General features: G+C 70.2%; 51 protein-coding genes and 1 pseudogene (2 of these 52 cut by a window edge). 22 read left to right on the top strand and 30 right to left on the bottom strand.

Features of this window, described 5'->3' with window-relative positions; all coding sequences use genetic code 11:
• The 14 genes from ACEN9J_RS10470 to ACEN9J_RS10405 all read right to left on the bottom strand — a co-directional run.
• On the bottom strand, window positions 1-91 hold the 5' portion of the coding sequence (locus ACEN9J_RS10470) for a Bug family tripartite tricarboxylate transporter substrate binding protein (protein ID WP_057594533.1). It extends 899 nt beyond the left edge of the window; 91 of the gene's 990 nt are visible here — the first part of the coding sequence; the start codon lies at window positions 89-91; its stop codon lies beyond the left edge, outside the window.
• An 8-nt stretch (window positions 92-99) separates the two neighbouring features.
• Complete coding sequence (locus ACEN9J_RS10465; protein ID WP_057594510.1) at window positions 100-1,080, bottom strand: Bug family tripartite tricarboxylate transporter substrate binding protein; 981 nt, start codon at window positions 1,078-1,080, stop codon at window positions 100-102.
• Window positions 1,081-1,110: 30 nt separating this feature from the next.
• Window positions 1,111-1,872: an SDR family NAD(P)-dependent oxidoreductase gene (locus ACEN9J_RS10460; protein ID WP_413763996.1), complete on the bottom strand. Its 762-nt coding sequence runs from the start codon at window positions 1,870-1,872 to the stop codon at window positions 1,111-1,113.
• 59 nt (window positions 1,873-1,931) lie between these two features.
• Window positions 1,932-3,953, bottom strand: a complete 2,022-nt coding sequence (locus tag ACEN9J_RS10455) for a hypothetical protein (RefSeq protein ID WP_413763995.1) — start codon at window positions 3,951-3,953, stop codon at window positions 1,932-1,934.
• Window positions 3,954-4,038: 85 nt separating this feature from the next.
• Window positions 4,039-5,598: a galactarate dehydratase gene (gene garD, locus ACEN9J_RS10450; RefSeq protein WP_261210497.1), complete on the bottom strand. Its 1,560-nt coding sequence runs from the start codon at window positions 5,596-5,598 to the stop codon at window positions 4,039-4,041.
• Window positions 5,598-6,893 (bottom strand): TRAP transporter large permease, encoded by a 1,296-nt coding sequence (locus ACEN9J_RS10445; RefSeq protein WP_057594506.1) that lies wholly within the window; start codon window positions 6,891-6,893, stop codon window positions 5,598-5,600. Before ACEN9J_RS10445 ends, garD begins: the two co-directional genes overlap by 1 nt.
• A gap of 9 nt (window positions 6,894-6,902) precedes the next feature.
• Window positions 6,903-7,391: a TRAP transporter small permease gene (locus ACEN9J_RS10440; RefSeq protein ID WP_057594505.1), complete on the bottom strand. Its 489-nt coding sequence runs from the start codon at window positions 7,389-7,391 to the stop codon at window positions 6,903-6,905.
• A 137-nt stretch (window positions 7,392-7,528) separates the two neighbouring features.
• The gene (locus ACEN9J_RS10435; protein ID WP_261210498.1) at window positions 7,529-8,506 is read right to left on the bottom strand and encodes a TRAP transporter substrate-binding protein; all 978 of its coding nucleotides are present in this window, start codon (window positions 8,504-8,506) and stop codon (window positions 7,529-7,531) included.
• Between the two features lie 64 nt (window positions 8,507-8,570).
• Window positions 8,571-9,461, bottom strand: coding sequence for an SMP-30/gluconolactonase/LRE family protein (locus ACEN9J_RS10430; RefSeq protein ID WP_413764558.1), 891 nt, complete (start codon window positions 9,459-9,461; stop codon window positions 8,571-8,573).
• Between the two features lie 14 nt (window positions 9,462-9,475).
• Window positions 9,476-10,288, bottom strand: coding sequence for an NAD-dependent epimerase/dehydratase family protein (locus ACEN9J_RS10425; protein ID WP_413763994.1), 813 nt, complete (start codon window positions 10,286-10,288; stop codon window positions 9,476-9,478).
• A 13-nt stretch (window positions 10,289-10,301) separates the two neighbouring features.
• Entirely contained in the window at window positions 10,302-11,096 is a 795-nt protein-coding gene (locus ACEN9J_RS10420; protein WP_413763993.1) for a transporter substrate-binding domain-containing protein, read from the bottom strand.
• A gap of 57 nt (window positions 11,097-11,153) precedes the next feature.
• Window positions 11,154-11,969, bottom strand: coding sequence for an amino acid ABC transporter ATP-binding protein (locus ACEN9J_RS10415; RefSeq protein WP_409976511.1), 816 nt, complete (start codon window positions 11,967-11,969; stop codon window positions 11,154-11,156).
• On the bottom strand, window positions 11,953-12,576 hold the full coding sequence (locus ACEN9J_RS10410; protein ID WP_413764557.1) for an amino acid ABC transporter permease: 624 nt from the start codon (window positions 12,574-12,576) through the stop codon (window positions 11,953-11,955). The genes ACEN9J_RS10415 and ACEN9J_RS10410 overlap by 17 nt, the downstream gene beginning before the upstream one ends.
• A 29-nt stretch (window positions 12,577-12,605) precedes the next feature.
• The gene (locus ACEN9J_RS10405; RefSeq protein WP_057594499.1) at window positions 12,606-13,352 is read right to left on the bottom strand and encodes an amino acid ABC transporter permease; all 747 of its coding nucleotides are present in this window, start codon (window positions 13,350-13,352) and stop codon (window positions 12,606-12,608) included.
• A 114-nt stretch (window positions 13,353-13,466) separates the two neighbouring features.
• On the opposite strand from ACEN9J_RS10405, the gene ACEN9J_RS10400 reads away from it, so the two are divergent.
• The 7 genes from ACEN9J_RS10400 (at window position 13,467) to ACEN9J_RS10370 (ending at window position 20,774) form a co-directional block, all read left to right on the top strand.
• On the top strand, window positions 13,467-14,297 hold the full coding sequence (locus ACEN9J_RS10400; RefSeq protein ID WP_057594531.1) for a FadR/GntR family transcriptional regulator: 831 nt from the start codon (window positions 13,467-13,469) through the stop codon (window positions 14,295-14,297).
• A 122-nt stretch (window positions 14,298-14,419) separates the two neighbouring features.
• Window positions 14,420-15,409, top strand: a complete 990-nt coding sequence (locus ACEN9J_RS10395; RefSeq protein WP_057594498.1) for a Bug family tripartite tricarboxylate transporter substrate binding protein — start codon at window positions 14,420-14,422, stop codon at window positions 15,407-15,409.
• A 55-nt stretch (window positions 15,410-15,464) separates the two neighbouring features.
• Complete coding sequence (gene kdgD / locus ACEN9J_RS10390; RefSeq protein WP_057594497.1) at window positions 15,465-16,376, top strand: 5-dehydro-4-deoxyglucarate dehydratase; 912 nt, start codon at window positions 15,465-15,467, stop codon at window positions 16,374-16,376.
• A gap of 51 nt (window positions 16,377-16,427) precedes the next feature.
• Complete coding sequence (locus tag ACEN9J_RS10385; protein ID WP_057594496.1) at window positions 16,428-16,883, top strand: nuclear transport factor 2 family protein; 456 nt, start codon at window positions 16,428-16,430, stop codon at window positions 16,881-16,883.
• 16 nt (window positions 16,884-16,899) lie between these two features.
• On the top strand, window positions 16,900-17,877 hold the full coding sequence (locus ACEN9J_RS10380; RefSeq protein ID WP_413763992.1) for a Bug family tripartite tricarboxylate transporter substrate binding protein: 978 nt from the start codon (window positions 16,900-16,902) through the stop codon (window positions 17,875-17,877).
• Window positions 17,878-17,935: 58 nt separating this feature from the next.
• Entirely contained in the window at window positions 17,936-19,282 is a 1,347-nt protein-coding gene (gene gudD, locus ACEN9J_RS10375; protein ID WP_413763991.1) for a glucarate dehydratase, read from the top strand.
• A gap of 55 nt (window positions 19,283-19,337) precedes the next feature.
• A complete protein-coding gene (locus ACEN9J_RS10370) occupies window positions 19,338-20,774 on the top strand; it encodes an aldehyde dehydrogenase family protein (RefSeq protein ID WP_208509185.1) in 1,437 nt (478 codons plus the stop codon).
• A gap of 144 nt (window positions 20,775-20,918) precedes the next feature.
• Here ACEN9J_RS10370 and ACEN9J_RS10365 read toward each other — a convergent pair whose 3' ends face one another.
• Window positions 20,919-22,115, bottom strand: a complete 1,197-nt coding sequence (locus ACEN9J_RS10365) for a CynX/NimT family MFS transporter (RefSeq protein ID WP_413763990.1) — start codon at window positions 22,113-22,115, stop codon at window positions 20,919-20,921.
• A gap of 104 nt (window positions 22,116-22,219) precedes the next feature.
• Between ACEN9J_RS10365 and ACEN9J_RS10360 the strand changes: the two are divergent.
• Window positions 22,220-23,119 (top strand): annotated as a pseudogene (locus ACEN9J_RS10360) (LysR family transcriptional regulator); the annotation flags it as partial.
• Here the strand turns inward: ACEN9J_RS10360 and ACEN9J_RS10355 are convergent.
• Window positions 23,109-24,662: a glycine betaine ABC transporter substrate-binding protein gene (locus ACEN9J_RS10355; RefSeq protein WP_413763989.1), complete on the bottom strand. Its 1,554-nt coding sequence runs from the start codon at window positions 24,660-24,662 to the stop codon at window positions 23,109-23,111. The pseudogene ACEN9J_RS10360 and the gene ACEN9J_RS10355 overlap by 11 nt on opposite strands.
• 46 nt (window positions 24,663-24,708) lie before the next feature.
• Window positions 24,709-25,008, bottom strand: coding sequence for a DUF6506 family protein (locus ACEN9J_RS10350; protein ID WP_057595691.1), 300 nt, complete (start codon window positions 25,006-25,008; stop codon window positions 24,709-24,711).
• A 103-nt stretch (window positions 25,009-25,111) separates the two neighbouring features.
• On the opposite strand from ACEN9J_RS10350, the gene ACEN9J_RS10345 reads away from it, so the two are divergent.
• Entirely contained in the window at window positions 25,112-25,999 is an 888-nt protein-coding gene (locus ACEN9J_RS10345) for a LysR substrate-binding domain-containing protein (RefSeq protein WP_413763988.1), read from the top strand.
• An 87-nt stretch (window positions 26,000-26,086) separates the two neighbouring features.
• Entirely contained in the window at window positions 26,087-27,193 is a 1,107-nt protein-coding gene (locus ACEN9J_RS10340; protein ID WP_172705637.1) for an ROK family protein, read from the top strand.
• On the opposite strand, the gene ACEN9J_RS10335 is transcribed toward ACEN9J_RS10340, so the two are convergent.
• The 3 genes from ACEN9J_RS10335 to ACEN9J_RS10325 all read right to left on the bottom strand — a co-directional run bounded on the left by ACEN9J_RS10335 (window position 27,194) and on the right by ACEN9J_RS10325 (window position 30,848).
• Entirely contained in the window at window positions 27,194-28,585 is a 1,392-nt protein-coding gene (locus ACEN9J_RS10335; protein ID WP_261213721.1) for an MFS transporter, read from the bottom strand.
• Window positions 28,586-28,713: 128 nt separating this feature from the next.
• Window positions 28,714-29,667, bottom strand: coding sequence for a tripartite tricarboxylate transporter substrate binding protein (locus ACEN9J_RS10330; protein WP_261213718.1), 954 nt, complete (start codon window positions 29,665-29,667; stop codon window positions 28,714-28,716).
• 56 nt (window positions 29,668-29,723) lie between these two features.
• Window positions 29,724-30,848, bottom strand: coding sequence for a TauD/TfdA family dioxygenase (locus ACEN9J_RS10325; protein WP_413763987.1), 1,125 nt, complete (start codon window positions 30,846-30,848; stop codon window positions 29,724-29,726).
• 94 nt (window positions 30,849-30,942) lie between these two features.
• Between ACEN9J_RS10325 and ACEN9J_RS10320 the strand changes: the two genes are divergently transcribed.
• Complete coding sequence (locus ACEN9J_RS10320) at window positions 30,943-31,842, top strand: LysR family transcriptional regulator (protein ID WP_261213715.1); 900 nt, start codon at window positions 30,943-30,945, stop codon at window positions 31,840-31,842.
• A 7-nt stretch (window positions 31,843-31,849) separates the two neighbouring features.
• Here the strand turns inward: ACEN9J_RS10320 and ACEN9J_RS10315 are convergent, their stop codons facing one another.
• From ACEN9J_RS10315 to ACEN9J_RS10290, 6 genes are all read right to left on the bottom strand, one after another.
• Window positions 31,850-33,601 carry an Ig-like domain-containing protein gene (locus ACEN9J_RS10315; RefSeq protein WP_413763986.1) on the bottom strand — a complete coding sequence of 584 codons (1,752 nt, stop codon included), beginning with the start codon at window positions 33,599-33,601 and terminating at the stop codon, window positions 31,850-31,852.
• A 226-nt stretch (window positions 33,602-33,827) separates the two neighbouring features.
• Window positions 33,828-35,351, bottom strand: a complete 1,524-nt coding sequence (locus tag ACEN9J_RS10310) for an efflux transporter outer membrane subunit (protein WP_413763985.1) — start codon at window positions 35,349-35,351, stop codon at window positions 33,828-33,830.
• Window positions 35,352-35,383: 32 nt separating this feature from the next.
• Entirely contained in the window at window positions 35,384-36,502 is a 1,119-nt protein-coding gene (locus tag ACEN9J_RS10305; RefSeq protein ID WP_413763984.1) for an ABC transporter permease, read from the bottom strand.
• A gap of 13 nt (window positions 36,503-36,515) precedes the next feature.
• Window positions 36,516-37,646, bottom strand: a complete 1,131-nt coding sequence (locus ACEN9J_RS10300) for an ABC transporter permease (RefSeq protein WP_413763982.1) — start codon at window positions 37,644-37,646, stop codon at window positions 36,516-36,518.
• Window positions 37,643-39,415, bottom strand: a complete 1,773-nt coding sequence (locus ACEN9J_RS10295) for an ATP-binding cassette domain-containing protein (RefSeq protein ID WP_413763981.1) — start codon at window positions 39,413-39,415, stop codon at window positions 37,643-37,645. The genes ACEN9J_RS10300 and ACEN9J_RS10295 overlap by 4 nt, the downstream gene beginning before the upstream one ends.
• A complete protein-coding gene (locus tag ACEN9J_RS10290; RefSeq protein WP_413763980.1) occupies window positions 39,412-40,428 on the bottom strand; it encodes an HlyD family efflux transporter periplasmic adaptor subunit in 1,017 nt (338 codons plus the stop codon). The genes ACEN9J_RS10295 and ACEN9J_RS10290 overlap by 4 nt, the downstream gene beginning before the upstream one ends.
• A gap of 93 nt (window positions 40,429-40,521) precedes the next feature.
• Between ACEN9J_RS10290 and ACEN9J_RS10285 the strand changes: the two genes are divergently transcribed.
• Complete coding sequence (locus ACEN9J_RS10285; RefSeq protein ID WP_261213704.1) at window positions 40,522-41,268, top strand: TetR/AcrR family transcriptional regulator; 747 nt, start codon at window positions 40,522-40,524, stop codon at window positions 41,266-41,268.
• Here the strand turns inward: ACEN9J_RS10285 and ACEN9J_RS10280 are convergent.
• The 3 genes from ACEN9J_RS10280 to ACEN9J_RS10270 are packed head-to-tail and all read right to left on the bottom strand — an operon-like array spanning window position 41,246 to window position 44,486.
• Window positions 41,246-42,625 (bottom strand): phospholipase D-like domain-containing protein, encoded by a 1,380-nt coding sequence (locus tag ACEN9J_RS10280; protein WP_261213702.1) that lies wholly within the window; start codon window positions 42,623-42,625, stop codon window positions 41,246-41,248. The two genes, ACEN9J_RS10285 and ACEN9J_RS10280, sit on opposite strands and share 23 nt — an antisense overlap.
• Window positions 42,626-42,671: 46 nt before the next feature.
• Window positions 42,672-43,337, bottom strand: coding sequence for a glutathione S-transferase family protein (locus tag ACEN9J_RS10275; RefSeq protein ID WP_261213700.1), 666 nt, complete (start codon window positions 43,335-43,337; stop codon window positions 42,672-42,674).
• A 27-nt stretch (window positions 43,338-43,364) separates the two neighbouring features.
• A complete protein-coding gene (locus ACEN9J_RS10270; protein WP_296731968.1) occupies window positions 43,365-44,486 on the bottom strand; it encodes a 5-methyltetrahydropteroyltriglutamate--homocysteine S-methyltransferase in 1,122 nt (373 codons plus the stop codon).
• A gap of 156 nt (window positions 44,487-44,642) precedes the next feature.
• Here ACEN9J_RS10270 and ACEN9J_RS10265 point away from each other — a divergent pair, with 156 nt between their 5' ends.
• From ACEN9J_RS10265 to ACEN9J_RS10220, 10 genes are all read left to right on the top strand, one after another.
• On the top strand, window positions 44,643-45,749 hold the full coding sequence (locus ACEN9J_RS10265; protein ID WP_261213696.1) for an aromatic ring-hydroxylating dioxygenase subunit alpha: 1,107 nt from the start codon (window positions 44,643-44,645) through the stop codon (window positions 45,747-45,749).
• Window positions 45,746-46,522 (top strand): GntR family transcriptional regulator, encoded by a 777-nt coding sequence (locus ACEN9J_RS10260; protein ID WP_209540963.1) that lies wholly within the window; start codon window positions 45,746-45,748, stop codon window positions 46,520-46,522. The genes ACEN9J_RS10265 and ACEN9J_RS10260 overlap by 4 nt, the downstream gene beginning before the upstream one ends.
• Before the next feature lie 34 nt (window positions 46,523-46,556).
• Window positions 46,557-47,546, top strand: a complete 990-nt coding sequence (locus ACEN9J_RS10255) for a PDR/VanB family oxidoreductase (RefSeq protein ID WP_413763979.1) — start codon at window positions 46,557-46,559, stop codon at window positions 47,544-47,546.
• Between the two features lie 163 nt (window positions 47,547-47,709).
• Complete coding sequence (locus tag ACEN9J_RS10250) at window positions 47,710-48,894, top strand: ABC transporter substrate-binding protein (RefSeq protein ID WP_261213690.1); 1,185 nt, start codon at window positions 47,710-47,712, stop codon at window positions 48,892-48,894.
• Window positions 48,895-49,044: 150 nt separating this feature from the next.
• Window positions 49,045-49,917, top strand: a complete 873-nt coding sequence (locus ACEN9J_RS10245) for a branched-chain amino acid ABC transporter permease (protein WP_057595671.1) — start codon at window positions 49,045-49,047, stop codon at window positions 49,915-49,917.
• The gene (locus ACEN9J_RS10240) at window positions 49,917-50,903 is read left to right on the top strand and encodes a branched-chain amino acid ABC transporter permease (protein ID WP_296731983.1); all 987 of its coding nucleotides are present in this window, start codon (window positions 49,917-49,919) and stop codon (window positions 50,901-50,903) included. Before ACEN9J_RS10245 ends, ACEN9J_RS10240 begins: the two co-directional genes overlap by 1 nt.
• On the top strand, window positions 50,900-51,670 hold the full coding sequence (locus ACEN9J_RS10235) for an ABC transporter ATP-binding protein (protein WP_413763978.1): 771 nt from the start codon (window positions 50,900-50,902) through the stop codon (window positions 51,668-51,670). Before ACEN9J_RS10240 ends, ACEN9J_RS10235 begins: the two co-directional genes overlap by 4 nt.
• Window positions 51,663-52,367, top strand: coding sequence for an ABC transporter ATP-binding protein (locus tag ACEN9J_RS10230; protein WP_413763977.1), 705 nt, complete (start codon window positions 51,663-51,665; stop codon window positions 52,365-52,367). Before ACEN9J_RS10235 ends, ACEN9J_RS10230 begins: the two co-directional genes overlap by 8 nt.
• Window positions 52,368-52,430: 63 nt before the next feature.
• On the top strand, window positions 52,431-54,128 hold the full coding sequence (locus ACEN9J_RS10225; RefSeq protein ID WP_413763976.1) for a tannase/feruloyl esterase family alpha/beta hydrolase: 1,698 nt from the start codon (window positions 52,431-52,433) through the stop codon (window positions 54,126-54,128).
• 110 nt (window positions 54,129-54,238) lie between these two features.
• Entirely contained in the window at window positions 54,239-54,538 is a 300-nt protein-coding gene (locus ACEN9J_RS10220; protein ID WP_413763975.1) for a putative quinol monooxygenase, read from the top strand.
• 3 nt (window positions 54,539-54,541) lie between these two features.
• Here the strand turns inward: ACEN9J_RS10220 and ACEN9J_RS10215 are convergent, their stop codons facing one another.
• Window positions 54,542-54,978, bottom strand: partial view of a DsbA family protein gene (locus ACEN9J_RS10215; protein WP_413763974.1) — the 3' portion only. 277 nt of this gene lie beyond the right edge of the window; the window shows 437 of its 714 coding nt (coding positions 278-714); the start codon falls outside the window, past its right edge; it ends in the stop codon at window positions 54,542-54,544.

Below are 54,978 nucleotides of genomic sequence, written 5' to 3'. Positions count from 1 at the left end.
CCGTCGGCCAGTTGCCCTGGGCGAAGGCATGGGGCAGGGCGGCGAGCAGCGGCGTGGCGAGGGCGCTGCGGATCAGGGTGCGGCGTTGCATGGCGGTGCTCACGGCTTGATGTTGAGCTTGGTGATCAGCGCCTTGAAGTAGGCGTTGTCCTTGGCCAGCGTCTCCTTGAAGGCCGCGCCGTCGGTGTAGACGTAGCCCAGGTTCTGCTTGTCCATCACCTCGTGCATCAGCGGCTCGGCCGCGGTCTTGGCCGTGATCTCGCGCAGCCGCGCCATCACCTCGGGCGGCGTGTTCTTCGGCGCGCCCAGACCGCGCCAGGTGCCGATCGTGAGGTCGATGCCGCGCTCCTTCGCGGTCGGCACCTTCTCGAAGCCCTTCACGCGCTGGTCGGCCATCACCATCAGCACCTTGAGCTTGCCGCCCTGCACATGGGTCGTCACCTCGGCCGGGCTCACGGCCACGGCATCGATGTGGCCGCCGAGCAGCGCGAGCACCGCGGGCGCCGCGCCCTGGAACGGGATGTGGCCGAACTTGGTGCCGGTCTTGTCCTCGAGCGCGGCCGCGGCCAGGTGCCAGATCGAGCCGTTGCCCGAGTTGCCGACGTTCACCTTGCCCGGGTCCTTCTTCGCGGCGGCGAGGAAGTCCTCGATCGTGTTCCAGGGCGAGTCGGCCTTCACCGTGATCGCGGCCGGGTCGGCATTGAGCTGCGCGATCGGCTGGAAGTCGTCGTAGTTGAACTTCGCCAGGCCCAGGTGCGGCAGCGTGAGCAGCTCGACCGTGAGCACCGCGAGCTTGTAGCCGTCGGGCTTGGAATTGATCACCTCGGTCCAGCCGATGGCGCCGCCCGCGCCGGGGCGGTTGACGATCACGATGGGCTGCGAGATGTACTTGCGGCTCGCATCCGAGAAGGCGCGCGCCAGGCCGTCGGTGCCGCCGCCGGGCTGGTAGGGCACCAGCAGCTCGATGGTGCGGTTCGGATAGTCGCTGGCCTGCGCCGAGGCCGTGGCGGCCAGGCCCAGCGAGAGCGCGGCCGTCGCCGAGAAGGCGGCGAGGCCGCGGAGGAAGTCGTTTCTGTTCATGTTGTCTCCAGTGGTTGTTGCTTCGAAAACTCAGGGCATGTACTGCCCGCCGTTCACCTCGATGACCTGCCCCGTGACATAGCCCGAGAGCTGTTCCGAAGCGAGGAAGAGAAAGGCGCCCACGCACTCCTCGGGCTCGCCGAGGCGTCCCATCGGGATGCCGGCCCTGAAGTTCTCGAGCATCGCGGGCGTGGAGAAGCGGTCCTGGAACGGCGTCTGGATCACGCCCGGCGCCACCGCGTTGACGCGGATGCGGTCGCCCACCAGTTCCTTGGCCAGCCCGTGGGTGGCCGTGCTCACGAAGCCCTTGGCGCCCGCGTAGAGGTAGGCGGCGGGGCCGCCGCCGGTGCGTGCCGCGACCGAGGTCACGTTGATGATGTTGCCGCTGCCCTGTTGGCGCATCAGCGGCACCGTCTCGCGGCAGAAGGCGAGCACCGAGCGCGCGTTGACATGCAGCACCTCGTCGAACAGCGCATCGTCGAACTCGGCGATCGGCACCCGCTTGACCAGGCTGCCGGCGTTGTTCACCAGCACGTCGATGCGGCCGAACTCGGTGGCGGTGCGCTGCACGCAGTCGCGGATCGCAGCCGTGTCGCGCACGTCGGCCTTGACCGCGAAGGCGCTGCCGCCGGCGGCGCGGATGGTCTCGACCACCTGGTTCGCGGCGTCGGCCGAGCTGTTGTAGTGCACCGCCACGCGCATGCCGCGCGCGGCGAAGGCGATGGCCACCGCGGCACCGATGCCGGTGCTGGCGCCGGTCACGAGGGCGGTCTTGTTCCTGAGGTCTTCCATGGGGCTTGTCGTCGTTGGAGAAAAAAAGCCCGGCCGTCTCGCGGCGGCCGGGCGGTGGGTCACCTGGGCGCGATGCCCGCCACGCTCGGCGAGCGGTACTTGAGCACCCACTTGATCGTGAGCGGCGCCGCCAGGCTGAAGGCCGGCGTGCTGCAGCGGATGCTGGTCTTCAGCGCGCCGGTCGGCGTGTTGTAGTCGGCGTTCTCGCGCACGTCGACCGCGGCGCAGTCCTGCAGGCCCTCGATCTCGAAGCCCTGCACGTCGCCGTTCGCGAAGGCGAAGCGATTGCCGCCGAGCGCGCTGGCGCCGTCGGAATAGCTGCCGAACTCGAGCTCGAGCTTCGCGATGTCGAGCGCGGCCGATGGCGTGTAGGTGTCGACGCGCGTGATCCGGCCGGGTTCGAAGGTGTAGCGCGTGCTCGAGGTGATGCGCGTGTCCTTGATCGGATCGTTGCCCGAGGTGGCGCGGTCCATCGCATCCTGGTCGTAGCTCACGGTCAGAACCTGGCCGGCCTCGGCGATCTTCAGGTTCTTCTGGTAGGCCGCGGGGATCAGCGGCTGCGAACCCGTCGCCACGGTGAAGCGCGGCTGCAGCTGCGGCCACTGGGTGTCGGCCACGCCCGAGAGCATGTTGTAGGAGTGGGGGATCGCGAAGTAGGGGTTGGTGTGGTGATAGGTCTTCGCACCGTTGACCACCGGCAGGCTGATCACGCGCAGGCCGTCGCGGTAGGTCACCAGGCCGCGGTCGTAGGTCGAGGCTGCGCCGTCGAAGCCCGCGAACTTCGTGAGCGTGGCGCGCGGCTGCCTGTCGAGGTAGGCCAGGAAGGTCTGCGTCGACACCGGCGCCTTCTGCGCGTAGCCGGCCGACTTCCAGAGGTTGTTGGTGTAGATCAGCTGGTGCGACAGGCTCAGGTTCTCGCCGAGCACGCGGTCGATGCCGCGGTAGCTGTCGACGCGCCGGCCCTTCTGCCACATGTTGAGCGAACCGAGCTCGGCGTCGTACCAGAACTCCACGTACTTGGCCGTGACGCGCGTGGCAAAGGCATAGGCGATCTGCTTCTCCTCCTCGTTCAGCACGTTCATGTGCTCGGCCGCCGACAGCACCTCGGCGAAGGCCGTGTCGGCATAGCCCGCGAGGCTGCGGCCGTAGTCCACGCCGTTGCCGGCCGGGTTCAGCCGCACCTTGATCACGTCCACCGACTGGCGCAGCCAGCCCTTGAGCGAGGCCTCGTCCTCGGCCGACACCGTCATGCCGGTCTCGATCAGCCGCTGCATGATCTCGCCGATCAGCAGCACGCTGTAGCGGTCGAAGCGGCCGCTGCCGTCGGTCTCGTCGGAGAAGCCGAAGGCCGAGAAGGTCTTGTAGTGGTTGATCATCTTCTGCAGCAGCGCCTCGCTGGCCTCGGGGCCTTCCCAGCCCATGAGGTGGCGCAGGCGCGCGATGCTGAAGGCCACGCCGTAGTAGTTGGTCGGCAACCCGATCAGCGAATAGTCGGCAGGGTCGACGAAGGCGGTCCAGTTGAGTTTGGTCTTGAGCTTGTCGAGCGTGGCCGGCGAGATCGCGGCGCCGCTGCCCTCGAGCAGGCCGGCCTTCTTGAGCTTCCACAGCGCCGACATGTAGTAGTAGATGCCCCAGCTGTCGTTGGTCACGTCGATGGTCGCGTCGGCGATCTCGCGGTAGCCGTCGATGTACTCGCGGTACTTGGGGTCGGAGCTGGGCGTGTTCAGCAGGATGTACGAAAAGCCGATCGCCACCTTGCCGGGCAGGAACTTGTCCTTGCTGCCGGGCGCGAACACCTTCTGCCCCAGCAGCACGGTGTCGAGCTTCTGCGCGCGCACCTGCGCGAACAGGCGCTCGATGGTGGGCAGCAGGTGGCTGCTCACGATCTCGTCCATCGGCGTGTTCGACAGCTTCGGCTGGGCTGCCTGCACCTCGGGCGGCACGGGTGTCTCTGGCGGCGGGTTGTTCGCCGCGGGTGGCAGCGGCACGAAGCTCGCGCCGCCACCACCGCCGCCGCCGCCACACGCGGCCAGCAGGGCAGCGCCGGCGATCATGCTCGCCACCAAACGGGTTCTTTGCATCCTCGGTCTCCTCTCTCGGTTGAAAGAAGGACGCCCGGCCCCCTTTGCCGGGTCGTCCGGAATACCCGCGCCTGCCTCTTTTTTTTCAGGTCACGGGAGCCGGGTTGAAGAGCACCAGCGCGTTGTGCAGCTGCCAGTGCTCGGCCCAGGTTTTCTTCCGGCCGCTGGCGACGTCGAGCATCAGGCGGAACAGCTCCCAGCCCACCTCCTCGATCGTGGCGTCGCCATCGGCGATGCGGCCCGCGTTCACGTCCATCAGGTCGTGCCAGCGGCGCGCGAGGTCGCTGCGCGTGGCGACCTTGATGACCGGTACCTCGGCCAGCCCGTAGGGCGTGCCGCGGCCCGTGGTGAACACGTGCAGGTTGATGCCGGCCGCGAGCTGCAGCGTGCCGCAGATGAAGTCGCTGGCCGGCGTGGCGGTGTAGATCAGGCCCTTGTGCGTGGCCTTCTCGCCGGGCGCGAGCACGCCCGAGATCGGCGCCGAGCCCGACTTCACGATCGAGCCCATCGCCTTCTCGACGATGTTCGACAGGCCGCCCTTCTTGTTGCCGGGCGTGGTGTTGGCGCTGCGGTCGACGCGGCCCTTGCGCAGGTAGTCGTCGTACCAGGCCATCTCGCGGACCATGGCCTCGGCCACCGCGGGCGTGCTGGCGCGCGCGGTGAGCTGGTCGATGCCGTCGCGCACCTCGGTGGTCTCGGAGAACATCACGGTGGCGCCCGCGCGCACCAGCAGGTCGGTGCAGAAGCCCACGGCCGGGTTGGCGGTGACGCCCGAGAAGGCGTCGCTGCCGCCGCACTGCACGCCCACCACGAGCTCGCTCGCGGGCACGGTCTCGCGCCGGCGCGCGTTCAGTCGCGCGAGGTGCTGCTCGGCCTGCCGCATGACCGAATCGATCATCGACATGAAGCCCACGTGTTCGTCGTCCTGCAGGCAGACCACGTCGAGATCGGCATCGCGGCCATCGGCGATCGGGATGCTGCCGGGCGGCAGCAGGCGCTCGGGCTGCAGCTTCTCGCAGCCCAGGCTCACCACCATCACCTCGCCGCCGAAGTTCGGATTGAGGCTGATGTTGCGCAGGGTGCGGATCGGCACGATCGCGTCGGGCGCGTCGATCGCCACGCCGCAGCCATAGCCGTGCTCGAGCGCGACCACGTCGTCGACGTTCGGGTACTTGGGCAGCAGCTCGCGCTTGATGCGCTGCAGCGCGAACTCGGTGACGCCGGCCACGCACTGCACCGTCTGCGTGATCGCGAGGATGTTGCGCGTGCCCACCGAACCGTCGGCATTGCGGTAGCCCTCGAAGCTGAAGCCCTCGAGCGGCGCCATCGGCGGCGGCTTGACGGTGGCGATCGGCAGGCCGTCGAGCTCGGGCGCGGTCGGCATGCGCATCACGCGCTCGTGCACCCAGCTGCCGCGCGGCAGCGCCTTCTGCGCATAGCCGATCACCACGTCGTAGCGCCGGATCGCCTCGCCCTCGGCGAGATCGGCCAGCGCCACCTTGTGGCCCTGCGGCACGTTGTCCACCAGCGCGAGGCCGTCGGCGAACACCGCGCCGGCCTTCAGGCCGCCGTCGTTGGCGACGATGGCGACGTTGTCCGCCGGATGGATGCGGATGTACAGCGGCGGGCGCACGGGCTCGGTCATCAGCGCACGACCATGAACATGCTCGGCAGCCAGGTCGAGAAGGCCGGCACGAAGGTCACGACGCCGAGCGCGAAGATCAGCGCGCCGTAGAACGGCCAGATGGTGCGCATCACCTGGCCCACCGACACGCCCCCGATCGCGCAGCCCACGAACTGGGTGGTGCCCACGGGCGGGGTGTTGAGGCCGAGCGCGCAGTTGATCAGCATCACCACGCCGAACTGCACCGAGCTCATCCCGTAGTGCTGCGCGATCGGCAGGAAGATCGGCGTACACAGCAGGATGGTGGCCGCCATGTCGAGGAAGGTGCCGAGCACGAACAGGATGATGTTGATCAGCAGGAAGATCATCCACGGCGTGGTCGTGACCTGCGACAGCATCTGGCCCGTGAGCTCGGCCACGCCGTAGAGGCTGATCAGGTAGCCGAAGGTGCTCGAGATGCCGATCAGCAGCAGGATCACGCCGGTGGTGCGCACCGCCTTCGAGGCCGCCTTGATGAAGTGCTCCCACTTCAGCGTGCGGTAGAGGAAGATGGTGAGCAGCAGCGCGTAGATCACCGCGACCGCGGCCGACTCGGTGGCCGTGAAGATGCCCGACAGGATGCCGCCGAGGATCAGCACCACCACGAACAGGCCGGGCAGCGCGGCGGCGAAGGAGCGCCACACGATGTCCCAGCCCGGGAAGGTGCCCGCGGGATAGCCGCGCTTCACCGCCACCAGGTAGGCGGCCGCGAGGTTGCTGAGCGTGAGCACCGCCGCCGGCAGCAGCGCCGCGAGGATCAGCGCCGCGATCGACACCTTGCCGCCCGCTGCCAGCGAATAGATGATCAGGTTGTGGCTGGTGGGCATGAGCGCGCCGACCAGGGCCGCGTGGGTCGTCACGTTGACCGCGTAGTCGGCGTGGTAGCCCTCCTTCTTCATCATCGGGATCATCACGGCGCCCATGGCCGAGACGTCGGCCACGGGTGAACCCGAGACGCCGCCGAACAGCGTGCAGGCCACCACGTTCGACATGCCGAGGCCGCCGCGCACGTGGCCCACCAGCGCGCGCGCGAAGTTGACGATGCGGTCGGCGATGCCGCCGTACAGCATGAGCTCGCCCGCGAAGATGAAGAAGGGGATCGCGAGGAACGAGAAGATGCCCATGCCCGAGGTCATCTGCTGGAAGCCGACCGCCAGCGGCAGGCCTTCGTAGAGCAGGGTGGCGAGCGCGGACAGACCGATGGAGAAGGCCACCGGCACGCCGAGCAGCAGGAACAGCGTGAACGAGAGGCAGAGGATGAGGAGCGGGATCGTCATGATGGCGGCTTATCCCCAGGCGGGTTCGACTTCGCGGCCCTTGGCGAGCGCGATGATGTGTTCGATGGAAAACAGGACGATCAGCACGCCCGAGACGGCGGCGGGGATGTACTTCCAGCCTTCGGAGATCCACAGCGTGGGCAGCCGGTATTCCCAGACCGAATCGGCCAGCTCGGCGCAGTTCCAGGCCATGGCGGCGCCGAAGACCAGGATCAGCGCATGGATCAGGTATTCCATCTTCAGCCGCAGCCAGTCGGGCGCGAGCACGAGGAAGGATTCGAGGCCGATGTGGCCGGCGTCGCGCACGCCCACGGCCACGCCGAGCATGGTGACGTAGAGCACCAGCAGCAGCGCCAGGCTCTCGGCCCAGGTCGGGGTGTTGTTGAGCACGTAGCGGCCGAACACCTGCCAGCTCACCGCGCAGATCACCGCGACGAGTCCGAGGATGCCCAGCCACATGCAGGCACGCGCGAGCGTGCGGCAGAGTTTGGTGTACATGAGGTCTTCCTTCTTTCTTCCTCCCCCTCGGGGAAGGACAGGAGAGGGGGCAGGCGGTGCTTGCGTCGGGCGCCGCCGTGCCTCCATCCCGGCCTTCCCCCGGCGGGGGAAGGAGCCAATTCAGCGAACCGGTCCGGTTACTTCGTGTCCTGCACCCGCTTCACGAGGTCCTTGAGCTTCGCGTCGGTGATGAACTTGTCGTACACCGGCTTCATCGCGGCCTGGAAGGCGGCCTTGTCGATGTCGATGATCTCGGCGCCGCCGGCCTTCACGGTGGCCAGCGACTTCACTTCGCGCTCCTCCCACTGCTTGCGCATGTAGGGCACCGATTCCTTGGCGGCCTGGCGGATCCAGCCCTGTTCCTCGGCCGAGAGCTTGTCCCAGGCGCGCTTGGAGAACAGCAGCATCTCGGGCGCCATCGAGTGCTCGGTCCTGGTGTAGTACTTGGCCACCTCGAACAGGCGCGCGCTCTCGTAGCTCGGATAGTTGTTCTCGGCCGCGTCGACCAGGCCGGTCTTCAGGCCCGTGTAGACCTCGCCCATGGGCATCGGCGTGGCGTTCGCGCCCATGGCCTCGATCATCGAGACCCAGAGGTCGGACTGCTGCACGCGCACCTTCAGGCCCTTCATGTCGGCGAAGCTGCGCACCGGCTTCTTGGCCGTGAACATCGAGCGCGCGCCGCTGTCGTAGAAGGCCAGGCCGATGAAGCCCTGCTTCTCGCAGGACTTGAGGATCTCCTCGCCGACCGGGCCGTCGAGCACCTTGTGCAGGTGGTCGACCGAGCGGAACAGGAAGGGCATGGTGGGCACCTGCGTCTCGGCGCAGATGTTGTTCATCGGCGCGATGTTCACGCGCACCATCTGCAGCGCGCCGATCTTGGTCTGCTCGATGGTGTCCTTCTCGCTGCCGAGCGCGCTGTTGTTGAAGACCTTGATGCTGTGCTTGCCGCCCGACAGCGCCTTGAGGCGCTCGCTCATGAACTTGACGGCGGTGACGGTGGGGTAGTCGTCGGGATGGATGTCGGCCGAGCGGAACTCGGTGGCGCTGGCGGCCAGGGTGGTCAGCATGGCCGCGGCGCCGACTGCAAGTGCGATGAGTGTCTTCTGGAGTTTCATGTCTGTCTCGTCCTCTGATCGTTGGTTGTCGTGAAAATGAAAGCGCAAAGACTCAAGTACCCAATCAAGTGCCGTACATCGGCTCGGGAAACCCCGTGACGCCCGGCCGCAGCGCGAACACCCCGCCAGCCAGCGGCTGGTCCGACAGGTCGGTGTTGCCCGGCCGGATCGAGGTGACGAACAGGGTGTCGAGGCCCGCGCCGCCGAAGGCGCACATCGCGGGCTTCTTCACCGGTACCGGGAGCGAGCGGTCGAGCCGGCCCCCGGGCGTGAATCGGTGGACCAGGCCGGCATCGTTGCCGCAGATCCAGTAGCAGCCCTCGGCATCCATCGCGGCCCCGTCGGGGCGGCCGGGCAGGGGCTTCATGTCGACGAACAGGCGGCGGTTCGACGGCGTGCCGCTGGCGGTGTCGTAGTCGAAGGCCCAGACGGCCTGCACGCTCGGGTGCGAATCGGAGAGATACATCGTGCGGCCGTCGGGGCTCCAGGCCAGGCCGTTGGGCACGATCAGGTCGTCGAGGCGCGAGGCGGCGCTCGCGTCGCCCCGGCCGTGGCTGTAGAGGCGGCCGACGCGCGCGCCCGCGGCCATGTCCAGCAGCATGGTGCCGGCCCAGAAACGGCCCTGGCGGTCGCAGCGGCCGTCGTTGAAGCGCATCGCGGGAGCCGCGTGCTCGACCGGCACGACCGACGTGGCGGCCAGCGTGCCGTCGGCCCGCGGTTCGAGCGAGAACAGGCCGCTCTCCATGCCCGCGATCCAGGTGCCGGGCCGGTCGGCGCGCGGCGCGATGCAGGCGATCATCTCGGGCGCGCTCCAGCTGGCATGGCCCTCGGTGGCATGCCAGCGGTGCAGCGCGCGCGCCGGGATGTCGACCCAGTAGAGTGCCTGTTCGGCCGCGTGCCAGACCGGGCTTTCGCCGGTGCCGTTGCGCGCGTCGAGAACGAGTTCGGCCTGCATGCTGGGCGTGCCGCTCAATCGCCGAACGGGCCCTGCGCCGTGAAGGCACCGCCCTGGTAGATCGCGTTGGGATCGGTGGGGGCCACCGGCGGCTGCTGCTCGATCTTGTCGCGGAACACCTCGGAGCCGTCCTGCGGCACGAAGCCCAGGTGCGCGGCCGCGCTGTTGTCCCACCACACGTCGCGGTTGGCCGACATGCCGTAGACCACCGTGTGCTTCACGCCGGGCGTGAACAGCGACTTCTCGATCAGCGTGGTGAGGTCGCGGTAGCTGAGCCAGGTGCTCATCATGCGGCGGTTCGCCGGCTCGGGGAACGAGGAGCCGATGCGGATGCTCACGGTCTCGATGCCCCAGCGGTCGAAGTAGAACTGCGCCATGTCCTCGCCGAAGGACTTCGACAGGCCGTAGTAGCCGTCGGGCCGGCGCGCGGCATGGGCGTCGATGCGTTCGTCCTGCCGGTAGAAGCCGATCACGTGGTTCGAGCTCGCGAACACCACGCGCTTCACGCCGTGGCGGCGCGCGGCCTCGTAGACGTTGAAGATGCCCTTGATGTTGGCCTCGAGGATCTCCTCGAACGGCCGCTCGACCGACACGCCACCCAGGTGGACGATGGCATCGCAGCCCTCGACCAGCGCATGCACCGCGGCCTTGTCCGCGAGGTCGCAGGGCACCACTTCCTCGCTCGCGTCGGCGGCCGGCGCGAGCGCCGCGATGTCGGACACGCGCAGCACGCCCGCGTAAGGCTTGAGCCGTTCGCGCAGCACCTTGCCGAGGCCGCCAGCGGCGCCGGTCAACAGCAGCCGGTTGAGTTTCTTGTTCGATTCCATCCGTCGCTCGTCCTTACAGCTTGGTGATGCGCTCGGGCAGGTCGCGGCCGTGGTACTTCTTGTAGATCGCGTTGAGCTTGCCGTTCTTCTGGTTCGTCACGACCCAGTTGTTGATCCACTCCTTGAGCTTGGGCTGCTCCTTGTTGAGCGCGATACCCAGGTCGAAGTCCTTCTGCGAGAACTTCAGCTCGAGGTTCTTGGCCGGGGCCTGCTTGATCATTTCGCTGAGGTTCGAGGGCGTGCTCGAGAACAGGTCGATCTGGCCCGTGACCATCGAGGTGATCAGCGTGGCGTCGTCCTCGTAGCGCACGATCTCGGCCCCCTTGGCCTGCTGGGTGGTCAGCGTGTCGTTGACGGTGGCACGTGTCAGGCCGATGCGCTTGCCGTTGAGGTCGGCGTAGTCCGTGACCTTGATGCTCCTGGGGCCGCCCACGATGATGCTGATGACGGCGTAGGGCGTCGAGAAGTCGACCACCTTCTCGCGCTCGGGCGTGATCGACAGGTCGGCCACCACGATGTCGGCGCGCTGCGCCTGCAGCGTGGGCACGCGCGCGGCGTTGGTGACCGAGACGATCTCGAGCTTCACGCCCAGGTCCTTGGCCAGTTGCGCGGCGGTGTCGACGTCGGAGCCGGTGGGCTGCAGGTTGGCGTCGGCGAAGCTGAACAGCGGCGTGCCCATGGCGATCGCGACGCGGATCTTGCCGGCCTTTCTGATGTCGTCGAGCTGGTCGGCCATGGCGGCCTGTGCCACGCCGGCCACGAGGGCCAGCGCGATGCAGCTGCGGGTGAAGGCTTTGCCGAGTTTCATGAATATCTCCTGGTGTGGTTTGGTATGGGAGTAAAGAGAAAGACCCGGGCTGCCTGTTTACAGCCCGTTGTTCAGGAAGGCATGCAGCTCCGGCGTGCGCGGCGCGTCGAGCATCTCGCCCGGGCCGGTCTCCCACACGGTGCCCTGGTGCATGTAGATGATCCGGTCGGCCACGCGCTTGGCGAAGGCCATCTCGTGCGTCACCAGCAGCATGGTCATGCCGCCGGCCGCGAGGTCCTCCATCACGCGCAGCACCTCGCCGGTGAGCTGGGGGTCGAGCGCCGAGGTCACCTCGTCGAACAGCATGACCTTGGGCGACATCGCGAGCGAGCGCGCGATGGCCACGCGCTGCTGCTGGCCGCCCGAGAGCTGCTCGGGATAGGCGTCGGCCTTCTGCTTGAGGCCCACCTGGTCGAGCACGCGGATCGCGACCTCGGCGGCCTCGCCGCGCGAGAGCTTCTTCACGTGGCGCAGCGCCAGCATGATGTTCTCCTGCACCGTGAGATGGGGGAACAGGTTGTAGCTCTGGAACACGATGCCGACCTCGAGCCGCAGGCGCTTGAGGTCGACCGCGGGATCGTCGACGCGGATGCCGCAGACCTCGATGCTGCCGCGGTCGATCACCTCGAGCCGGTCGATGCAGCGCAGCGCCGTGCTCTTGCCCGAGCCGCTGGCGCCGATGATGGCGATCATCTCGCCCTTGGCGACCTCGAACGAGACGCCCTTGAGCACCTGGTTCGCGCCGAAGCTCTTGTAGACCTGGTCCAGGCGCACGATGGGCGCGGCGCCCGGGACCTGCGCGGCACCGCCGCCGGCCGTGCCGACGCTGGCGTCCATGTAGGGGGTGCGCAGGGATTCAACGATTGGCGACATTGAGCTTCTTCTCCATCGCTTCGCTCCAGCGCGACAGCGGATAACACAGGGCGAAATAGAAAGCGCCGACCAGGAGGAACACCAGGAAGGGCTGGAAGATGGTGTTGTTGATGATCTGGCCGGCGCGCGTGAGCTCGACGAAGCCGATCACCGAGGCCAGCGAGGTCATCTTGATGATCTGCACCAGGAAGCCGACCGTGGGCGGCAGCGACAGGCGCACCGCCTGCGGGATGATCACCAGGCGCAAGGTCTGCCAGCGCGTGAAGGCCAGGCATTCGGAGGCTTCCCACTGCGGCTTGGGCATGGCCTCGACGCAGCCGCGCCAGATGTCGCCGAGGTAGGCGCTGACGTAGATCATCATCGCGATGCCGGCCGCGATCAGCGAGGGCAGCGCGAGGCCGTAGACCGAGAGGCCGAAGTAGACGATGAACAAGAGGATCAGCAGCGGGATGCCCTGGATGCACTCGATGTAGACCAGCGCGAGCCAGCGCAGCCAGGGCCGCGGCGAGATGCGCGCGAGCATCAGGCCGAAGCCGCCGATGGCGCCGAGCGCGAGGGCGATGGCCGAGAGCACCAGGGTCCAGCCGATGGACTGCACCAGGTACATCAGGTGCGTGAAGGTGAAGTGGCCGATGCTCACGCTGCACCCCCATGGATCGCAACGGCGGCCGCTGCGGCCGGCTGCGCCTTGCCGGCCTGCGCGGCCGCGCGGCGCACCACGCGGCGGCGGCGGAACATGTACTCGCCGAGCGCCCAGGTCACGAGCTTGATGAGAAGCGACAGCACCAGGTAGAGCGCCGCGACCACGATGTAGGTCTCGAGCGAGCGGAAGGTGTCGGACTGCACGGTGTTGGCGATCGCCGTGAGCTCCTCGGCCGAGATCTGCGAGGCCATCGCCGAGGCCTGCATCATCAGCAGGAACTGGCTCGTGAGGGCGGGGTAGACCTTCTCGATCGAGGGCTGCAGCATCACGTGCCAGCCGATGCGCCACTTCGACAGGCCCAGGCACTCGGCCGCCTCGATCTGCCCGCGCGGCACCGACTCGAGGCCGGCGCGGATGATCTCGGCCGCGTAGGCCGCGATGTTGATCACCATCGCCAGCACCGCGGCCGCGAAGGTCGGCATGCGCAGGCCGAAGCTCGCGAGGCCGAAATACAAAAGGAAGATCTGGACCAGGAACGGCGTGTTGCGCACCACCTCGATGTAGATCGAGCAGGCGCGCGACAGGGGCCGGATGCGGCTGCGCTTGGCGAAAGCCACCAGCGTGCCCACGCACACGCCGATCAGCACGGCCAGCGCGGTCATCTTCAGGGTCAGCCATGCCCCGTTGACGAACACGGGCCAGTACGATGCCAGCGGAGAGAAATCGAGCGAATACTTCATGCGAAAGCCGCTTCCGGAACACCACCCGCGGCGGTGCGAAAAAGGCGCTTGGACAGTTTTTGAGTGATAGGTTATCTGTTGTCGTACAACTGACGGGAGATTATGATCGTGGGCATGGACCAGACGACTGCGGGTAATCCCTTGGTTTCCGATGCGCCGGAAACCGGCGCCTCCGCCGCGAAGGGCGGCAGCGCCTTCGTGGGGCGGCCGCGCCAGCGCGCGCGCGGACTGGCGCACGGCCTGGTGGAAGACCTGGGCGAGAAGATCCGCAGCCAGGCGCTGCGGCCGGGAGACAAGCTGCCGACCGAGTCGGCCATCATGCAGGCCTATGGCGTGAGCCGCACCGTGGTGCGCGAGGCGCTGTCGAAGCTGCAGGCCGGCGGGCTGGTGGAGACCTTGCACGGCGTCGGCACCTTCGTGCTGCAGCCGCGCCCGGGCGGGGTGTTCCGGCTCGAGCCGGGCGAGATCGCGACCTCGGTCGACGTGCTGGCCGTGCTCGAGCTGCGCATCAGCCTCGAGACCGAATCCGCTGGGCTGGCCGCGAGCCGCCGCACCGAGGAGCAACTGGTCGCGATGCGCCAGGCGCTCGACGATTTCGAGCACAACGTGACCGTCTCGGGCGACACCGTGGCGCCCGACTTCCGCTTCCACCTGCAGATCGCCCAGTCGACCGGCAACCCCTATTTCGCCGACATCATGCGGCACCTGGGCACGACGATCATCCCGCGCACCCGCATCAGCGCGATCCGCCACCAGGAGGGCGGGGCCTACCTCAGCCGCGTCAACCGCGAGCATGAAGAGATCTATGCGGCGATCGCGCGGCGCGACCCCGAGTCGGCCCGCGCCGCGATGCGCATCCACCTGACCAACAGCCGCGAACGGCTGCGCATGGCGCAGGAAGCGGCGCAGAAGAAGGCCGAAGCGGCCAAGTCCTCCGATAACTAGCCCCGCGAACGCCTTTTGGCGTTCGTGATGCTGGACAACTTGTTTTTCTAGTTGTACGATGACTGATAACTCGCAAGATCAACGAGCGAGGCATCGACCATCGAGACAACTGGAGGCAGAGGATGACCATCAAACGCCGCGGCGCGCTCAGCGCCGCACTGGCCACGACGTTGGCCGCAAGCCTGCCGGGGTTCGCCCTGGCCCAGGCCGGCACCGCCGGCTGGCCCGCGAAGCCGCTGCGCATCGTGGTGCCGTACCCGCCCGGCGGTTCGTCGGACATCATCGCGCGCGCCATCAGCCAGCCCTTGTCGGAAGCGCTGAAGCAACCGGTGATCGTCGAGAACAAGCCCGGCGCCAACGGCAATCTGGGCGCCGACTTCGTCGCCAAGTCCGCGCCCGACGGCTACACGCTGCTGCTGTGCGACGTGGGCGCGCTGGCGATCAGCCCCTCGGTCTACACCAGGCTGTCCTTCGATCCGTCGAAGGACCTGCGCGGCGTGACCATGCTGGCCTATTCGCCGCACCTGCTGGTGGTGCATCCGTCGGTGAAGGCCAACAACCTCAAGGAACTGGTCGCGCTGTCGAAGACCTCCGAACTGAATTTCGCCGTGACCGCCACCGGCAGCGCACCGCACCTGGCCGGCGTGGCGCTCGAGCGCGCGAGCGGTGCCAAGTGGACCTACGTGCCCTACAAGGGCGGCGTGCAGGCGGTGCAGGACACCGTCTCGGGCCAGACCCAGGTGCTGATGAACGGCATGCTCGCCACCCTGCCGCAGGTGCAGGGCGGCCGCCTCAAGGTGCTGGGCGTGTCCAAGGCCACGCGCATGCCGCTGATCGGCGACGTGCCGACCATCGCCGAGCAGGGCGTGCCCGGCTACGAATCGGGCACCTGGCAGGGCGTGCGCGTCGCGCGCGGCACGCCCGAGGCCATCGTGCAGCGCCTCAACAAGGAACTGATTGCCGTCATCCGCACGGCCGACATCCGCTCGCGGCTCGCGGGGCAGGGCGCCGAGGTGGTGACCATGACCCCGGCCGAGGAGGAGCGCTTCTTCGACAAGGAGCGCGCGCGCTGGGCCAAGGTGGTGGCCGACGCCAGCATCAAGCTCGACTGAACGCGCTCGCCGCTTCCAACCCTTTCTTCATTTCTTTCACTGGACGTTTTCTTCGATGAACCCGCAAGAACTCAAAAACATCATGGGCTCCGGCCTGCTCTCGTTCCCGCTGACCGACTTCGATGCCAACGGCGACTTCGACCAGAAGGGCTACATCGAGCGCCTCGAATGGCTCGCGCCCTATGGCGCCAGCGCGCTGTTCGCGGCCGGCGGCACGGGCGAGTTCTTCTCGCTGACCGGCGAGGAGTACCCCGGCATCATCCAGACCGCGGTCGACACCTGCCGCGGCAAGGTGCCGATCATCGCGGGCGCAGGCGGCCCCACGCGCTTCGCGATCCAGTGCGCGCAGGCGGCCGAGAAGGCCGGCGCGCACGGCATCCTGCTGCTGCCGCACTACCTGACCGAAGCCGGCCAGGACGGCATCGCCGCGCACGTCGAGGCCGTGTGCAGGAGCGTGAAGTTCGGCGTGATCGTCTACAACCGCGCCACCAGCCGCCTCAAGCCCGACACGCTGGCGCGCCTGGCCGAACGCAACCCGAACCTGGTGGGCTTCAAGGACGGCGTGGGCGACATCGAGGCGATGGTCGCCATCTACCAGAAGATGGGCGACCGCTTCGCCTACCTGGGCGGCCTGCCCACGGCCGAGGTCTATGCCGCGGCCTACAAGGCCATGGGCACGCCGGTGTATTCGTCGGCCGTCTTCAACTTCATCCCGAAGACCGCGATGGACTTCTACAACGCCGTCGCCAACGACGACCTGCCGACCCAGCACCGCCTGCTGAAGGACTTCTTCATGCCCTACCTCGAGCTGCGCAACCGCGTGCCGGGCTATGCCGTGAGCATCGTCAAGGCCGGCGCCAGGATCGTCGGCCATGACGCCGGCCCGGTGCGCGCGCCGCTGACCGACCTCAAGCCCGACGAGGTCGCGCAGCTCGCCGCGCTGATCGAGAAGCTGGGTCCGCAGTAAGCGGCGCCGCTGTCGAAAGAGAAGCAAATACAAAACACCGGAGATGACGACATGCTGAAGAAACTGTTCCTCGTTGCCGCCGCCGCGGCGCTGTTCTCGGGTTGCGCCAATGTCATGCCCACGGGTGGCGGCAGCGCCTCCGATGCGGCCGACGTGGCCGCGGCCGCCGAGCGCCTGCGCATCGCGATGGTCGACCCGACCCGTCCCGCGCTGTCGGCGCTGGTAGCCGACGAGCTCAGCTACGGCCATTCGGGCGGCAAGGTCGACACCAAGGAAAGCTTCATTGCCGACCTGCTCGACGGCAAGTCCGACTTCGTGACCATCACCATCACCGAGCAGACCGTGAAGGTGGTCGATGCCCGCACCGCCATCGTGCGCCATGCGCTGGCCGCCGACACCAACGACTCGGGCAAGCCCGGCAAGGTGGCGCTGAAGATCCTCGGCGTGTGGCAGAAGCAGGGCGGCAACTGGAAGCTGCTCGCGCGCCAGGCCGTGCGCGCCTCCTGATCCGGGGCAGACACGCATGAAGCGCAGAGCATTGCTCGCGGCCGGCCTGGCCGCCGCGGCCTGGCTGCCGATGGCCACCTTCGCACAAGGCGACTGGCCATTGCAGAAGCCCGTGACCGTCATCGTGCCGTTCCCCGCGGGCGGCTCCACCGACATGGTGGCGCGCGCGCTGGCGCTGCAGCTGCAGGCGAAGCTCGGCGGCAGCTTCGTGGTCGACAACCGGCCCGGTGCCACCGGCACCATCGGCACCGGCTTCGTCAAGCGCGCGGCGCCCGACGGCTACACCCTGCTGGTGTCCTCGCTCGGCGCCTTCGTCGTCACGCCGCACCTGCAGAAGAGCGTGCCCTACGACGCGACCAAGGACTTCGACTACATCAGCGTGCCGGTGCAGGCGCCCAACGTGCTGGTGGCCAATGTCGCGCGGCCCGAGAAGACCGTAGCCGAGGTGCTCGCGCTGCTGCGCAAGACGCCGGGCAAGGTCTCGTTCGCGAGCTCGGGCAACGGATCGTCCGATCACCTGTCGGCCGAGCTGTTCTGGCAGCAGACGAAGACCGAGGGCGTGCACGTGCCCTACAAGGGCGGCGCGCCGGCGGTCAACGACCTGCTCGGCAACCAGGTCGACTTCTCGTTCCAGAACGTCAATGCCGTGCTGCCGCACATCCGTGCCGGCAAGCTGCGCGCCATTGCCGTCACCGGCGACAAGCGCTCGCCCGTGCTGCCCGAGGTGCCCACGCTGGCCGAGGCCGGCGTGAAGGGCGCCGAGGTCTATTCGTGGCAGGGCGTGGCCGCGCCGCGCGGACTGCCGCCGGCCACGAAGAAGAAGCTGGCCGATGCCGTGGTGGCCGCGATGCAGGATCCCGAGACCAGGAAGCGCATGCTCGAGCAGGGCCTCGAGATCGTCGCGAGCACGCCCGAGGAATTCACCGCCTTTCAGGCGCGCGAATGGACGCGCTGGAAGACCCTGATCGAAACCCGCCACATCACCGCCGATTGATCACGCCGATCGACAAGGGCCCCGCGGGCCCGCAGCCTTCAGAACCGACGCCAAAGCCATGACGCTCCCGGACTCCCGTTCCTCCACCCCCGTTGTCACCGAGATGCAGGTGATCCCGGTCGCGGGCCGCGACAGCATGCTGATGAACCTCAGCGGCGCGCACGGCCCCTTCTTCACGCGCAACCTGCTGATCCTCACCGACAGCGCCGGGCGCACCGGCGTGGGCGAGGTGCCAGGCGGCGAGAAGATCCGCCAGACGCTCGAGGACGCGCGTGCCCTGGTCGTGGGCCAGCCCATCGGCAACCACAACGCCGTGCTCAACGCCATGCGCCGCGAGTTCGCCGCGCGCGACAGCGGCGGGCGCGGCCTGCAGACCTTCGACCTGCGCGTGACCATCCATGCGGTCACGGCCGTCGAGGCCGCGCTGCTCGACCTGCTGGGCCAGTTCCTCGGGGTGCCGGTGGCGGCGCTGCTCGGCGAGGGCCAGCAGCGCGACGCGGTGCAGATGCTCGGCTACCTGTTCTACGTCGGCGACCGCGCGAAGACCGACCTGCCCTACGACAGCGACCCCGGCGCCGATAACGACTGGTTCCGCCTGCGCCACGAGGAGGCCATGACCCCCGAGGCCATCGTGCACCTGGCCGAGGCCGCGCATGCGCGCTACGGCTTCACCGACTTCAAGCTCAAGGGCGGCGTGCTGCGCGGCGAGGAGGAGGTGGAGGCGATCCGCGCGCTGCACGAACGCTTTCCGCAGGCGCGCGTCACGCTCGATCCCAACGGCGGCTGGCTGCTGGCCGACGCGGTGCGGCTGTGCCGCGACCTGCATGGCGTGATGGCCTATGCCGAGGACCCGTGCGGCGCCGAGGGCGTGTTCTCGGGCCGCGAGGTGATGGCCGAGTTCCGCCGCGCCACCGGCCTGCCCACGGCCACCAACATGGTCGCCACCGACTGGCGCGAGATGGTCCACAGCCTGTCGCTGCAGTCGGTCGACATCCCGCTGGCCGACCCGCACTTCTGGACCCTGGCCGGTTCGGTGCGCGTGGCCCAGCTGTGCCAGGCCTGGGGCCTGACCTGGGGCTCGCATTCGAACAACCACTTCGATGTGTCGCTCGCCATGTTCACGCACGTGGCGGCGGCCGCGCCGGGCAAGGTCACGGCCATCGACACGCACTGGATCTGGCAGGACGGCCAGCGCCTGACGAAGGCGCCGCTGCGCATCGAGGGCGGCTTCGTGAAGGTGCCCACGCGCGGCGGCCTCGGCGTGGAGCTCGACATGGACGAAGTCAAAAAAGCTCATGACCTCTACTTGAAGCATGGCCTGGGCGCGCGCGATGATGCGCAGGCGATGCAGTACCTGATCCCCAACTGGCGCTTCGACAACAAGCGGCCCTGCATGGTCCGCTGAGACCGCCGGTCTCACCCCTCATTCCGTTCTTTACGCAGCAACAAGGATGCATTCCATGCAGAACCACGACAACCTGATCGGCGGCGAATGGCGCGCCGGCGCGAGCTACAGCCCCAACGTCAACCCCAGCAACCTCGGCGACGTGCTGGGCCACTACACGCAGGGCGACGCGAGCCATGTCGAGGCGGCCGTGGCCGCCGCCACCGCCGCCTTCCCGGCCTGGGCCACGGGCAGCGTGCAGGCACGCTCCGACGCGCTCGACAAGATCGGCAACGAGATCCTCGCGCGCAAGGAGGAACTCGGCACGCTGCTCGCGCGCGAGGAAGGCAAGACCAAGGCCGAAGGCATCGGCGAGGCCACGCGCGCTGGCCAGATCTTCAAGTTCTTCGCGGGCGAGTGCCTGCGCCTGTCGGGCGAGCTGCTGCCCTCGGTGCGGCCCAACATCGGCGTGGAGATCACGCGCGAACCCGTGGGCGTGGTCGGCCTGATCACGCCGTGGAACTTCCCGATCGCCATTCCCGCCTGGAAGATCGCGCCCGCGCTCGCGTTCGGCAACTGCGTGGTGCTCAAGCCCGCCGACCTGGTGCCGGGCTGCGCCTGGGCGCTGGCCGAGATCATCAGCCGCTCGGGCATTCCGGCCGGCGTGTTCAACCTCGTGATGGGCCGCGGCAGCGTGATCGGCGATGCGCTGGTCAACCACCCGGGCATCCATGCGATCAGCTTCACCGGCTCGGTGGGCGTGGGCCGCAACATCGCGGTGCAGTGCGTGAAGAACGGCAAGAAGGTGCAGCTCGAGATGGGCGGCAAGAACCCGCAGGTGGTGCTCGACGATGCCGACCTCGCGCAGGCGGTGGAACTGAGCACGCAGAGTGCCTTCTATTCGACCGGCCAGCGCTGCACGGCTTCGAGCCGGCTGATCGTCACCGAAGGCATCTACCCGAAGTTCATCGCGGCGATGAAGGAACGCATGGCCAAGATCAAGGTCGGCGACGCGCTCGCGCAGGGCACCGACGTGGGCCCGGTGTCCTCGAAGTCGCAGCTCGAGCAGGACCTGGAGTACGTCGACATCGGCAAGGCCGAGGGCGCGGTGCTGGCCGCCGGCGGCGAACGGCTGAAGCTCGAGACCGACGGCTACTACATGTCGCCCGCGCTGTTCAGCGAGTCGGCCGCGGCCATGCGCATCAACAAGGAAGAGATCTTCGGCCCGGTCGCGAGCGTGATCCGCGTGAAGAACTACGAGGAGGCGCTGGCCACGGCCAACGACACCGAGTTCGGCCTGTCGGCCGGCATCGCGACCACCTCGTTGAAGTACGCCACGCACTTCAAGCGCCACAGCCAGGCCGGCATGGTGATGGTGAACCTGCCGACCGCGGGCGTGGACTACCACGTGCCCTTCGGCGGGCGCAAGGGTTCGAGCTACGGTCCGCGTGAGCAGGGGCGCTATGCGCAGGAGTTCTTCACCACGGTGAAGACGGCCTACACGCTGGCTTGAGGCCGTCGAAGGCGGGATCGGGCAGCCGAACGCAGAGGTCGCGAAGGTTACGCAGAAGTCGCAGAAGAGAAACCCCAAAGGTTTTTTCTGCGACTTCTGCGTTTCTTTGGGCTTCCTTCTGCGTTCGGCTGTCCGCTCCCGTTTTCAGCGCAACCCGCGCAGTCCCAGCGCTACCCCCAGCCCCGCCACGCTCGCGAGCGCCACGATCGCGGCGGCGGCCGGCCAGCCCAGCGCCTCGACCGCGCCGCCGACCAGCACCGGGCCGATCATCTGGCCGACGTTGTTGCCCGTCATCAGCAGGCCGACCGTGAGCGGCGCGAGCCGCGATTCCGGCGCGGCCCGTTCTGTCGAGGCCAGCAGGGTCGCGGGCAGCAGCCCGCCGGCGCCCGAGAACAGCAGGCACAACACGAAGGTCGGCGGCGCCGCCAAGAGCGGCAGGAAGATGCCGAGCGCGGCGATGCCCATGGTGGCGGTCGCGACCGCCACCAGCAGCCAGCGCGGCGTGCCGCGCGACAGCAGCAGGCCGGCCGCGAGGTTGCCGCCCACGTTCGCGAGGCAGGCCAGCGCGCTCAGCAGCCCGGCCGTGGCCACGCTCGCGCCCATGCGCTCGATCAGCAGCACCGGCAGGAAGTTGAACAGCGCGAAGAACTGCAGGCTGTAGATCGCGAAGGACAGCGCGAGCCGCAGCGGCGCGGGCGCCGCGAGCGTGCGGGTGGTGTCGCCGGCGATGTCGCGCCACGACAGCCGGCGCGCCTCGCGCTCCGGGCGCGGCACGGCCGCCAGCACCAGCGCCAGCAGCACCAGCGCGAGCAGGCCGTTCGCGAGCCAGAAGCCGCGCCAGCCCTCGAGCACCGAGCCGACGAAGAACGCGATCGCGATGCCGACCGGCATGAAGCAGCTCCAGATCGCGAAGGCCAGGTCCTTGGCCGCGGGCGCGACGATGCGCTGCAGCAGCGCGGGCCCGGCGATCACGATCAGCAGGAAGCCCAGACCCTCGATCACGCGCGCGAACAGCAGCGCGGCCAGGCCGCCGGCCAGGGCGCCGATGGTGCTGCCGAAGGCCAGCGCCAGCAGGCCGGCCGCGAGCAGCCGACGGTCGCCCGCGCGCGCGATCCAGGCGCCGACCGGAATCGCGCCGAGCACGCCGAGCAGCGAGAACACCGCCATCAGCCAGCCGATCGCCGACAGGCCGAGCCCGAAGTCCTCGCGCAATTGCGGCACCGCGATCGCGACCTTGCCGACCTGCAGCGCGGCGATCACGCCCGCGGCGACGACCAGGGCGACGCCGGTCCAGGCGGTGGTGGCGGCGGAGGAGGGCAGCGGCGCGGACGTGGAGTGCATGAGCGCCAGTCTGGCCTTCGAGCCCGATCGATGAAAGCAAATAATATCGGTCGACTTCATCGATCGAACCGATCGATTCGCATTGCCCGAAGAAGGAGAAGCCCATGCTGGATGCGCTCACGCTGTCCCAGATGCAGATGTTCGCGGTGGTGGCCGAGGCCGGAAGCTTCCGCGCGGGCGCGGACCGGCTGCACCGCGTGCAGTCGGCCGTGAGCCAGGCCGTCGCCAACCTCGAAGAGCAGCTGCAGGTGCGGCTGTTCGATCGCTCGGGCCACAAGCCGGTGCTCACGCCCGCGGGCCAGGCGCTGCTGGGCGACGTGCGGCAGATCCTCGCGAAGGTCGATGCCTTGCGGGCCCGCGCGCAGGGGATCGAGCAGGGCATCGAACTCGGCCTGTCGATCGCGGTCGACACGCTGTTCCCGATCGACCTCGTGGCGGCCGCCATCCGCGGCGTTCACGCGGTGCATCCGGGCATCGCGATGCGCATCGAGTACGGTTCGATGGGCGCGCCGGTCGAGGCGCTGCACAGCGGCCGCTGCGACATCGCGATCTCGGCCTTCTCGCAGCTCGACGAGCGCATCGCGCGCGAGTTCCTGATGCCGCTGTCGATGGTGGCGGTGGCGGCCGCCGCGCATCCGCTGGCGATGCTCGCGAAGAAGAAGGCCCGCGGCTCGCTCGACGACGCGGCCGCGCGGCATCTGCAGATCGTGGTGGAGGATGCGAGCGCGCTCAGCGCGGGCCAGGACTTCGACGTGCTCTCGCCCACCACCTGGCGCGCGGGCGACATGCAGATCAAGCTCGCGCTGCTGCGCGCCGGACTCGGCTGGGGAAAGATGCCGTCATGGCTGGTGGCGGCCGACATCGCGGCCGGCACGCTGGTGCAGTTGCCGGTGGGCCGGCTCGGCGTGGACGGCGAGACCGGCCACCGCGCCTACTTCTGCCACCGCGCCGACAAGCCGCTGGGCGTGGGCGCGCGGCTGCTGCGCGAGGGCCTCAAGGCACTGTCGATGCCGGCGGCGCGCGGCGGCGCCGGCGCAGCCAGAACTCCACCAGCTCGAACACGCCCTCGCTCAGCAGCGCCAGCGCCGCCGCCGGCAGCGCGCCCGCCACGAGCAGCTCGCGGTCGTTGAGCGCCAGCCCGGTCACGATGCGTTCGCCGAAGCCGCCCGCGCCGATGAAGGCCGCGATGGTCGCGGTGCCGATCGCGATGGCGGTGGCGGTGCGCACGCCCGCGAGCAGCGTGGGCAGCGCCAGCGGCAGCAGCACCAGCCGCAGGCTCTGCTTCGAGGTCATGCCGAGCGCGGTGCCGGCCAGCCGCAGGCCGTTGGGCACCTCGGCCAGGCCGGTCACGGTGTTGCGCATGATCGGCAGCAGCGAATAGAGCGTGAGCGCGATCAGCGCGGGCAGGGTGCCGATGGCGCCGAGCATCGAGATCAGCACCGCGAGCAGCGCCAGCGAGGGCACGGTCTGCATCAGGCTCGCGACGCCCAGCACCAGGGCACGCAGCCGCAGGTGCGGAAACACCAGGATCGCGATCGGCACGCCGACCAGGATGGCCACGCCCACCGACAGCGCCACCAGCAGCAGGTGCTGGCGCGCGAGCTGCCAGAGGTCGGGGCCGAAGAGCTTGGCCGTGAAGCCGCGCCGCGTGTCCTGCGGCGTCGCGCCGTCCTTGCCGGCGCTCGCGAGGAAGTCGCGCGCGATGGTGTCGAAGGGCACGCTCTGCAGCTCGGCGCGCGCGTTCATCGCGATCATCGCGTGCTCGTCGACGCGGCCCTCGAGCTTCTGCAGCGCGGCCCAGGCCTGCGGCAGGCGCTGCGGCAGGTCGAGCTTGTAGAGCACCACCGCGTCGTAGCGCGGGAAGTACTGGCGATCGTCCTCGAGCACGCGCAGGCCCAGGTGGTCGATCTTGGCGTCGGTGGTGTAGATGTCGATCACGTCGACCTGCTTCGCGCCGATCGCGTCGTAGGCCAGGCCGTGGTCGAGACCGGTGGGCGTCTGCGTGAAGCCGTAGCGCGCGGCCAGGCCCTTCCAGCCGTCGGCGCGGCCGATGAATTCGTTCGACAGGCCGAGCTTCAGCTCGGGATGCTTGGCGAGGTCGCCGAGGTTGCGCAGCCCGAGCCGGTCGGCATCGGCCGCGCGCACCGCGAGCGCATAGCCGTCGTTGAAGCCCAGCGGTATCGCCACGCCCAGGCCCAGCGGCGCGAGCGCCTCGTTCATCTGCGCGCGCGTGGCCGCGGGCGAGCCTTTCAGGATTTCCAGCGCGATGGTGCCGGTGTATTCGGCATAGAGGTCGATCGCGCCCGAACGCAGCGCCTCGTAGACGATGGCCGTGTTGCCCAGGCCCTGGCGCACCACCGGCTTGTTCGCGAGGTGCGGCGCGGCGGTCTGCGCGAGCAGCTCGGCCAGGATGTAGGACTCGGTGAAGCGCTTCGAGCCGACGCGCAGCGTGCCGTCGTCGGTGGTCTGCGCGGATGCCGCGACACCGAGCCAGGCCAGCGAGAACAGCAGGATGGCGCGCCAGAGGTGGCGGCGGGGCGATTGCATCCGGACCAGTGTATCGGCATGCGTGGCGCGCGGCCACCCGGGGCACTCAGGCGAACAGCCGTGCCAGCCCCGCGATCGATTCGGGGCCATAGCCCACCGAGCCGACCGGCACCGCGCCATCGACGGCCGCGAGCACCGCCGCCGTGCCCACGGGGCCGAAGCCGCCGCAGAGCTCGATGAGCTGCACGCCCTGCGCCAGCAGCTCGCGCGCGGCCTGCGGGCCCTGGGCCGCGCTCGCCACGCCGATGGTGATCATGTGGAAGTGCGAGGCGGACAGCACGCTGCGGTCGCGCGCGGGGTCGAGCCCGTGGCCGGTGACGATGAATCCGAATCGGGTGAGTGCCATGTATTTGCTCCAGGGACGGGTGGTGAATGGCCGCCATGGTCGCGCCTCGGTCTATGCTCGTCCACGTCCGTTTCGGCAATGAATGAGACAGAAAAGGTCCGACATGCTCGATCTGCAGCAGCTCCACTATTTCGTCGCGGTCGCCGAGACGCAGAGCATCGCGCGCGCCTCCGAGCGCCTGCACATCTCGCAGTCGCCGCTGAGCCGGCAGGTCATCGCGCTCGAGGAACGGCTGGGCCTGGCGCTGTTCGCGCGCAGCGGCAAACGGCTCAAGCTCACGCAGGCGGGGCAGCGCTTCCTCGAGGAGTGCCGGCTGCTGCTGTCCGCCTCGGCGCGGCTCGAATCCCGCGTGCGCGAGGAGGCCGCGGGCCGGGCCGGCAGCGTGGCCATCGGCCATGTCGAGAGCGCGCTGCATGCGGGCGTGTTGCGCAAGGCCCTGCGCGCGCTGCGGCGGCAGTCGCCGGCCACCGAGGTGCAATTGCTGGCCGCGCGGTCCGCGGCGCAGTTCGAGGCGCTGCGCGACGGCCGCATCGACATCGGCTTCGCGCACCGGGCACCGCCCGCGTCGGACGATGCGCTCGCGAGCCGGCGCGTTTCGCGCGAACCCTATCTGCTGGCGCTGCCCGCCGACCATGCATTGGCCACCGGCCGGCGTGCCGGCGCCAGGGCGCTCGATGGCGCGCCCTTCGTCTTCCTGCCGCGCCAGGCCACGCCCGAGGGGCGCGCGCAGATGCTCGAGGCCTGCCGGCGCGCGGGCTTCACGCCCGCCATCCGCCACGAGGCGGCCGAGCCTTCCACCGTGCTCGAGCTGGTGGCCTGCGGGCTCGGGCTGGCGATCGTGCAGTCCGGGCTGAAGCGGCTGGCGCCCTCGGGCGTGGCCTGGGCCGAGCTGCCGCGCGGCTTTGCGCTCGAGCTCGAGGTGCATGCGGTGACGCGAAAGGTGCCGGGCGCGCTCGCCGAGCGCCTGCTGGCGGCGCTGCCCGCCGTCTGAGCCGAGGTCGTACCCGCCCGTCTCCTACACGCCGTGGTGCGCGAAGCCGATGCGCTCGGGACGCGCCGCGCCGCATAGTCGAAAGCCATGAATCCCAAGCCCGCCAAGAAGTCTTCCAAGACCACGACCAAGCCCCGCCAGTCTCCCAAGATCGACCTGCCCGGTCCCGACGTCCACGGCCTGCGCGAGCTGCCCAAGCTGCAGGTCGACGGCTACAGCCTGCAGTTGCGCGACAACGAGGGCTTCGTCGGCGACCAGGCGAGCCAGACCGCATTCCGCGCGCTGCTCGAGCGCTGGCGCCGCAAGCACCGCAGCGACGGCACCGATCCGCTGGGCCTGCGGCATTCGCGCGACATGAGCAAGAAGGAGCTCGACCGGCTGCTGCGCGGCCAGAAGGTCAGCGACGCGGCCAACGTGATGCACAGCGCGATCGGCGAGTTCGCGCAGGAGCTCGCGGCCGTGATCCAGCGCTTCCTGCACCAGCCTTCATGGGAGAAGGTCGAGCGCATCGTGGTGGGCGGCGGCTTTCCCGAGAGCGAGGCCGGCGAGCGCGCGATCCTCGAGGCCGGCGCCATCCTCGAGGAGATGGGCGTGCACGTGCAGCTCGGCCGGCTCTCGCACGAGGTCGACGACGGCGGGCTGATCGGCTGGGTGCACCTGACGCCGCCCGAGATGCTCAAGAAGCACGATGCGATCCTCGCGATCGACATCGGCGGCACCAACGTGCGCTGCGGCATCGTGAAGACGCGCCACCGCAAGGCGCGCGACTTCTCGCTCGCGAAGGTGGTGCGGCGCGAGAAGTGGCGCCATGCCGACGAGAAGCCCAGCCGCACCAACTTCGTCGAGCACGTGGCCGGCATGCTCGAGGACATGGTGCGTTACGCCGAGCGCAAGAAGATCCGGCTCGCGCCCTTCATCGGCATCGCCTGCCCCGGCCTGATCCGCAAGGACGGCTCGATCGCGCGCGGCGCGCAGAACCTGCCGGGCGACTGGGAGAGCGAGAACTTTCACCTGCCGAGCGCGCTGTGGCGCCGCATGCCGATGATCGGCTCGGGCCCGACGCTGGTGCTGATGCACAACGACGCGGTGGTGCAGGGCCTGAGCGAACTGCCGTTCATGCGCGATGTCGGCCACTGGGCGGTGCTCACCATCGGCACCGGGCTGGGCAATGCCAGCTTCACGAACCGCAAGTGACTAGACCGCCAGCGCCCGCCGTCTTAGCCGAAGGAAGCTGAACACGGCGGCGCTCGCCGCGCACGCGGCACCCAGCCACAGCGCGTACACCGCGCCATTCGTGCTCGACACGTGGAAGCAGGCCGCCACCAGCGCCGCGCCCGAGGACTGGCCCAGCAGGCGCACCGTGCCCACCATGCCGCTGGCACCGCCGCTGCGCGAGGCCGGTGCCGAGCCCATGATGGCGCGCAGGTTCGGCGACTGGAAGAAGCCGAAGCCCGCGCCGCACAGCGCCATGCGCCAGACGATGCCGGCCACCGTGGGATGCGGCGGCAGCAGCGCCAGCGACAGCAGGCCCAGCGCCAGCAGCGCGAGCCCGATGCCGCAGAGCAGGCCCGGCTCGTAGCGGTCCGACAGGCGCCCGGCCAGAGGCGCCATCGCGGCCACCACCAGCGGCCATGGCGTGATGAGGAAGCCGGTCTCGACCTGCGAATAGCCCAGCAGCGACTGCAGCAGGAAGGGCAGCGAGATGAAGGCCAGCGCCTGCGCGGCGAACGAGCACACGGCCGTTGCGGCCGACAGCGCGAACACGGGATTGCGCAGCAGGTCCATGGCCAGGATCGGCGCCGGATGTCCGGACTGGCGCTTGAGCAGCCAGGCCAGCAGTACGAAGCCCAGCACGGCCTGCACGATCACCGACTCGACGGTGGCCTGGTGCGCGGCCTCGGTGAGCGTGGAAGCCAGCAGCGCCAGCGCGGCGGCGCACAGCAGCGCGGCCAGGCCGTCGAAGCCGTGGCTGTGGCGCTCGGTGGCCGGCAGGAAGCGCAGCCCGTAGAACACCGCCACGGCGCAGATCGGCACGTTGATGAGGAACAGCCAATGCCACGAGCCCAGCAGCAGCACCAGCGATGCGGCCGTGGGCCCGCCCGCGAAGGCCAGGCCCACGACGAGCGCGTTCAGGCCCAGGCCGCGGCCCAGCATGCCCGAGGGGTAGACGACGCGCACCAGCGCGCCGTTGATGCCCATCACGCCGGCCGCGCCCAGGCCCTGCACCAGGCGCCAGCCGACCAGCGCGGGCAGCGAGTCGGCCAGGCCGCAGCCCAGCGAGGACACGGTGAACAGCACCAGGCCCCAGAGGAACACGCGCCGGTGGCCGAGCACGTCGCCGAGCGCGGCGGCCGGCAGCAGCGCGGCGACCATCGCGAGCTGGTAGCCGCTGACGACCCAGGTCGAGGCGGCCTCGCTCACGCGCAGTTCGTTGGCGATGGTGGGCAGGGCGGTGTTGGCGATCGCGGTGTCGAGGCTGGCCACGCACACGCCCAGCATGATGGCGAGCAGCGCGCCGAAGCGTTCGTGGGCCGGCAGGCCCGGGCCGATCGCATGGATCTCTTGACGGGAAAACAGGGAGGCCATCGCTCGCGGAAGAAAGAGGGCTGCGGCGTCCGGCGACGCCGTGGGGAGACGCGAAGGCTAGTCCTAAGTGGAAACCCTTGCCGGCGCTCGGGGAAGCGCGGCGCGAGCCTCCCCGGCCCGCCCGCTGCTCACTCGGGCTTGGCGCCCGTGGCCGCCACCACCTTGCCCCAGCGCACGATCTCGCTGCGCACGAAGGCGCCGAACTCGTCGGGGCCGGTGCCCATCGGCACCAGGCCCTCGTCCCTGAAGCGCTCGCGCATGAGCTCGGAGCCCAGCGCGGCGCGCGCGGCGTCGGCGATGCGCGCCACCAGCGGCGCGGGCATCTGCGCCGGCCCGAAGAGGCCATACCACGAGCTGTACGCATAGCCGGGCAGCACTTCCGCCACGGCCGGCACCTCGGGAAAGGCAGCCAGGCGCTTCTCGCTCGTCACGCCCAGGGCCTTGAGGCGCTTTGCCTTCACGAGCTGCTGCACCGTGGCCACGCCCGCGAAGGCCAGGTCGATCTGTCCCGCCACCACGTCGGCGATGGCCGGCCCGGTGCCCTTGTAGGGCACGCCCACGATGTCGATGCCCGCGTCGCGCTTGAGCATCTCGCCCGCCAGGTGGTTGGCGCTGCCCAAGCCCGCGATCGCCACGTTGAGCTTGCCGGGCTCGCGCCTGGCCAGCGCGATCAGCTCGCGCACGTCGTTGGCCGGGAGCGTGGGCCGCGCGATCAGGATGGCCGGCAGGCTGGCGATGCCCGCGAGCGGCGTGAAGTCCTTCTGCGGATCGAAGGGGAGGTTCGGATACAGCGAGGCATTGATGGCGTGGCTGGTGTAGCTCAGCAGCAGCGTGCTGCCGTCGGTGGGCGCCTTGGCCACGGCCAGCGCCGCGATGTTGCCGGCCGCGCCCGGGCGGTTCTCGACGATGAACTGGTGGCCCAGGCGCGTGGTGAGCTCCTGCGCCAGCGCGCGCGCCACGATGTCGGTGCCGCCGCCGGGCGTCGCGCCCACGAGCAGGCGCGTGACCTGCTGCGCGCGAACGCCGAAGCTCGCGAGGGCCGAGGCGCTGGCGCCCGCGGCGATGAATCTGCGTCGAAGCATGCTTGTCTCTCTTTCGTTGTCATCGGGGGGCGGGCCGGCCGGTGCCGGCGCGCGGTTCAGGCCAGGGCGTCCGCCGCCAGTCGCTTAGCCCGCCAGGGCTCGAGCCGCATGTTCAGGGCCTGAGCCTGCCGCTGCTCGTAGGCCAGGAACTCGGACGTGATCGCGCTGCCGCGCACGCCGCCGCGCACCGCGCCCGCGCGCACGTCGCCGTAATACTCCTCGAAGGCAGCGGGCAGCGGTTGCGACGAAGGGATCGCGAGCCACAGGCGCAGCAGGTGGCGCTTGTCGTCGGGCGCCTCGAAGTCCTCGAAGGGCGTGCGCGAATGCAGGGTCACGTAGTTGTTGAGCAGCTGCATGTCGCCGCGCTCCAGCGTCATGGAGTAGCACAGCAGCGGGCTCGGCATCAGCGCGTCGAGCAGGTCGAGGGCCTCCACCTGCTGCGGCGTGAGGCGCGGCACCTCGGGGAAGTCGCGCTGCGCCGCGTCGGTGTTCTTGCGGTTGGTGCGCGCGGCGAAATGCAGCGGGTCGCTGCCGAAGATCGGGCAGCGGTAGAACGGCGGCTGCGACGGGTCCTGCGTGCCCTGGTAGCTGTGGAAGAAGGGCTGCTGCAGCACCGGGATCAGGTCGGGGCGCAGCCGCTGCACCTCGTCGCGCAGCCGGATCGAGCTGATGACCTTGCTGGTGCCGCCGCTCTTGGCCGTGCGCCGGCACAGCAGGCCCACCACGTCGCACGAGTCCTGGTGGAAGTCGAGGCCGGCGCTGGTGTTGTAGCCGCGCCCGCCCTTGACCTTGTAGTCGCCGCCCTCGTCGCGCACGTCGTTCATGACCTGGCTGGCGCGGTTCTGCGTGCGGCCGACGCCCATGTGCAGGCTCATGCCCCAGTAGGCGGTGCGCGTTTCGTCCTCGCTCCATTCGTCGACCGGGAAGCCCTTGAGCAGGCACATGCCCCAGCGGCCCTGCGTGGTCGCGATGGCACGGTCCAGCGCTTCGCGCGAGGCCGCGGGCAGCGGGAAGTCGGCCTGCGTCATCGAGAGCAGCGGCTTGCCGAGCGCGGCCGCATGCCTGAGCGCCGAGCGGAAGCCGTCGACCTCCGTCTCGCTGAGGCGCTGGATCCAGGAACTGTCCTGGCGCACCTCTTCGGCGGTCCAGGCGAGGGGGGCGGCGGGTTGCGTGTCGTTCATTCGATCGGGTCCTCGGGTGTCGTGCCAAAAAGTCTAGGACCGCGCGATGCGAAGAAAAAGCGACACTATTTCAAGTCTTAGCTAAGGAAATTTGATGAAGATCGATGCCTTCTCCACGCTCGACGCCGTGCTGCGCGGCGGCACCCTGGCGGCGGCCGCGCACGAGATGAACCTCACGCCCAGCGCCATCAGCATGCAGATGAAGCAGCTCGAGGCCTACCTGGGCCAGCCGCTGTTCGACCGCTCGGGCCTGCAGGTCAAGCCGATGAAGCTGGCGCACGAGGTCTCCTCGGTCATGCGCGATGCGCTGCAGCAGCTCGAGTCGCTGCGCAAGCGCGCGAGCGTGAGCATCGAGGGCAGCGTGCGGCTGGGCGTGATCGAGTCGATGCAGCCCATCGTGCTGCCCGCCACCATGCGGCTGCTGCGCGAGCGCTATCCGCGGCTGGAGCTGCGCCCCGCGCGCGGGCGCAGCGCGTCGCTGATCGCGGCGGTGAAGGCCGGCGACCTCGATGCGGCGCTGGTGGCGCAGCCCGAGAGCGGCGGTTCGGCGCGGCTGCGCTGGCAGCCGATGCTGCGGCGCGAGCTGGTGCTGGTGGCGCCGCCCACGGCCACCGAGAGCTCGGTGGCCGCGCTGTTCAAGCAGTACGACTGGATCCGCTACGACCGTTCCACCGTCACCGGCACGCTGGCCGCGCGCTTCGTGAGCACGCAGGTGCGCGAGAAGCGCGGCACGCTGGAGTTCGACAGCACGCCCGCCATCGTCGCCATGGTCAGCGGCGGTCTCGGGATCTCGGTGGTGCAGATCGCGGACCCGGGGCTGGTGGCGACCTACCCGGTGCGCATCGTGCGGCTCGGCCGTGGCGCGCCGATGCTGCAGCTGTCGCTGGTCACGCGCAAGACCGACGACGACAGCCGCACGCTGGCCGCGATGCGCGAGGCCATGCACACGGCGTTGATGACGGCGCAGCGGCAGCGCAGCGACCGCGGCATGTAGGGTTGCGCTACAGGTCCTCGGGCCGCAAGCCGCCCTCGACGCGCACCCCGCCCGACACGGCCGCGATGTTGCCGGCCGCGTCCGAGGCGCGCACCTCGATCACCGCATGGCCCGCGCGTGTCGGCGTCCAGGTGCACACGTAGGGCGCGGCGCGCAGCGTGCAGACGGTGCGGCCGTCGGCGATGAACTTGAGCTCGGCCACCGCCACGTTGTCGGCCGCGCTCGCGGCCAGGCGCAGCGGCAGGCCGGCCGCAGCGGTCGGCGGCGCGACGAAGGCCACGGCGGGCGGCAGCGTGTCGGCCGGCGGGTTGACCATCACGTTGGCCGAGGCCACCGCCGTGTTGCCGGCCGCGTCCATCGCGATCACGCGGATGGTCTGCATGCCGGGCGCGGTCGGCGTCCAGTTGCAGGTGTAGGGCGGGGCGGTGAAGCTGCAGATCGGCAGGCTCTGCGCGCCCATCACCTTGAGGCCCCACACGCCCACGTTGTCGACCGCCACCGGCGCCAGCGTCACCGGCTGGCCCACGGTGGCCATGGCCGGCGCGGCCAGCGAGACCACCGGCTTGTGGTCGTCGGGCAGGCCCAGCGGCAGGTCGATGGAGAACATGGCCTGGCCGCGCACCGCCTTCTGCTCGAAGGCATCGAAGATGGTGAACCAGCTCGCGCCCGGCGCGCGGCCCGGTGCCTGCGCCTTCACCAGCAGGTTGGTCTTGCCGACCGCGAAGCAGGTGAAGCCGCAGCGCCAGTCGAAGACGAAGCGCCCGCCCGCGTCCGACACGCCCTGCGCGATCGGCTCCAGCGGCTTGCCCGCGCCCGGATCGCGCCATACCCAGACCTGCGCGCCGGGCAGCGCCGCGCCGCCCTCGCGCTCGCTCACGCGCACCTGGGTGGCGGTGGTGCCGGCCATGAACTTGGAGCTGCCGAGCTTGGGCCAGTTGCTCCAGTCGGTGTCGAGGTTGGCCTTCGTGCCCTCGGTGAAGCGGATCATCTCGAGCGTGGCCACGCGGTTGGTCGCGGGGTCGAAGCGCTCCTCGAACACCGTGCCCAGCAGCGGATCGAGCCGCCAGTGCTGGCGCGGCCACCAGTAGCGGTCGGCGGGCTTCGTGAGGTCGAGGTCGGCCTTGGGTGCGACGTCGGTGGTGTCGGCCACCGCGATCGCGTTGTAGTACTCGCCCGAGCCGGCGCCGAAGACGTGCTCGAGTTCATGCAGCAGGGTCTTGAGCTGGCGCCCGAGGTAGTCCTTCTCGGTCGATTCGACGGCGCCGGGCGCGATGGCGCGCGACAGGCGCAGCGGGTCGTGGATCGCGGTCCAGTTGAGGTTCCAGGTCGCGCCGCGCGCCGGAAAGGTCCAGCTCATCGTCAGGCCGCCGTGGCTGTAGCCGCGCGTCGACTTGTTGATGCAGACCGCGATCTCGCCGTTGACCAGGCCGTTGAGGCTGCATTGCGGCGCCTGGGCCGGCGCGATCCATTGCAGGTCGGCGGCGGGGTCGAAGCCGAAGCCGCGCACCGATTCGCGCGTGAAGACGGTGTTCACGTCGGCCACGTACTGCGCCAGCCGGCGGCCGGCCTCGGCGCCGCCGATCTCGGCCGCGAGCTGCGGATCGACGAAGAACTTCAGGCGGTGGACGCTGGCGGTGCCGCGGCCGATCTCGTCGAGCACGACCGCGCCCGAGGGCGATGCGACCAGCAGGGCCACCGCCCCCAGCAGGGCGGCGCACAGCCGGCGTGCACCGGCTTGCAGCGAGGAGAAGGCTCGCATCGGTCTTCCCCGCGGCGGGGGCGCAAAGCTCGAACGGTCGGCGCCGGGAGCCGGCCGTTCGCCGTGCGCGACCCCCGTCGGGCGGCCCTGCGATGCAGGGGGTGCCGGGAGTGCCGATCGGGCCGCGCCTCAGGGGCGCGCGGACAAAACCCATCCGTCAACTACCGAAACCGGTAGTAATTCTAGATGGATTGTGTGTTTGTGTTTCAAACGTTGTTGCAATGTATCAAATTGGCGGCTCGGATGCCGCTGCGGCGACCGCCTCCTCGGGCGGCGCGCTGCCCAGCGCCTTGCAGACCGCGACCCAGTCCACGGCCAGCCGGCTGCGGCTCTGGGCCCGGTCGCGCTGGGCCTGCAGCAGGGTGCGGCGGGCATCGAGCGCCACACCGAAATCGGTGAGACCGCCGGCGTAGCGCGCCTGCGCGAGCGCCAGCGCATCGGCGCTCTCGCGCTCGCGCTCGGCCAGCTCGGCCTGGCGGCGGCGCTCGGCCGCATAGGCGCTGAGCGCGCCGTCGATCTCGTGCCAGGCCTTGAGCACCGTCTGCTGGAAGGCGACCGCCGCCTCCTGCTGCTGCAGCTCGCGCAGGGTCACGGTGCTGCGGCGCCTTCCCATGTCGAAGATCGGCAGGCTCAGCGAGGGGCCGACCTGCCACTGCCGGCTGCCCCAGTCGCCGAAGCGCTCGTGGCCCACCGATTCGTTGCCGAAGCGCGCGCCCAGCGTCACGCGCGGATAGAGCTCGGCCACCGCCACGCCCACGCGCGCGGTGGCGGCATGGAGTTGCGCCTCGGCCGCGGCGATATCGGGTCGGCGGCGCGCGAGTTCGGCCGGCAGGCCCAGCGCGAGTTCGGGCAGGGCGCGGTCCTGCGCGGTGGCATCGGCCGGCGCCGCGAGCTCGGCATTGAGCGCGCCCGGCGCGGCGCCGAGCAGCAGCGTGATCTGGTTCATCGCCTGCGCCTCCTGCTGCAGCAGCGCCGGGATGCGGCCGCGCAGCTCGGCCAGCAGGCCGCGCTGGCGCACGGGGTCGAGCTCGGTCACGAGGCCGCCGCGCGCGCGGGCCTGCACCAGCTCGAGCGACTCGCCGGCGGCCGCGAGGTCGGCGCGCGCCAGTTGCAGTTCGCGCTGGCTGCCGCGCAGCTCGACGTAGTTGCGCGCGACCTCGGCCTGCACGCTGAGCTGCGCCTGCCGCAGCAGCGCGGCCGAGGCGGCGCTGTCGGCCTCAGCGGCCTCGACCGCGCGCCGCACGCGGCCCCAGAGGTCGATCTCCCACGAGGCGTCGAAGCCGGCCTGGTAGAGGTCGAAGGGCTGCGACAGCGAGCGGATCAGCTGCTCGCGGTTGCCGGCCGACGAGCCGATCGCGTCGATCATGCGCGTGGCCGCGCCGCTCTCGCTCTGCCGCTGGCGGTTCACGCCCGCGCTCGCCTCGAGCTGCGGCCCTCGCTGCGCCGCGGTGGCGCTGCGCTGCGCGCGGCTCTGCGCGAAGCGCAAGGCGGCCGTCCGCAGGTCGTGGTTGGCAGCGAGCGCGCGCGCCTGCAGGCTGTCGAGCAGCGGATCGCCGAAGGCCTTCCAGTCGCTGGTGGCGGCCGAGGCGCCGGCGCGCCGTTCGGCGCCGAGCAGCGCATCGGCGCCGCCGTGCCAGGCCGACCAGTCGGCGGGGGCCGGCGTCTCGGCGGGGCGATGGTCGGGGCCGACCGCGCAGCCCGACAGCGCGAGGGCGAGCACCAGCGGCGCGAGGGCATGAGGGAGGGACATGTCTTCTTCTCCAGACGTGGAATGGCGCGCGTTCAGGCGAGCCTGTTCCGGAACAGCCAGGCGGCGAGCGGCAGCGTGACCACGGCGATGACCGAGAGCGGAATGAGATTGGCAGCCACCGTCGAGAGCCCGACGCCCTCGAGGTAGACGCGCTGCACCAGGTCGATCGCGAAGCGCAGCGGATTGGCCAGCGTGGCCATCTGCAGCAGCTCGGGCATGTTGCGCACCGGCGTGGTCAGGCCCGACAGCAGCATCATCGGCATCAGCAGCACGAAGGTGTAGAGCATGGCCTGCTGCATGTTGGCCGACACGGCCGAGATCGACAGCCCGATGCCCACGCTCGCGACGGTGAAGAACACCAGCCCGGTGTAGAGCGTGAACAGCGAGCCCGCCATCGGGATGCCGAACCAGAAGCGCGCCACCAGCAGCACCAGCGAGGACTGCACCAGCCCCACCAGCACCGGTGGCAGCGCCTTGCCGACCATGATCTCGAGCGGCGACATCGGCGTCACCAGCAACTGGTCGAAGGTGCCCTGTTCGCGCTCGCGCGCCACCGACAGCGCGGTCAAGAGCAGCGTCTGCACCATGCTGAGCGCGGCGATCATGCCGGGCAGCAGGTTCCAGCGCGTCTCGAGGTTGGGGTTGAACCAGGCGCGCGATTCCACGGCCAGCGGCGCCGGCGCCATGCCCGCGCGGCTGCGCAGCTCGGCGTTGTAGCGCTCGACCACCGCGCCCACGTAGCCCGCAGCCGAGCCCGCGGTGTTGGAGTTGCGCGCATCGAGGATCAGCTGCACCGGCGCGCGCTGGCCGGCCGCGAGCCGCTGCTCGAAGTCGGGGCCGAGCTGCACCACCAGCAGCGCCTTCTGCGTGTCGATGACCTCGCGGATGTCGGCCTGGGTGCGCAGCGTGGCGACGCGGTGGAACACGCCGGTGCCGTCGAGCCGCGCGACCAGCTCGGTGGCCGCGCCGCCATGGCTCTGGTCGAGCAGCGCATAGGGCACGTTGCTCAGGTCGTAGGTGGCGGCGTAGCCGAAGATCAGGCTCTGCATCAGCGCCGGCACGACCAGGATCACGCGGCTCGCGGGGTCCTTGAGGATCGCGAGCAGTTCCTTGCGGCAGAGGTTGGCGATGCGCAGCAGGAAGTCGAGCATGGTGCGGTTCCTTTCAGTCCAGGCGCTTGCGCGTGACCGCGCGCGCCAGCGCCAGCAGGCCCACCGCGTAGGCGGCGAGGATGGCGCAGTCGCGCCAGATCAGCGGCCAGACGTCGCCCGCGAGGAACAGCGTCTTGACCAGCTCCATGAAGTAGGTGGCCGGCAGCGCATGCCCGATCACCTGCACCGCCAGCGGCGTGTTGCGCAGGTCGAACAGGAAGCCCGACAGCATCATCGAGGGCAGGAAGGTGGCGATCAGCGCCACCTGGCTGGCGAGGAACTGGTTGCGCGTGACCGAGGAGATCACCAGACCCAGGCTCACCGCCACGACCAGGTAGAGCATCGAGCTCAGCACCACCACGACCAGCGAGCCGTACATCGGCACCGCGAACAGGAAGCGCGCGGCCAGCAGGCACAGCGCCAGCCCCAGCATGCCGACCGCGAAGTAGGGCACGATCTTCGCCAGCAGGATCTCGACCGGCCGCACCGGCGTGACGAACAGCGCCTCGAGGGTGCCGCGTTCCCATTCGCGCGCCATCACCAGTGCGGTGAGGAAGGCGCCGACCAGCGTCATGATCAGCACGATCAGCCCCGGCACCAGGTACCAGGTGCTGGTGTTGGCGGCGTTGAACCACATGCGCTGCTCTAGCGTCACGCTGCCGATGGCGGGCGCGGCGCTGGCGTTGCCACCGCGGTCGGCCTGGCGCAACGCCGACTGGCCGATGGCCGCATCGAGGTACTGCAGCACGATGGTCGCGCGGCCCGCGTCGGCGCCGTGCACGATCACCTGCACGCGCGCCTGGCCGGCCGCGAGCGCGCGCGAGAAGTCCGAGGGCACGCGCACGATGGCGTCGATGCGGCGCTCGCGCATCAACCGTTCGGCCTCGTGCATCGAGGCCAGCGGGATCGGCGCGAGCGTGGGCGAGAGCTGCAGCCCGGCCATCGCCTCCTGCGCGCCGGGCGAGGCGTCCTCGAACACGATCGCCACCGGCGCATGCTTGACGTCGAGCGACATGCCGTAGCCGAAGATCAGGATCAGCACCATCGGCAGCAGGATGCCGATCGCGAGGTTGCTGCGGTCGCGCAGCAGCTGGCGGAACTCCTTGCGCGTGAGCGAGACCAGGCGGGACCAGAAGCCGCTCATGCTTTCTCCTTCCGCGCCTTCTCGACGATGCCGATGAAGGCCTGCTCCATGTCGATGCGGCGCGCATCGCGCTCGCCGTGTGCGTCGCCCAGCGCCTGCGCGCGCACCTCGCGCGGCGTGCCGATGGCCAGCAGCCGGCCCGCGTCCTGGATCACGATGCGGTCGCAGTACTCGGCCTCTTCCATGAAGTGGGTGGTGATCACGACCGTGGTGCCGGCCTCGGCCAGCGCGGTGATGCGGCGCCAGAACTCGCGCCGCGCGAGCGGGTCGGCGCCGCTGGTGGGCTCGTCGAGGAACAGGATCTCGGGCTCGTGCAGCAGGCCGGTGGCCATCGCCAGGCGCTGGCGGTAGCCGCCGGGCAGCTGGCCGCTGGGCGCGTCGATCTCGCGCGCCAGGTCGAACTGGCGCAGCACCGCGTCCATGCGCTCGCGCAGTCGCGCCCCGCGCAGGCCGTAGGCGCCGCCGAAGAACTCGAGGTTCTCGCGCACGCTGAGGTTGCCGTAGAGCGCGAACTTCTGCGAGACGTAGCCGATGCGCCGGCGTGCCTGCGCGCGCGCATGGCGCAGGTCGACGCCGGCCACGCGCAGCTGGCCGCCGCTGGCCGGCAGCAGGCCGCAGAGCATGCGGAAGGTGGTGGTCTTGCCCGCACCGTTGGGGCCCAGCAGGCCGAAGATCTCGCCGCGGCGCACGCTGAAGCTGGTGCTGGCGACGGCGGTGAAGTCGCCGAAGCGGCGCACCAGGTCCTTGACCTCGATGACGGTGTCGCCGGGCGTTGAAGAGGAGGGCGCCGGCTGCCGCGCGATCGGCTCGGCGGGCTTCTGCGCCGGCTCTTCCTGCGCGCGCAGCAGCGTCATGAAGCCATCCTCGAGCCGCGGTGCCACGGGCTCGGCGGCCGCGCCATCGAGCAGCGTGCCGATGCCTGCCTCGTCCGCGTCGTCGCGCCGCACGAAGCGCACCTCGCCGCCCTGCGGCACCGCGTCCACGATCTCGGCGCGCGCATCGAGCAGCCGCGCCTGCAGCCGCCGCGGTGGCTCGCCGGCCGGCGGCGCGGCCACGAAGCACAGGCCCTGCGCGCGGTCGCGGATCTCCTCGGGCGCGCCCTGCGCCACGAGCCGTCCCTCGCGCAGCACGAACACGCGCGCGCAGCGCTCGGCCTCGTCGAGGTAGGCGGTACTCACGATGACCGAGAGCTGCTCGTCGTCCACCAGCTGCTGCACGATCTGCCACAGCTCGCGCCGTGACAGCGGATCGACGCCCACCGTGGGCTCGTCGAGCAGCAGCAGCTCGGGCGAACGCACCAGCGTGCAGGCCAGCCCGAGCTTCTGCTTCATGCCGCCCGAGAGCTTGCCCGCGGGCCGGTCGGTGAAGCGGCCGAGGTCGGTCATCTCCATCAGCCGGCCGTAGCGCGCGCGCCGCTCGTCGCGCGGCACGCCGTGCAGGTCGGCATAGAGGTCGAGGTTCTCCTGCACGCTGAGGTCGTCGTAGAGGCCGAAGCGCTGCGGCATGTAGCTGATGCGGTCCTGCACCGCCTGCGGGTCGGCGGCCACGTCGATGCCGAGCACGCGCAGCTCGCCGGCATCGACGCGCAGCAGGCCGGCCATCAGCCGCAGCAGCGTGGTCTTGCCGGCGCCGTCGGGGCCGACCAGCGCGGTCAGCGTGCCGGGCGGCACCTCGAGCGCGATGTCGTCGAGCGCGTGCACGGTCTTCTTCGCGGGCTTGACGACGAAGCGCTTGTGCAGGCCGCGCGCGAGGACGGCGGGCGCGTTCACTTGCCGGCCGTTCCGGAGGACGCGAGCCGCAGCGTGACGGTGGCCGGCATGCCCAGCCGCAGCCGGTCCTCCCTGTCGTCGACCATCACGCGGATTTCGTAGACCAGGCTGCTGCGCAGCTCCTCGGTCTGCACGGTCTTGGGCGTGAACTCCGCCACCGAGGCGATGTAGCCCACCTTGCCCGCGATCGCATGGTCGGGCTGGCTGTCGGTGGTCACGCTGGCCTCCTGTCCGGCCTGGATGCGGCCGAGGTCGGGCTCGGCGACGTAGGCCCGCACCCACTTGGGATCGGTGATCGCGAGCGTGAAGGCCGGGCGCTGCGGCGAGGCCATGTCGCCGGGCTCGAGCAGCCGCGCGCGCACCACGGCGTCGATCGGCGCCTTGAGCTCGGCCTCCTCGAGTTCGTGCTGCATCAGCGCGAGCTCGGCGCGCGCCGCCTCGAGCTGGGCCTGGGCCTGGGCTATGTCCTCCTTGCGCGGCCCGCTCACCACCAGTTGCCGTGCCTTGCGCGCGTTGTCGAGCTGGGCCTGCGCGACCTTGCGCCGCGCCTGCGCGCTCTCGAGGTCCTGCTGGCTCACCGCGCGGCCCGCGGTCGACTGGCCGATGGCCTGCAGCCGCGCGAGCTGCTGCGCGGCGAGCTCGGCATCGGCCTGGGCGGCGCTCACCTGGGCCTCGGCCTGCGCGATCTCCTCGGGCCGGCTGCCGGTCTTCAGCCGCAGCAGCGCCTGTTCCTGCACGCCGATGCGCGCCCGCGACTGCGCCACGCGCAGCGCCAGGGTGCGCGTGTCGAGCCGGCCGATGACCTGGCCGGCGCGCACCCGGTCGCCCTCGCGCACCGCGAGCTCGGCCACGCGCTCGCTGCCGCTGAAGGCCAGCGACACCTGCCGCAGGTCGACGTTGCCGTAGAGCACGATGCGGTCGGAAGGCGCGGCCGGGCGGCCGTAGTGCCAGGCGGCGACGGCCGCGGCGGCCAGCACGACGACGGCGAGGGCGATCAGGGGTTTCTTGGTCATGGCTTTTTGGGGCGGAAGCGGAAGGAGCGTCCGGATCGTATCAAATTCAAATTTGAATTTGAAGTGGGCCGGAAGTTGGGGTAGGCTCGCGCCATGGCCAGCCGATCCCGTTCCCCTCGTCCGACCGCCTCCTCCGCACCGCCCGCCGCCGAGGCCGAACCGGCCGCGCGCGCGCCGCGCACCGACGGCAATGCGACCCGCGCCCACATCCTCGAGACCGCGGGCCGGCTGTTCGCCGAGCGCGGCTTCGCGGCCAGCACCAGCAAGGAGATCTGCACCCGCGCCGGCACCAACATGGCGGCGGTCAACTACCACTTCGGCGGCCGCGACGGCCTCTACGAGGCGGTGCTGGTCGAGGCGCACCGCCAGATCGTCAGCCTGGACGAACTGGTGGCCCAGGCGAGCAGCGGCGCCGATCCGCGCGAGCGGCTGCGCGCCTTGCTCGGCCACCTGGTCGAGATGGGCCACCAGCCGCAGGCGCCCTGGGGCTTTCGCGTGATGCTGCGCGAGGCGCTGTCGCCCTCGAGCGCGATGCCGGTGCTGATCCAGAAGGCGGTGCTGCCCAAGGCCAAGGTGGTGCGCGGGCTGATCGGCGAGATCATGGGCCTGGCCGACGACCACCCCTCGGTGCAGCGCGGCGTGATGTTCACGGTGCTGCCGTGCATCGTGATGATGGTCGCGCCCAAGGAGCTGGGCCAGCGCGTGCTGCCCGCGGTGCGCGACACCGGGGCGCTGGTCGACGACCTGATGCGCTACGTGCTCGCGGGCCTCGACGCGGTGGCGCGGGAGGCGGGCGGCCAGCAGGCCGCCGCGCCCGTCAAAGCTGGAAGGCGACGGTGAGCAGCAATCCCTCGGCCACGTCGCGCAACAGGCCCGGGCGCCGCGCGCGGTAGGCCTCGCCGGCCGAGGCCGTGGTCTCGATCCACTCGGCCAGCCATTCGATCTCGTGCGTGCCGTAGAACACGACATTGGCCTCGTGGTTCAGCAGCAGGCTGCGCAGGTCGAGGTTGATCGAGCCGCACATCGCGAGCTGGTCGTCGACCACCACCGCCTTGGCATGGGCCATGAACGGCAGCATGCGGAAGCTCACGCCCGCGCGCGCCAGGTCGCGCATGGCGCGCGTGCGCACGAAGTCGGCCAGCCGGTGGTTCGACTGCGCGGGGATCGCGATCGTGACCTGCACGCCGCGCCGCGCGGCCAGCCGCAGCGCGTCGCGCAGGCCGTCGCCGGGCACGAAGTAGGGCGTGATCGCGAGCAGCCGGTGCTCGGCGCGAAAACAGGCGTCGATCAGCAGCGCATGCGCGGTGTCCTCGGTCTGGTCGGGGCCGCTCGGCAGGAACTGCGCCAGCGCGGCGCCCGGGCCTTCGGGCACGTCTTCAGCGGTGATCGCGCGCGGCTTGCGGCTGCGCACCGAGGCCCAGTCGTGGTCGAACTGGCGCGCCGCGGCGGCCGCCACGCTGCCGCGCAGGTCGAACGAGAGATCGCGCCAGGCCTCGGGATGGGCGGCGTCGCCGTTGAAGTACTCGCAGGCGAGGTTGCGCCCGCCCGACCAGAGCCAGCCGTCGTCGGCGATGGTGAACTTGCGGTGGTTGCGCAGGTTGCGCGGCCCGATGCGACGCAGGCTGAAGAAAGGCCGGAACACCGCCACCTCGCCGCCGGCCGCGCGCAGCGGATCGAAGTGGTGGCGCGGCAGCGTGAGCGCGCCGAAGCCGTCGAGCAGCACCCGCACCTTGACGCCTTCGCGCGCGCGCTGCGCGAGCCGCTCGATCACCGAGCGGCCGAGCGCGTCGTTGCCGATGATGAAGGTGCAGACGTCGAGCCGTTCGCGCGCGCCGTCGATCACCTCGAACAGCGCGAGCCGCGCATGCTCGCCGTCGGCATGCAGCCGGATCGCGCTGCGCCCGGGCGGCGCCAGCCCGAAGCTCTCGATCAGGTCGGCGGCCCAGTGGCCGGCCGGCGCCGAGCGCGGCGGCCGCGCCGAGCCCGCGGGGCGCAGCTTGCGCTGGCCGAACAGCAGGTACATCGGCAGGATCAGGTAGGGCAGCAGCACCAGGCCCATGACCCACGCGATGGCGGTGGTGGGCGCGCGCTGCTCGCGGCGTGCGCGGGTGGTCAGCACGTAGACCAGCAGCGCGAAGGTGACGACGAGGAAATGCTGGGACGGAGAGGGAAGCCAGTCGAACCCGTTTTTCGGCATGGGCCGATGATGCCTGAGGCGGCCGCGCGCCGCCGTGCTTGCCCCCTCAGCGCCGAAGGAAGGCCGGAACGCCGCGGCCCTGCGAGGCCAGGAAGTCCATCATCGGGTCGACCACCGCGCGTACCGCGGGCCGCTCGCCGACGCGGTCGCGCCAGGCCACGAGCCGCGGCGTCTCGGCGGTCATGCCCGCGCCCTTGCGGTCGGCGAACACATGGGCCATGTAGAAGGCGATGTCGGCATAGCCGTAGTCGCCGGCCAGGAACGCGCGGCCGTCGGCCAGCAGGGTGTCGAGCTGGCCGTAGAAGCGCGCGCAGGCGGCGCAGGCCTCCACCGCGGGCGGGCTTTGCATCGCCTCCTGCAGGCCGAAGAGCCTGACCACCTGCGGGAAGAAGACCTCGTCGGAACGGTGCTCGAGCTGGCGCGCGCGGGCCCGCGCGGCCGCTTCGGCGGGCCACAGCGCGGGCCGTGGATGCCGGTCCTCGAGGTACTCGAAGATCTGCGTCGAGTCGAACAGCTCGACCGCGTCGTCGATCAGCACCGGCACCTGGCCCTTGGGGTTGATGCGCAGCACCTCGGGGTGCTTGGGGCTGTAGTTGTCGTCGCGGTCGAAGGGCACCATCACGAGCTCGAAGGCGATGCCCTTCTCGAGCGCCGCGATCTGGACCTTGGCGCCGAACATGCTGAGGGGGCCGGAGAAGATGTGGGTCGTCATGGCCCCGAGTTCAGCAGAAAGCGCGGCTCAGGTCGATCCCCAGACTTCCTGCGCGGTCTCGACCACCAGTCGCAGCTTGGCGCGCTGCGCCTCGACCGCGATGTTGTTGCCGTGCACCGTGCTCGAGAAGCCGCACTGCGGCGACAGCGCGAGCTGTTCGAGCGGCGCGTACATGGCGGCGTTCTCGATGCGGCGCTTGAGCTCGTCCTTGTCCTCCATCTGGCCGAACTTGGTGGTCACCAGGCCCAGCACCACGGTCTTGCCCTTGGGCAGGAAGCGCAGCGGCTTGAAGTCGCCCGAGCGCGCGTCGTCGTACTCCATGAAGTAGGCGTCGAGGTCCATCTCCTTGAGCAGCGCCTCGGCCACCGGCTCGTAGTTGCCGGCCGCGGCATGGGTGCTCTTGAAGTTGCCGCGGCACAGGTGCATGGCCAGCAGCATGCCCGGCGGCTTCTGCGCCACCACCTTGTTGATGAAGGCGGCGTAGCGGTGCGGCAGCTCGTTCGGGTCGTCGCCGCGCTTGCGGGCCGCCTCGCGCATGTGCTCGTCGCAGAGGTAGGCGAGGTTGGTGTCGTCCATCTGCACGTAGGTGCAGCCGGCCGCGGCCAGCGAGCGCAGCTCGTCGCCATAGGCCTGGGCCACGTCGTCGTAGAACGCGGGGTCGAGCTCGGGATAGGCCTCCTTGCTGATGCCGGCGCGGCCGCCGCGGAAGTGCAGCATGGTCGGCGAGGGGATCGTGACCTTGGGCGTGCGGCCGGCCGAGACCTGGCTCTTGAGGTATTCGAAGTCGGCCAGCTGGATGTTCTTGACGTGGCGCACCTTGTCGATGACGCGCATCGCGGGCGGCGCCAGTTCCTCGCTGCCGTCGGGCTTGCGGATCGTGACCGGGATGTCGGTCTTCACGCCGCCGAGCTGGTCGAGGAAGTCGATGTGGAAGTAGGTGCGGCGGAATTCGCCGTCGGTGATGCTCTTGAGGCCGATGTCTTCCTGGAACTTGACGATCTCGGCGATGGCCTTGTCCTCGACCGTGCGCAGTTGCTCGGGCGTGATCTCGCCCCTGGCCTTCTGCTCGCGGGCTTCGAGCAGGTATTGGGGACGCAGGAAGCTGCCCACGTGGTCGTAGCGGGCGGGCAGGGTGGCGTGCTGGGACATGAGGATGGAACTCCGGCTTGTCTGAACGAAAGAGGTGGAACGGAACATCGTATCGCCTTGTGCGACGACGTCGATGTGTACAGGGAGATTGGTGTTTTCCCTTGATTCGGCTTAATCGGCTGGAAATTCTCGTGTTTCTGTATACATTGAGTATCCATGGACACGCGATCGCCCCATTTCCCGCTCAACGCCTGGTATGCCGCCGCCTACGACGTGGAGGTGCGGCATGCGCTGCTGCCGCGCACGGTCTGCAACCAGAAGCTGGTGCTGTTCCGCCGCACCGACGGGCAGGTGGCCGCGCTCGAGGACGCCTGCTGGCACCGGCTGCTGCCGCTGTCGATGGGGCGGCTCGAGGGCGACGAGCTGGTCTGCGGCTACCACGGCCTGGTCTACAACAGCCAGGGCCGCTGCACCCACATGCCGAGCCAGGAAACGCTCAACCCCTCGGCCTGCGTGCGCAGCTTCCCGGTGGCCGAGAAGCACCGCTTCATCTGGATCTGGCCCGGCGATCCGGCGCTGGCCGACCCCGCGCTGGTGCCCGACATGCACTGGAACGACGACCCGGCCTGGGCCGGCGACGGCAAGATGATCCGCGTGAACTGCGACTACCGGCTGGTGGTCGACAACCTCATGGACCTGACGCACGAGACCTTCGTGCACGGCTCCTCGATCGGCAACCGCGAGGTGGCCGAGGCGCCCTTCGTCGCCACCCATGGCGACCGCTCGGCCACCGTCACGCGCTGGATGGAGAACATCGAGGCGCCGCCTTTCTGGGGTGGCCAGATCCGCCATGCGCGCGGCTACGCGGGCAAGGTCGACCGCTGGCAGATCATCCGCTTCGAGGCGCCGTGCACGGTCAACATCGACGTCGGCGTGGCCGAGGCCGGCAGCGGCGCGGTGCCCAAGGGCGGCAACCCGGGCGACCGCGGCAAGGGCGTCAACGGCTACGTGCTCAACACCATCACGCCCGAGACCGACAAGACCTGCCTCTACTTCTGGGCCTTCGCGCGCAACTACTGCCTGGGCGAGCAGCGCCTCACGCACGAGCTGCGCGAGGGCGTCTCGGGCATCTTCCGCGAGGACGAGCTGGTGCTCGAGGCGCAGCAGAAGGCGATCGACGAGCATCCCGACCACCGCTTCTACAACCTCAACATCGACGCCGGCTCGATGTGGGCGCGGCGACTGATCGACCGCATGGTCGACAAGGAGCGGCCCGCGCGCGCCGCGATCCCGATCCGCGTCGACCGGCGGCAGGCCGCATGAAGGTCGCCGCCAGCAGCAGCGCCGGCGAGCCCGGCGACAGCGGCGCCTCGCAGGCCGTGAAGGCGCAGCTGCGGCTGCGCGAGATGATCCTGGCCGGCGAGCTGCCGGGCGGCGCGCGCATCGCCGAGGTCGCGATCTCCGAGCAGCTCGGCGTGTCGCGCACGCCGGTGCGCACCGCGCTGATGCGGCTCGAGCAGGAAGGCCTGCTCGAGGCCCTGCCCAACGGCGGCTATGCGGTGCGCACTTTTTCCGAACGCGACGTGGCCGATGCGATCGAGCTGCGCGGCACGCTCGAGGGGCTGGTCGCGCGGCTCGCGGCCGAACGCGGCGCGGCGCCGGTGGTGCTGCGCGAGGCGCGCGGCTGCCTGCAGCGCATCGACGAGCTGCTGCGCGAGCCCGCGCTCGATGACGCCGCCTTCTCGCGCTACGTGACTCACAACGAGCGCTTCCATGCGCTGCTGTGCGAGATGGCCGGCAGCCCGGTCATCGCGCAGCAACTCGAGCGCGTGATCAACCTGCCGTTCGCCTCGCCCTCGGGCTTCGTGATCGTGCAGGCCAATTCGCCGGCCGCGCGCGACATGCTGGTGATCGCGCAGGACCAGCATGTGCAGGTGCTCGACGCCATCGAGTCCGGCGAGGGCTCGCGCGCCGAGGCGCTGATGCGCGAGCACAGCCGCATCGCGCGGCGCAACCTGCGCGAGGCGCTGCATGGCGCGCCCGCCGAGCAGCAGCGTCCGCTGCCGGGCGTGCAACTGATCCGCCGCCGCGGCTGAGCGGCTTCCTTCTTTTTCCGGTCCTGGTTCCCCGATGAAAAGCGATCTCCAATGGATGCAGGCGCAGGTGGTGGCGCTGCGCGACCTCACACCCACCGTGCGCGAATTCGAGCTTCGGCCCGAGGCGGGCACCGCCGGCGGCCACGAGCCCGGCGCCCATCTGCAGGTGCAGGTGACGAACGCGCAGGGCCAGTCGCAGACGCGCTCGTATTCGCTCGTGGGGCAGGGCGAGCTGGGCGGCTGGCGCATCGCCGTCAAGCGGCTCGACGACGGTCGCGGCGGCTCGCTCGCGATGTGGCGGCTGGCCGTGGGCGATCGCCTGCAGGTCAGCGCGCCGCAGAACCATTTCGCGCTCGACCTGTCGGCGCCGGGCTACCTGCTGGTGGCGGGCGGCATCGGCATCACGCCGCTGGTGGGCATGGCGCAACGGTTGAGCGCGCATGCGCGGCGCAGCGGCGTGCCGCTGGCCATGCACTACGGCGCGCGCCACGCGGGCGAGTTCGCCTACCTCGATGAACTGCGCGCATCGCTCGGCGACGAGAAGCTGCGGACGCACGAAGGCGCCGCGGCCATCGACCTCGCGGCCGCCATCGCCGCGCTGCCCGCGGGCGGCCAGCTCTACACCTGCGGCCCGGCGCCGATGCTCGAGGCCGTGCAGCGCGCCTGGGCGGCCGCCGGCCGCGCCGCGGCCGACCTGCGCTTCGAGACCTTCGGCAGCAGCGGCCGGCTGGCCGCGCAGGCCTTCACCGTGCGCGTGCCGCGGCACGACCTCGCGATCACCGTGCCGGCCGACTGCTCGCTGCTCGATGCGCTCGACGCGGCCGGCGTGCAGACCCTGTGGGATTGCCGGCGCGGCGAATGCGGGCTGTGCGCGATGGACGTGCTGGCCGTCGACGGCGAGATCGACCACCGCGACGTGTTCCTCAGCGCGCACGAGAAGCGGGCCACCACCCGCATCTGTGCCTGCGTGTCGCGCGCGGTGGGTACGCTCACGCTCGATTCCGCGTACCGCGCGGACGCCTGACCGGCACCGATCCACCCTGTTGCGCGATCATCGCGCAGTTCATTTGTCTATCGCGCAACAAAGCGCCGCGCGGGCCCGCGCCTAGGTGAAGGCCCGCGACAAGGAATGTTGCAAAGTGTTGAAAAATAGGCCGATTCCGCTCGTCGCCCCCAAAGGAGAACTCATGCAAAGGCGTCAACTCATCCAGTCCGCGAGCCTCGCCGCGCTCGCGCTTTCCGGCGCGCTGTCCGTGACGGCCGTCCAGGCCCAGGACAACAAGTTCAAGATCGGCCTGATCCTGCCGATGACCGGCCAGTCGGCGTCGACCGGCCGCCAGATCGAGGCCGCCGCGCGCCTGTACATGGCGCAGAACGGCGACACCGTGGCCGGCAGGAAGATCGAACTGATCGTCAAGGACGACACCGGCCTGCCCGACGTCACCAAGCGCCTGGCGCAGGAGCTGGTGGTGAACGACAAGGTCAACGTGCTCGCGGGCTTCGGCCTGACGCCGCTGGCGCTCGCGGTGGCGCCGATCGCCACCCAGTCGAAGACGCCGCAGGTCGTGATGGCCGCGGCCACCTCGAGCATCACCGAGGCCTCGCCCTTCATCGTGCGCAGCGGCTTCACGCTGCCGCAGGTGTCGGTGCCGATGGGCGACTGGGCGCCGAAGAACGGCATCAAGACGGTGGTCACGCTGGTCAGCGACTACGGCCCCGGCAACGACGCCGAGAAGTTCTTCAGCGAGCGCTTCGCGCTCAACGGCGGCAAGGTGATCGACAAGCTGCGCGTGCCGCTGCGCAATCCCGACTTCGCCCCCTTCCTGCAGAAGGTGCGCGACGCCAAGCCCGACGCGCTGTTCGTCTTCGTGCCCTCGGGCGCGGGCGCGGCCGTGATGAAGCAGTTCCTCGAGCGCGGCATGGACAAGGCCGGCATCAAGCTGATCGCCACCGGCGACGTGACCGACGACGACCAGCTCAACGACATGGGCGACGGCGCGCTCGGCGTGGTCACCTCGCACCACTACTCGGCCGCCCATCCCTCGGCCGCCAACAAGAAGTTCGTCGAGGCCTTCGAGAAGGCCAACCCCAAGCTGCGCCCCAACTTCATGGCCGTGGGCGGCTACGACGGCATGCGCGTGATCTACGAGGCGCTCAGGACCAGCAAGGGCCAGGGCGGCGGCGAGGCGCTCTTGGCCGGCATGAAGGGCCAGGTCTTCGAGAGCCCGCGCGGCCAGGTGCTGATCGACGCCCAGACCCGCGACGTGGTGCAGGACGTGTACCTGCGCAAGGTCGAGAAGAAGGACGGGCAGCTCTACAACGTCGAGTTCGACGTGATCAAGGGCGTCAAGGACCCGGGCAAGGCAAAGTAAACACGGGATCGGGCAGCCGGACGCAGAGGACGCGAAGGTTGCGCGAAGGACGCGAAAGAAACTTCATTTGAATTCTTTCGCGTCCTTCGCGTAGTTTTCGCGTCCTTCGCGTCCGGTCAGCCCGCATTCGGCAGCCGCGAACAAGCGCACATGCTCACCATTCTTTTCGACGGCATCGCCTACGGCATGCTGCTGTTCGTGCTCGCCGTGGGGCTGGCCGTGACGCTGGGGCTGATGAACTTCATCAACCTCGCGCACGGCGCCTTCGCGATGGCGGGCGGTTATCTCACCGTGTTCGCGATGCAGAAGTTCGGCGTGCCGTTCATGCTGTGCCTGCCGCTGGCCTTCGTGGTCGTGGCGCTGGCCGGCGCGCTGCTCGAGCGCACGCTCTACCGGCCCATGTACGGCAAGCCGCACCTCGACCAGGTGCTGTTCTCGATCGGGCTGGCCTTCATGGCGGTGGCGGCCATCGACTACTTCGTGGGCTCCTCGCAGCAGAACGTGCAGCTGCCCGAATGGCTGCGCGGGCGCACCGAGCTCGGCGATGGCGCGCTGATGCTGGGCATGGGCCACTACCGGCTGTTCATCATCGCGGTCTGCGCGGTGCTCACCGTGGTGCTGCAGCTGATCCTCTCGAAGACCCGCTTCGGCAGCCGGCTGCGCGCCGCGGTCGACGACCCGCGCGTGGCCGCGGGGCTGGGCATCAACGTCAACGTGGTGTTCCTGCTGACCTTCGCGGTCGGCTCGGGGCTCGCGGGGCTAGGCGGCGCGCTCGGTGCCGAGATCCTCGGCCTCGATCCGACCTTCCCGCTCAAGTACATGATCTATTTCCTGATCGTGGTCTCGGTCGGCGGCACCTCCTCGATCACCGGGCCGCTCGCGGCCGCGCTGCTGCTGGGCATCGCCGACGTGGCCGGCAAGTACTTCATTCCGAAGATGGGCGCCTTCACCGTCTACCTGCTGATGATCCTGATCCTGATGTGGCGGCCGCAGGGCCTGTTCACGCGCAAGGGGGGCCGCTGATGGATGCGCCTTCCGACTTCCAGTCGCCGCTGCTGCGCAAGGCGCGCTGGCACCCGGTCGAGTTCGTCGTGTGGGCCGTGGCCTTCGCGCTGCCGCTGATCACGCCCTCGCACTCGCTGCTGGTCAACGAGATCGCCATCGTCGCGCTGTTCGCGATGTCGCTCGACCTGATCCTCGGCTACACCGGCATCGTTTCGCTGGGCCATGCGGCCTTCTTCGGCTTCGGCGCCTATGCCGCGGCGCTGTTCGCCAAGCTGGTGATGCCCGACCCGACCGTGGGCCTGCTGTTCGCCATCGTGCTGTCGGCGCTGCTCGGGCTGGTGGCCAGCGTCACCATCCTGCGCGGCAGCGACCTCACGCGGCTGATGGTCACGCTCGGCACTGCGCTCCTGCTGCTCGAGCTCGCCAACAAGCTCGACTGGCTGACCGGCGGTGCCGACGGCCTGCAGGGCGTGGTGATGGGGCCGGTGCTCGGCCTGTTCGAGTTCGATCTCTACGGCCGCACGGCCGCCTGGTATTCGCTCGCCGTGATGCTGGTGCTGTTCCTCGTCATGCGCCGGCTCGTGCATTCGCCCTTCGGCGCCACGCTCAAGGCGATCCGCGACAACCGGCTGCGCGCCATGGCGATCGGCATCCCGGTGGTGTCGCGGCTGGCCGTGATCTACACCGTGGCGGCCGGCGTGGCCGGCGCCGCGGGCGCGCTGCTCGCGCAGACCACCGGCTTCGCCTCGCTCGACGTGCTGGCCTTCGACCGCTCGGCCGACGTGCTGCTGATGCTGGTGATCGGCGGCGTGGGCTGGCTCTACGGCGGCGTCGCGGGCGCCATCGTCTTCAAGCTGCTGCAGACCTGGCTGTCGTCGGTGACGCCGCAGTACTGGATGTTCTGGATCGGCCTGATCCTGGTGTTGCTGGTGCTCGTGGGCCGCGATCGTCTGCTCAAGCCCTGGACCTGGTTCGGTGCCGGCAAGAAGGGCGGTGCGGCATGACCGACACCGTGCTCTCGACCCATGGGCTGGTGATGCGCTTCGGCGGCATCACCGCGACGAACAACGTCTCGATGGAACTCCGGCGCGGCGCGCGCCATGCGCTGATCGGCCCGAACGGCGCCGGCAAGACCACGCTGATCAACCAGCTCACGGGCGTGCTCACGCCCTCCGAGGGCCGCATCACGCTGCTCGGCGAGGACATCACGCGCCTCGCGCCGCACAAGCGCGTGGCGCGCGGGCTGGTGCGCACCTTTCAGATCAACCAGCTGTTCGACTCGATGACGCCGCTCGAGACGCTGGCGCTGGTCGTGTCGCAGCACCAGGGCATCGGCGCGCAATGGTGGCGCCCGCTCGGCGCGACCAGGGCGGTGGCCGAGCGCGCGGGGCAGCTGCTCGAGCAGTTCCACCTGGCCGACGTGGCGCACCAGCAGACCAAACATCTGGCCTACGGCAAGCGCCGGCTGCTCGAGATCGCGATCGCGCTGGCCTGCGAGCCGCGCGTGCTGCTGCTCGACGAACCCGTGGCCGGCGTGCCCGCGGGCGAGCGCGAGGAGCTGCTGCAGACCGTGGCCGCGCTGCCGGCCGACGTGTCGGTGCTGCTGATCGAGCACGACATGGACCTGGTGTTCAGCTTCGCCGACCGCATGACGGTGCTGGTCAACGGCACCCTGCTGACCGAGGGCGATCCCGAGGCCATCGCCAACGACCCGCGGGTCAAGGAGGTCTACCTCGGCCATGGCCAGACCGCCGAGGTCGCCCATGTCTGAGCTGCTGCGCATCGAGAACCTGAGCGCCGGCTACGGCGAGGCCGTGGTGCTGCACGACGTTTCCTTCGCGCTCGGCGAGGGCCGCACGCTCGCGCTGCTGGGCCGCAACGGCACCGGCAAGACCACGCTGATCAACACCCTGGCGGGCGCCACGCGCCAGCACGGCGGCAGCATCGCGCTCGGCGGCCAGGCGCTGCACCGGCTCGCGCCGCACCAGCGCGCGGCGGCCGGCATCGGCTGGGTGCCGCAGGAACGCAACATCTTCAAGTCGCTCACCGTGCACGAGAACCTCACGGCCGTGGAGCGGCCCGGGCCGTGGAATCCGCGCCGCGTCTACGAGATGTTCCCGCGCCTGGCCGAGCGCAAGACCAACCTCGGTACCCAGCTGTCGGGCGGCGAGCAGCAGATGCTGGCCGTGGGCCGCGCGCTGGTGCTGAACCCGAAGCTGCTGCTGCTCGACGAGCCGCTCGAGGGCCTGGCGCCGATCATCGTGGAGGAGCTGCTGCGCGCCATCCGCCGCATCACGCGCGACGAGGGCCTGGCCGCGATCGTGGTCGAGCAGCATCCGCAGGCGATCCTCGCGATCTCCGACGAGGCCGTGGTGCTCGACCACGGGACCATCGTGCATGCCGACAGCGCGGCCGCGCTGCGCGCGCAGCTGCAGGTGCTCGATCGCTTGCTGGGTGTGGCGCGCTAGGCGGTCGACGCATCGGCCGGAAAGACAAGGAGACAGAAGACCATGGAGATCCGGAACACGACGATGCGACGAACCGCCGGCCTGTCGGCCCTGGCGATCGCCGCGGGCCTGCTCGCCGCCTGCGGCACCGGCGGGCCTTCCGCGCCGCAAAGCCTGAGCCTCGGGCCCGACCCCGCCGTGGCCTGCGCGCGCCGCGCGGCACCGGTGCCGCCCGGCGCGATCGGCCTGCCCAGCGGCATGGCGACCATCGACACCGCCACCCTCGTGGCCGCCGCGCCGCTGGCGGTGGCGGAGCGCGGCCCGAGTCCGGCGGCGCGCATCACGCCGGCCACGCCCGCGCATTGCCGGCTGCTCGGGCGCATCGCGCCGCTCGATGCCGCGGCGCCGCCGATCGGGTTCCAGGTCAACCTGCCGCTGGCCTGGAACGGCCGCAGCCTGCAGTACGGCGGCGGCGGGTTCAACGGCGTGCTGATCACCGGCCTGGCGCTGGTGCCGGCGGCCCGCTTCGACCAGCCCACGCCGCTCGCGCAGGGCTACGTGACCTACGGCACCGACTCCGGCCACCAGAACGTGGCCGGCCAGCCGCCGCAGGCCTTCGCGCTCAACGACGAGGCGCTCGAGAACTTCGCGCATGCCTCGTACAAGAAGGTGCGCGACGTGGCCGTGGCGCTGATGCAGCGCGCCTACGGACAGGCGCCGCGCAAGCTCTACTTCATGGGCAGCTCGGAGGGCGGACGCGAGGCGCTGACCATGGCGCAGCGCTATCCGCGCGACTTCGACGGCATCTTCAGCCGCGTGCCGGTCATCAACTGGACCGGGCTGCAGCATGCGGGCACGCGCAACGGCATCGCCACCTTCGGCGAGGGCTGGCTGCGGCCCGCGCAGGTGCAGCGGGTGCACGAGGCCGTGCTCGCGGCCTGCGATGCCGCCGACGGCGCAGCCGATCGCATCGTGTCGAACCCGGTGGCCTGCCTGCAGCGCTTCGACCCGGCCAGCCTGCGCTGCGCGGCGGGCACGCGCGGGGACGACTGCCTCAACGACGCGCAGGTGCAGGCGGTGCGCACGCTGCGTTCGCCGTGGCGCTCGCCCGTGCCGCTGGCCAACGGCATCGCGGAGTACCCGGGCTGGGGCATCGGCGGCGAGGCCACGCCGGCCTTCGCCTCGATGGGCGGCTGGAACGCCTGGTGGACCGGCAGTGCCGCGCCGACCGTGCCGCCGCAGCCGAGCAACGGCATCGCGTGGTTCTACGGCAGCGGCGCGCTGCAGTACTTCTATGCCCGCGATCCGTCGCTCGACGTGCGCAACTACCGCGCCGAGGACCATGCGGCGCGCATCGCCACCGTCTCGCGGCTGATGGATTCGACCGACCCCGACCTCGGCGCCTTCAGCGCGCGCGGCGGCAAGCTGCTGATGCTCGAGCACATGGCCGACTATGCGCAGAGCCCGTTCGCGGGCATCCGCTACCACGAGTCGGTGGTCGCGCGCATGGGCCGCGCCGAGGCGGACCGCTTCATGCGGCTGTACACCGCGCCCGGCGTGGACCACGTGGGCAGCGGCGCGCCGGCCAACGTCGACATGCTCGGCGTGCTGGTCGACTGGGTCGAGCGCGGCCGCGCGCCCGCCGGCCTGCAACTGCTCGAGCAGGAGGTGCAGCCGCCCTTCAGGACGGTGCGCGCGCGCCCGCTGTGCGAATGGCCGCTGTGGCCGCGCTACGTGGGAGGCGATGTGGCGCAGGCGGCGAGCTTCCAGTGCACGCGCTAGCGCCGGGCCGATCTTCAAGCGGCGCTTGAAAGAGTTTCCGGGCGCGAGGGCTTTTTCATGCACGGGCCTGCTCGCACACTGCGGGGTCCCTGTCACACCCTCCACGCCCCATGAACACGACCCCCATCATCGGCATCGCCGTCCTGAAAGCCCGGCCCGGTCGGCGCGAATCCCTTCGCGCCGCATTGAGCGCGCTGGTGCCACCCACGCGCCAGGAGCCCGGCTGCCTCGACTACACGCTGTTCGAACTGCGCGACGAACCCGGCAGCTTCTACATGCGCGAGTCGTTCCGGGACCAGGCCGCGCTGGATGCGCATCTGGCCACGCCGCACTTCAAGGCCTTCGAGCAGCGCTTCGACGAACTGCTCGAGGAGCCGATCCGGCTGGTCTTTCTGGAGCAGGTCGCGTAGCGCTCAGATCGCGCAGCCGTCCGGGCCGCAGGCCGGCGTTGCCGACGAAGTCGACGCCGGCGCCGCGAAGCTCGCGAGCTGCGCCTTCCACGCGTCCGGCCGGCCCAGCCACGGGCCGATGTCGACCCGGCCCGCGCCGCCATCGGGCCGCGCGAGCACGAAGGTCGGGAAGCCCTGGCCACCGACGCGGCGCAGCAGCGCGCGGCTGGCCTCGATGTGTTGCGCGGTCGCTTCGCCCGACAGCCGCGCGAAGGCCGCGGCGAAGGCCTCGGCATCGAAGCCCAGTTCCGCGGCCAGCGCCTGCAGCACGTCGGCGTCGGCGATGCGCCGGCCCTCGGCGTAGTGCGCGCGCTGCACGCGATGGGCCATGTCGAGCGCGCCACCCGCGCGCAGCGACTCGGCCGCGAGGATCGCGGTGGTCGGCGGCTCGGAGTCCATCA

The sequence above is a fragment of the Variovorax sp. Varisp41 genome (assembly GCF_047325085.1).
GTDB lineage: Bacteria > Pseudomonadota > Gammaproteobacteria > Burkholderiales > Burkholderiaceae_C > Variovorax.
This window is presented reverse-complemented; position numbering and strand designations above follow the sequence as displayed.

Excerpts from the sequence above, each read along its gene's own strand:
- ACEN9J_RS10245 (WP_057595671.1), top strand. The coding sequence starts at position 49,045 with ATGCTCACCATTCTTTTCGACGGCATCGCCTACGGCATGCTGCTGTTC.
- ACEN9J_RS10320 (WP_261213715.1), top strand. The coding sequence starts at position 30,943 with ATGAAGATCGATGCCTTCTCCACGCTCGACGCCGTGCTGCGCGGCGGC.
- ACEN9J_RS10285 (WP_261213704.1), top strand. The coding sequence starts at position 40,522 with ATGGCCAGCCGATCCCGTTCCCCTCGTCCGACCGCCTCCTCCGCACCG.
- ACEN9J_RS10255 (WP_413763979.1), top strand. The coding sequence starts at position 46,557 with ATGAAAAGCGATCTCCAATGGATGCAGGCGCAGGTGGTGGCGCTGCGC.
- kdgD (WP_057594497.1), top strand. The coding sequence starts at position 15,465 with ATGAACCCGCAAGAACTCAAAAACATCATGGGCTCCGGCCTGCTCTCG.
- ACEN9J_RS10380 (WP_413763992.1), top strand. The coding sequence starts at position 16,900 with ATGAAGCGCAGAGCATTGCTCGCGGCCGGCCTGGCCGCCGCGGCCTGG.
- ACEN9J_RS10415 (WP_409976511.1), bottom strand. The coding sequence starts at position 11,969 with ATGTCGCCAATCGTTGAATCCCTGCGCACCCCCTACATGGACGCCAGC.
- ACEN9J_RS10250 (WP_261213690.1), top strand. The coding sequence starts at position 47,710 with ATGCAAAGGCGTCAACTCATCCAGTCCGCGAGCCTCGCCGCGCTCGCG.
- gudD (WP_413763991.1), top strand. The coding sequence starts at position 17,936 with ATGACGCTCCCGGACTCCCGTTCCTCCACCCCCGTTGTCACCGAGATG.
- ACEN9J_RS10465 (WP_057594510.1), bottom strand. The coding sequence starts at position 1,080 with ATGAACAGAAACGACTTCCTCCGCGGCCTCGCCGCCTTCTCGGCGACG.
- ACEN9J_RS10410 (WP_413764557.1), bottom strand. The coding sequence starts at position 12,576 with ATGTACCTGGTGCAGTCCATCGGCTGGACCCTGGTGCTCTCGGCCATC.
- ACEN9J_RS10240 (WP_296731983.1), top strand. The coding sequence starts at position 49,917 with ATGGATGCGCCTTCCGACTTCCAGTCGCCGCTGCTGCGCAAGGCGCGC.
- ACEN9J_RS10340 (WP_172705637.1), top strand. The coding sequence starts at position 26,087 with ATGAATCCCAAGCCCGCCAAGAAGTCTTCCAAGACCACGACCAAGCCC.
- ACEN9J_RS10425 (WP_413763994.1), bottom strand. The coding sequence starts at position 10,288 with ATGGAATCGAACAAGAAACTCAACCGGCTGCTGTTGACCGGCGCCGCT.
- ACEN9J_RS10350 (WP_057595691.1), bottom strand. The coding sequence starts at position 25,008 with ATGGCACTCACCCGATTCGGATTCATCGTCACCGGCCACGGGCTCGAC.
- ACEN9J_RS10420 (WP_413763993.1), bottom strand. The coding sequence starts at position 11,096 with ATGAAACTCGGCAAAGCCTTCACCCGCAGCTGCATCGCGCTGGCCCTC.
- ACEN9J_RS10405 (WP_057594499.1), bottom strand. The coding sequence starts at position 13,352 with ATGAAGTATTCGCTCGATTTCTCTCCGCTGGCATCGTACTGGCCCGTG.
- ACEN9J_RS10315 (WP_413763986.1), bottom strand. The coding sequence starts at position 33,601 with ATGCGAGCCTTCTCCTCGCTGCAAGCCGGTGCACGCCGGCTGTGCGCC.
- ACEN9J_RS10230 (WP_413763977.1), top strand. The coding sequence starts at position 51,663 with ATGTCTGAGCTGCTGCGCATCGAGAACCTGAGCGCCGGCTACGGCGAG.
- ACEN9J_RS10235 (WP_413763978.1), top strand. The coding sequence starts at position 50,900 with ATGACCGACACCGTGCTCTCGACCCATGGGCTGGTGATGCGCTTCGGC.
- ACEN9J_RS10395 (WP_057594498.1), top strand. The coding sequence starts at position 14,420 with ATGACCATCAAACGCCGCGGCGCGCTCAGCGCCGCACTGGCCACGACG.
- ACEN9J_RS10225 (WP_413763976.1), top strand. The coding sequence starts at position 52,431 with ATGCGACGAACCGCCGGCCTGTCGGCCCTGGCGATCGCCGCGGGCCTG.
- garD (WP_261210497.1), bottom strand. The coding sequence starts at position 5,598 with ATGACCGAGCCCGTGCGCCCGCCGCTGTACATCCGCATCCATCCGGCG.
- ACEN9J_RS10265 (WP_261213696.1), top strand. The coding sequence starts at position 44,643 with ATGGACACGCGATCGCCCCATTTCCCGCTCAACGCCTGGTATGCCGCC.
- ACEN9J_RS10460 (WP_413763996.1), bottom strand. The coding sequence starts at position 1,872 with ATGGAAGACCTCAGGAACAAGACCGCCCTCGTGACCGGCGCCAGCACC.
- ACEN9J_RS10220 (WP_413763975.1), top strand. The coding sequence starts at position 54,239 with ATGAACACGACCCCCATCATCGGCATCGCCGTCCTGAAAGCCCGGCCC.
- ACEN9J_RS10385 (WP_057594496.1), top strand. The coding sequence starts at position 16,428 with ATGCTGAAGAAACTGTTCCTCGTTGCCGCCGCCGCGGCGCTGTTCTCG.
- ACEN9J_RS10445 (WP_057594506.1), bottom strand. The coding sequence starts at position 6,893 with ATGACGATCCCGCTCCTCATCCTCTGCCTCTCGTTCACGCTGTTCCTG.
- ACEN9J_RS10325 (WP_413763987.1), bottom strand. The coding sequence starts at position 30,848 with ATGAACGACACGCAACCCGCCGCCCCCCTCGCCTGGACCGCCGAAGAG.
- ACEN9J_RS10330 (WP_261213718.1), bottom strand. The coding sequence starts at position 29,667 with ATGCTTCGACGCAGATTCATCGCCGCGGGCGCCAGCGCCTCGGCCCTC.
- ACEN9J_RS10335 (WP_261213721.1), bottom strand. The coding sequence starts at position 28,585 with ATGGCCTCCCTGTTTTCCCGTCAAGAGATCCATGCGATCGGCCCGGGC.
- ACEN9J_RS10430 (WP_413764558.1), bottom strand. The coding sequence starts at position 9,461 with ATGCAGGCCGAACTCGTTCTCGACGCGCGCAACGGCACCGGCGAAAGC.
- ACEN9J_RS10305 (WP_413763984.1), bottom strand. The coding sequence starts at position 36,502 with ATGCTCGACTTCCTGCTGCGCATCGCCAACCTCTGCCGCAAGGAACTG.
- ACEN9J_RS10370 (WP_208509185.1), top strand. The coding sequence starts at position 19,338 with ATGCAGAACCACGACAACCTGATCGGCGGCGAATGGCGCGCCGGCGCG.
- ACEN9J_RS10275 (WP_261213700.1), bottom strand. The coding sequence starts at position 43,337 with ATGACGACCCACATCTTCTCCGGCCCCCTCAGCATGTTCGGCGCCAAG.
- ACEN9J_RS10455 (WP_413763995.1), bottom strand. The coding sequence starts at position 3,953 with ATGCAAAGAACCCGTTTGGTGGCGAGCATGATCGCCGGCGCTGCCCTG.
- ACEN9J_RS10270 (WP_296731968.1), bottom strand. The coding sequence starts at position 44,486 with ATGTCCCAGCACGCCACCCTGCCCGCCCGCTACGACCACGTGGGCAGC.
- ACEN9J_RS10310 (WP_413763985.1), bottom strand. The coding sequence starts at position 35,351 with ATGTCCCTCCCTCATGCCCTCGCGCCGCTGGTGCTCGCCCTCGCGCTG.
- ACEN9J_RS10260 (WP_209540963.1), top strand. The coding sequence starts at position 45,746 with ATGAAGGTCGCCGCCAGCAGCAGCGCCGGCGAGCCCGGCGACAGCGGC.
- ACEN9J_RS10300 (WP_413763982.1), bottom strand. The coding sequence starts at position 37,646 with ATGAGCGGCTTCTGGTCCCGCCTGGTCTCGCTCACGCGCAAGGAGTTC.
- ACEN9J_RS10365 (WP_413763990.1), bottom strand. The coding sequence starts at position 22,115 with ATGCACTCCACGTCCGCGCCGCTGCCCTCCTCCGCCGCCACCACCGCC.
- ACEN9J_RS10290 (WP_413763980.1), bottom strand. The coding sequence starts at position 40,428 with ATGACCAAGAAACCCCTGATCGCCCTCGCCGTCGTCGTGCTGGCCGCC.
- ACEN9J_RS10440 (WP_057594505.1), bottom strand. The coding sequence starts at position 7,391 with ATGTACACCAAACTCTGCCGCACGCTCGCGCGTGCCTGCATGTGGCTG.
- ACEN9J_RS10345 (WP_413763988.1), top strand. The coding sequence starts at position 25,112 with ATGCTCGATCTGCAGCAGCTCCACTATTTCGTCGCGGTCGCCGAGACG.
- ACEN9J_RS10280 (WP_261213702.1), bottom strand. The coding sequence starts at position 42,625 with ATGCCGAAAAACGGGTTCGACTGGCTTCCCTCTCCGTCCCAGCATTTC.
- ACEN9J_RS10400 (WP_057594531.1), top strand. The coding sequence starts at position 13,467 with ATGGACCAGACGACTGCGGGTAATCCCTTGGTTTCCGATGCGCCGGAA.
- ACEN9J_RS10435 (WP_261210498.1), bottom strand. The coding sequence starts at position 8,506 with ATGAAACTCCAGAAGACACTCATCGCACTTGCAGTCGGCGCCGCGGCC.
- ACEN9J_RS10355 (WP_413763989.1), bottom strand. The coding sequence starts at position 24,662 with ATGCAATCGCCCCGCCGCCACCTCTGGCGCGCCATCCTGCTGTTCTCG.